A 57,671-nucleotide genomic window follows, 5' to 3' on the forward strand; every position below is an offset into this window, starting at 1 on the left:
CCCAGGAAAGTGGCGGCCAGGCCCCACCTGAATTTTTAAGTACTCACCCCAATCCCCAAACCCGGATCAATAATATTGAAAAATGGGCTCCAGAGGCAAAGGCCGAGGCTCGTAAATATGGAGTAACATCCTTTCAATAAATAGTATTAAAAAAACAGTATTTTAGGAGCTGCCAATTTTGGCAGCTCTTTTAATTTTGGCTTTATGCAACAACTCCCCAAGGGAAGTAAAAAATTGCTTACCGCCTGGGCTTTTTACGACTGGGCAAATTCTGTTTACAGTCTCGTTATTGCATCGACTATTTTCCCAATATTTTATGCAGCCCTCACGGTAGTAAAAAATGAGGAAGGACAAGTGGTGCAGGATACGGTGCGGCTACTGGGCATTGATTTTAATAATGATTCCCTGATAAGTTATGTGACCGCCCTGGCCTTTTTAACCGTAGCAATAATAAGCCCGTTCCTTTCGGGAATTGCAGATTACGTGGGGAACAAAAAAAACTTCCTAAAATTTTTCTGTTATCTGGGTGCACTTTCCTGTATTGGCCTTTACTGGTTCTCGCTGGAGAACCTCTGGTTTGGGCTAAGCTGTTATTATCTGGCGCTCGTGGGCTTTTGGGCGAGCCTGGTGTTTTACAACTCCTATTTGCCAGATATTGCCTTTCCCGATCAACAGGATAAGGTGAGCGCAAAAGGCTTTTCTTTAGGGTATATTGGCAGTGTGATCTTACTTGTTCTATGTCTTCTCATGATCCTGAATCACGAATGGTTTGGATTTGAAAGTGAAGGGATGCCAACGAGGATCTCTTTTATCTTAACCGGGGTGTGGTGGATTGGCTTTAGCCAGGTTACCTATTATTATCTCCCAAAAGGAAATAAAAAGGAAAAACTTAGCAGAAATGTTCTTTTTAATGGCTTCCGGGAATTGAAAAGCATATGGAACTCTTTGAAACACAATCCCCAGTTGAAGAAGTATCTAACGGCCTTCTTTGTTTACAGCATGGCGGTCCAAACAGTAATGCTTATAGCAACATACTTCGGGATTGAAGAGGTGAACTGGACAGGGCAGGATGCCACCACAGGGTTAATAGTTAGTATTCTTTTGATCCAATTGGTAGCGGTTGCGGGAGCGACCATCACTTCAAGACTTTCAGCAAAAATTGGAAATATCCAGACGCTTATCCTGGTAAATATTCTTTGGATAGGCATATGTATCTATGCATTTTTTGTGAAGACGCCGATGCAGTTCTATATAGCGGCAGGATTTGTAGGTCTGGTCATGGGTGGAATCCAAACCTTATCCCGTTCTACCTATTCAAAAATGCTTCCTGAAGGTACACTTGATACTACCAGCTACTTCAGCTTTTATGATGTTTCAGAAAAAATAGGGATCGTGATAGGTATGCTGCTCTACGGAATGGTCACACAGATATTTGGAAGTATCAGGTTCTCGGTTTTGTTTCTTACCGCCTTCTTTATGATTGGAGTCTTCCTCCTGCTGAAGGTCCCCCGCACCGGAAAACTTCAGAAAAAACAAGCGGCCTAAAAACCTCATTTTTGACACCCTACGGGGAGAGGTTCTTAAGCCGCTTAGCTTATGATATTCCTAATTCTTGCTGATGGAGCCGGACCCCAAAGATCTGAAATCTTCTTTTTTAGGATTTCCCCGATACTCGATATCCCCTGAGCCCGGAGTACTTGCCTTAAGAGATTCTGAAGCATATACCTGGATGTCACCAGATCCTGTAACCATTGCTGAAACATGCTGACATTTAAAATCGAATGCACTGATGTCTCCCGAACCGGTCACCTTGCAGTCAAAATCTACAGAGCTCCCCGAAAGATCAATATCTCCCGATCCTGTGATGTTAGCTGAAGTACTTCTGGCCTCGAGTGGAAGCTTCACATTTCCGGAACCTGTGATGTTGATTTTAAAATTATCGGCTTTCACTACATCAGAGGACCTAATGTCTCCCGATCCTGTTAAACTCACTTTTTCAATATCGGTGAAGGGAACTGTAATGATGATATCATTGTTGCGGGAGGGTTTGAGGGAATATCCTTTTTCAACCGAAATCTTCAAGCTTCCACCATCTACTTCAGTTATGATATGTTCCTGAAGGTTTTCTTCCGCTTCAACCTTTAAATTACCTTCCTTTCCTCTCACGAGAATAACGTCCATGGAGCCGGTAAGGGCAACCGAATTATAATCAGAAACTGATCTTGTTTTGGTAATCATTTTCCCGTTACCGTCCACTTTTTTGGTTCCCTGCCACCATTGGGCCTGTGATATGGATATACATAAAAGCCCTATAAATAGAGTTGCAATGAAGTTTTTCATAATTAATAGTTTTATTGATTGATGTTATTGTTCTTAGTCGGTAAAGGATACACTGCCGTAGCTCGAATTCACCTTGATCTTACCACCTGTAGTGTTGCTGCGGTAGTAACCGGCGTAATAATTTTCGCTTCCGCTTTGGTTCCTCTTATTAATGGTAAAGGTATTATTGTCGATTCCATTTACTCCTCCATAGGAAGTATTGACTTCAAAACTGAACGGCGCCTCCCGGTCATAACCAATTTTAACACCAGTATAATCACTGTTAATATCAATATCCTTGAAACTGGGCATTAGCTTTTGGATCATTAAAGAGCCGTAATCCATACTTACCTGTACCGTACCATACACCAGGCCAAGCTTAATTCCAAGATAATCTCCCTGGCCTTTCATATTCTTTAGTCTTTCCACCTTAAGAGATCCATAGTCATTGTTAAAGCTAAGATTTTCAACCTTAATGATATTTGAGTCTGAATAATCTGCGCTGAGTTCTATAGTTCCTGCTTCATCAATGGTAAATTCAGAATAATCTGCAATGATCTTTGCTCTTTTTACATAACCGATACTACTGTTTCGGGTGTAATCAAAAGTTAATTTATTATTGTTGCCATGCAGTTCCCCGATCATTAGTTTTCCGTAGTCACAGGAGATCTCTGCATCACCGCGCAGTTTGTCAAGATTAATACTGCCATAGTCGTTAGAAAGGTCTACCCGGTTGGTCACAGGTGCTTTCACCCGGTAATTGATTTCCATGTTTACGTTGCTGCTACTTCCAAAGAGGCTTGACCAGAAGGAGTTGTTCTTATCTCTTTCCAGTAAAGTCCTTGCAGTAACTTGTCCGCTGGTTTGATTAAAGGCAACATCTATTTCCCGAAGACGTTTTTCCACTTTTTCTTCATCATTACCATTGGTGCGCACAAGTACTTCAATTTCTACACGATTTTCATCCCAGGTCACGATATCAATGTTTCCGTAGCTATTGGTGATCTTGAGCATATCGTTAGCAGAAACTTTGAATTCCTTTTTTACACGTTTTTGTTTGGTGTATCTTCCTTTGAAATCTCCTTCTGCACAGGCTACAGCCGGTACGAGGAAAAATAAGATCAAAGCTTTATATAATATTGTCTTCATGGTTGGTGTTTTTTAGGGTGTTTATATCATTTACTTTTTCAAGCACTGTTTTTAAGAGATCAATTCTTTTTTGAAAGTTGGTGATCATGGCGTAGATCACTCTTTTATCTTGTCCGCTTTTGCCAAGGTCCTTTTTCAAATTCTCATAATCGCTTTCAAGAATTTCCAGCTGGGTCAGGGCATCTTCTATTACGGCCTCGGTCTCGGGAGTTTTTTGGTCTTCTAAAGAAGCCAGCTCTGCTCTTATGACCGAGGAGTAGAATTCCTGGGTTTGCTTCATCTCCGGGGAAACATTAGCCAGTTCCTGTTCTGTTGAAAAAGGATTGGCAATTCCTCCCTGTATGAGCAGGAATGCTACAAGAAATGTTGCAGCAATTGCCATTACCGGTCCCCAGAGGGAAATTATCCCATTGTGGCGGGGCTTCTGTTTTTTGGACCGCTGTCTCAGTTTTTCTCTAAAGCGGTCTTCGTGATGAGGTGTTGGTTCGGCAATATCAAAATCCAGCCCCTCGAATAATTTTTCTAAGTCTTTATCAGCTTTCATAGCTCAGGAGTTTGGTGCGCAGGCTTTCTTTTGCCCTTGAAATGGTTGTTCTACAGTTCGCATAGGTAATATTGAGAATTTCACAGATCTCCTCATAATCATAACCTTCAATTAAATGAAGCGTGAGGGCGACCCGGTAATTCTCTTTTAGTTTTTCCATAGTTTTCAGGATCATTTTAACTTTAGGATCTTGATCTTCGTCCTCAATAGCTATTCCCGAGGAATCATCAGCCGCATGTCTAAATTGGTCATCATATTGGACTTCACTGTACCTGGTATACTTATTATACACTGCAATGCTGTGGTTCACTACGATCCTTTTGAGCCATGCGCCAAAAGTTGAGGTGCCTTCAAAAGTGTCCAACTTGTCAAAAGCCTTTAAAAAACACTCCTGAATAATATCCTCGGCTTCTGCTGAATCTTTTACAATACGCCATGCGATGTTGTACATAGCCTTGCTGTATTGCTTATAAATTTTCATTTGGGCCCGCTCGTCTCCGAGACGGCATTTCTCCAAAAGCTCGTCAATATGGGTGGTGGTTAGTGTCAAAATCTTAAAGCTTTATAGTAAAGATAGGATGGAAGGGAGATTGTTACAGTTTAGCAGAAATTTCTTTTAAAATTTTTTTCTGTACGTTGGCATAACAATTGAAATAATGCCATACAAATACACTTTAACCTTCTGTTTAACAGGCTAAGTAAAGGTAATAAAGTAACTTAGAAGATAAAGAATTAATAACTGCAGTGACAGTTTGACTTAAAAATAGATATGGGCAGAACAAAATTTACAAATCTTGACAGTCTGTCATTACAGGGAATAGATGAGGATGCAGAATTAATTCCCTTAATGACCCCCGAAGATGAAGAAGAAATAAATAAAGAAGACCTCCCGGAAGTATTACCCATTTTACCATTAAGAAATACGGTTTTATTCCCTGGAGTAGTAATACCTATTACCGCCGGTAGAGATGCTTCAATAAAATTGATTAATGAAGCTAATAACGATACCAAGGTGATAGGAGTGGTTTCTCAAATTGATGAGAAAGTAGAAAATCCTACAGCTAAGGATATCAATAAGATTGGAGTAGTGGCCAGGATCCTAAGGGTGCTTAAAATGCCCGATGGTAATACTACGGTAATTATCCAGGGTAAGAAGCGTTTTGAGGTTGATGAAGTGATTGAAGAAAAGCCATTTTTGAAGGCTAAGATCAATGAGGTTCCCGAAGCACGTCCTGCACAGGACAATGAAGAATTCGGAGCTATTATAGATTCTATTAAGGATCTGGCTTTGCAGATCATAAAGAACAGTCCTAATATTCCTTCGGAAGCTTCTTTTGCCATACAAAACATTGAAAGTCCATCATTCCTTGTAAACTTCGTGTCCTCCAATATGAATCTTTCTGTGGAGGAAAAGCAGAAATTACTTGAGACCAACGACCTTAAGGAACGTGCACTTTCTACCTTAAAATTCATGAATGTAGAGTACCATAAGCTGGAACTTAGAAATGATATCCAGAGCAAGGTACAGAGTGACATGAGTCAACAGCAGCGGGAATATTTCCTTCACCAGCAAATGAAGACCATCCAGGAAGAGCTGGGTGGTGTTTCTCATGAAGGGGAAGTCGAAGAGATGCGGGCCCGTGCGAAAAAGAAGAAGTGGCCGGAAAATATAAAGGAGCACTTCAATAAAGAACTTGCCAAGATGCAGCGGATGAATCCGCAGGTTGCAGAATATTCGATTCAGCGCAACTATCTTGATCTTTTCCTTGACCTTCCATGGGAAGAATTCAGCAAAGATAAATTTGATCTGAAGAGGGCCGAGCGCATTTTGAACAGAGATCACTACGGTCTGGAAGATGTGAAGGAGAGGATCATCGAATATCTGGCTGTTCTTAAGATTAGGAATGATATGAAGTCTCCTATCCTTTGTCTTTATGGACCTCCGGGAGTTGGTAAAACCAGCCTGGGAAGATCTATTGCTGAAGCTTTGGGAAGAGAGTATGTGCGTATTTCCCTTGGCGGGCTCCGTGATGAAGCGGAAATTAGAGGGCATAGAAAAACATATATTGGTGCTATGCCGGGACGAATTATTCAGTCCCTAAAAAAGGCAGGTACGAGTAATCCTGTTTTTGTGCTGGATGAGATAGACAAATTGAGCGTGGGTCATAGCGGTGATCCATCTTCAGCATTACTGGAAGTGTTGGATCCTGAACAGAACAGTGAATTCCATGATAATTTCCTTGAAATGCCATTCGATCTTTCAAAGGTAATGTTCATTGCTACTGCAAATAATCTTGGCCCTATTCAACCTGCTTTAAGGGACAGGATGGAGATCATCAATGTTACCGGATATACTATTGAAGAGAAAGTTGAGATCGCCAGACAACATTTGCTTCCAAAGCAATTAAAAGAACATGGTCTTACCAAGGAAAACCTGAAGATAGGGAAGAAGCAACTTGAAAAAATAGTTGAAGGTTATACCCGCGAGTCGGGAGTACGAAGTCTTGAGAAGCAGATCGCCAAAATGGTGCGACATGCAGCCAAGAATATTGCCATGGAGGAGGATTACAATATCAAGGTCAAAGATTCAGATATTCTCGATGTACTGGGAAGCCCTAAACTGGAGCGTGATAAATACGAGGACAATGAGACAGCTGGTGTTGTTACCGGTCTTGCCTGGACGCAGGTTGGTGGTGATATTCTTTTTATAGAATCTATACTTTCCAAAGGGAAAGGATCTCTCAATATTACCGGGAACCTTGGTAAGGTGATGAAAGAATCGGCTACCATTGCCCTGGAATATATTAAAGGTAACGCCGAAGACCTGGGAATTGATCCAGAAGTAATGGAAAAATATAATGTGCACATTCACGTGCCCGAGGGGGCTACTCCAAAAGATGGTCCAAGCGCAGGGATTACTATGCTTACTTCTCTTGTGTCCCTTTTCACGCAGCGTAAAGTGAAGAAAAGTATAGCCATGACTGGGGAGATCACATTGCGTGGAAAAGTGTTGCCGGTAGGCGGGATCAAAGAAAAGATTCTTGCAGCAAAGAGAGCACATGTAAAGGAGATCATTCTTTGTGAAGAGAATCGTAGAGATATAGAGGATATTAAGGATGAATATCTTAAAGGTCTTACTTTTCACTACGTTAAAGAGATGTCCCAGGTGCTCGACCTGGCAATCCTGAAGGAGAAAGTAAAAAATCCTAAAAAATTATAGAAACAAAGAAAGCTCCGGGATTCCCGGAGCTTTTTTGGTTTAAGCAGGTTTTCCTTTCAAACCTGCTTTAAATGCTTAATTTTGCAGGAGTGCCGGAAATGGCATTTTTGACACCTTTTATTTCCGGCTGTCTTAGCCGAAGAAGCACACTCTATGAATAAAAAGATCACCATTGCGATTGACGGATTCTCATCAACAGGTAAAAGTACGGTAGCCAAACAGCTTGCGAGGGAGCTGGGTTACGTTTATGTAGATACCGGGGCCATGTATCGTGCGGTGACCCTCTATGCTCTTCGGAAAAAGTTTATATCAGAAAACAATTTCGACACCCCTGCATTGATTAACGATCTTCCTCTAATTAAGCTGAAGTTCATCTTTAATCCTCAAGTAGGTTTTGGAGAAATGTACCTCAATGACGAGAAAGTGGAGAAGGAGATCCGGCAGATGGAAGTTTCACAGTACGTGAGCAAAGTTGCTGCAGTGCCCCAAGTGAGGGAAATGCTGGTGGCTCAACAGCAGGAAATGGGTAAAGAAAAAGGGATCGTTATGGATGGTCGTGATATTGGAACCGTCGTATTCCCCGATGCCGAACTTAAGATCTTTATGACCGCAAGCGCCCAGGAACGCGCTCAGCGTCGCTTTAAAGAATTAAGCGAAAGGGGAGAAGAAGTTACCTATAAAGAAGTGCTGGAAAATGTGGAGGAAAGAGACCTTTTAGACACCACAAGAAAAGATTCTCCACTAGTAAAAGCCGAAGACGCCCAGGAAATCGACAACTCCCACCTGACTTTAGAAGGACAATTCGAAAAGATCCTGGAGTTGTACAATGCTACAATTAGCAGTTAGCAATTATCAAGCACCAAATTCCAGGCACCATATTCCAACTTTCTCAAATGTCACCTCAAGCCCTTCGGCTATCGCTCAGGACAGGCTTGTTGGGAGGTTCTTGTAAGTCCAAATTAGAGGCATTTACCCGCCGAAGCCAAAGCTCAGGAGGGTCCAATTCCAACTGCTTAATATGAGATTTGTTGATTTGAAGATGAGAAACTACTTTAATTCAGAGACTATTCTCCTGTCCCATAGGGACAACCTATAGGTAGAAAAAGACCAGCCCCACCAAAATGTCCAGTAGGGACAACATATCGGTTTAGAACGACGCCCACCCGCAAATAACACGTATCGTAGAGACGAAAGATTTCAGGAATGTTGTTTTAAATAAGATCTTTCGAGATTCTTGGCAAATGAAATCCGGTGTTGGAAAGGCTCCTGTCTGCCAAAATTTCTCATCTCAAATCTCACATCTCATATCTACGGGATAATTGCTAATTGACCATTGTTAATTGTAAAAAATAGTTGTATTTTTGCGCTCCTTTTAGCAATAAGTCGGAGGACTAAAAGGGTTGAAAATCAATATTATAAACGCTTCTGTGTTCTTTTATTGTAAATATCTTCCGGAAGAATACAGGATACAAATTAATTATCAGCAATGGCTGAAGAAACAAAAAATCAAGAAGTTCAGGGTTCTGAAAACGCTGAAATTCAACCTGTAGCAGGTATGGATGCACAATCTCAACCTGATGCAGAAGTTCAGCAACAAGATCCTGAGCAATTCTTAAAGGAATTCAACTGGCACAACTACGAAGAAGGAATTGATCCTATCGACGATCAAAAGCTGGAAGAATTTGAGAAGCTTGTAGCAGAAAATTTCGTTGACACTTTACATGATGAAGTTGTTACCGGAAAAGTGATCAACATTACAGATCGTGATGCGATCATCGACATCAATGCAAAAAGTGAAGGTGTAATTTCTCTTAACGAGTTCCGTTACAACCCGGATCTTAAAGTAGGTGATGAAGTTGAGGTATTGATCGATGTTCGTGAAGATGCTACAGGACAGTTGATCCTTTCTCACCGTAAGGCTCGTGTGATCAAAGCATGGGATCGTGTGAACAAAGCACATGATGAAGGTCTTATCGTGAATGGATACGTGAAGTGCCGCACAAAAGGTGGTATGATCGTAGACGTATTTGGTATTGAAGCTTTCCTTCCAGGTTCACAAATTGATGTGAAACCAATTAGGGATTACGATGCATACGTAGGTAAAACAATGGAATTCAAAGTGGTTAAGATCAACCACGAATTCAAGAACGTTGTTGTATCTCACAAAGCGCTTATCGAAGCAGATATCGAAGAGCAGAAAAAAGAAATCATCGGGCAGCTTGAAAAAGGTCAGGTACTTGAAGGTACTGTTAAGAACATCACTTCTTACGGTGTATTCGTTGACCTTGGAGGTGTTGATGGACTTATCCACATCACAGACCTTAGCTGGTCTAGAATCAACCATCCAAATGAGATCGTTGAGCTTGATCAAAAACTGAATGTTGTTATCCTTGACTTTGATGAGGCTAAAACAAGAATTCAGTTAGGTCTTAAGCAGCTTAGCAAACACCCATGGGAAGCTCTTGACGAGAACCTTAAAGTTGGTGATAAAGTAAAAGGTAAGGTAGTTGTGATCGCAGATTACGGTGCATTTATCGAAGTTGCTGAAGGTGTTGAAGGTCTTATCCACGTTTCTGAAATGTCATGGAGTACTCACCTGCGCTCAGCTCAGGACTTCGTGAACGTTGGAGATGAGGTTGAGGCACAGATCCTTACTTTAGATCGTGAAGACAGAAAAATGTCTCTTGGTATCAAGCAATTGACTCCAGACCCATGGACTGACATCACTTCTAAGTACCCTGTAGGTTCAAGACACACAGGTATTGTTCGTAACTTCACTAACTTCGGAGTGTTCGTAGAACTTGAAGAAGGAATTGACGGGCTTATCTATATCTCAGACCTTTCATGGACTAAGAAGATCAAGCACCCTTCAGAATTTACTAACGTAGGTGACAAACTTGACGTTGTAGTTCTTGAATTAGATGTTGAAGGTCGTAAATTGAGCCTTGGACACAAACAAACAGAAGCTAACCCTTGGGATAAATATGAAACTGAATTCGCTGTAGGTACTACCCACACAGCTGCAATTACAGAGATCGTAGACAAAGGTGCAACTGTAGACTTTAATGAAGATATCACTGCATTCGTACCGCAACGTCACCTTGAAAAAGAAGACGGAAGCAAATTGAAGCAGGGAGAATCTGGAGAATTCCAGATCATTGAATTCAATAAAGAATTCAAGAGAGTGGTAGCATCACACACTGCTATCCACAAGGAAGAAGAGGCTCAGATCGTTAAGCAGGCTCAGAAAAAAGCTGCTCAGCAACAAGCCCAGAACAACACCACTATGGGTGATGTGAACGCAGAACTTCAAGCGTTGAAAGATAAAATGGAAGGGAAGAAATAATCCCTGAAGTTTTCAGATAATGAAAACCTCCTTAGGCAACTAAGGAGGTTTTTTTGTGCCTGTTTCTTAACAGTAAACCTCTACTCATATTAATTGCCCTCTCCTGCTTGCATGAAAACTCAATAAAAACTATCTTCATACAAACCAACCAAAATGAGCCAAACAATACTATTCAAGAACCGCCCCGCCGGTAAACCATCTAAGTCTGATTTCGAACTCGTACATGAAGACGATCCGGTACCGGGAGAAGGGGAGGTCCTTTTAAAGTCACATTATATTTCTGTAGATCCTTATCTCCGCGGAAGAATGCGGAATGAAGAATCCTATATCCCGCCTTTTAAATTAAATGAGCCAGTGGAATCTATGGTAGTTGCTGAAGTGGTAGAATCAAATAACCCAAATTTCCAGTCCGGGGAATTCGTTTCCGGAATGCTGAAATGGAAGGAACTTCAGGTTTCTTCCGGCACAGGCTTGAACAGGGTAGATCGAGACCTAGCACCCTTACCGGCATTTTTGGGAGTTTTAGGCCTTACCGGCTTGACTGCATATTTAGCTCTGGATAAGATCGGAAATTTAAAACCCGGTGAGACCCTGGTGGTGTCGGGTGCGGCCGGTGCTGTGGGAAGTATTGCGGGACAGATAGGGAAGTTACAGGGCTGTATGGTCGTGGGTATTGCCGGTAGTGATGAGAAGGTTGAGAAAATCGAGGAAGATCTTGGCCTTGACAGAGGTATAAATTACAATACCGAAGAAGATATGGCCCATGCCCTGCGCAGGATTTGTACTGATGGGGTAGATGTATATTTCGACAATGTTGGAGGTGAAATGCTGGATGCTGTACTGCAGAATATAAACAAAGATGCACGCATAATTAATTGTGGTGCTATTTCCTTATATAATGAAACCGAAATACCTACAGGACCCCGTCCCGAAGGTATCCTGATCAAGAAAACGGCTTTAATGCAAGGCTTTCTCATAAGAGATCACGCCAAAGATTTTGGTAGAGCCTTAAGACAATTAGGAGCCTGGCTGCAAGATGGAAGTCTTATTTACGAAGAAACAATTGTAGAAGGCTTTGAAAAACTCCCTGAAGCCTTTATAGGGCTTTTTGAAGGAAGGAACGTGGGAAAAATGGTGGTGAAAGTCTAAAGGTCACAGTTTTAAAGTTCAAGGTCCTACGGTTGTAAAGTTTTTCTATTCAGAAATAGAAAATTCGATGTTTCTGGTTTTAAAAGGATATTAGGATCAAAAAAAGAGTCTATTCCGGAGAATAGACTCTTTTTCTTAAATTTAATTCTGCCAACTGACCACTGCCAACTGACCACTTAACTACCGTCTTCTTCTGTTCCTGTTGTTATTCCTGTTACGGTTTTGTGCAGGTGCTGAAGCCGGTTCGGCATTCAGGTCCATTGGGTAAGGATGTTCATTGATCACCGGAATTTTTATCGAAGCTAATTTTTCAATATCCTTCAATTCCTTGCGCTCATCTGCCGCACAAAAAGAAATAGCCATTCCTTCATTACCTGCACGGCCTGTACGACCAATCCTGTGCACGTATGTTTCAGGAACATTAGGTAGATCAAAGTTGAAGACATGACCCAACTCATCAATATCAATTCCGCGGGCAGCAATATCGGTGGCAACCAGCACATTTAGATTTCCACTCTTAAAATTCTTAAGTGCATTTTGCCGCGCATTTTGGCTTTTATTTCCGTGAATTGCGGCCGAACTTATTTTTGCCTTATCAAGAAATCTCGCAACCTTATCAGCGCCGTGTTTTGTACGGGTAAAAACAAGTGCGGTATGTATTCCGTTGGATTCTAGCAGGTGAAGCAGTAACTTCTTCTTATCGGGTTTATTTGTGAAATAAACTCGCTGCTGGATCTTGTCCACGGTAGAGGAGGGCGGAGTAACTTCCACTTTCACCGGATTCTTAAGCATGATATTGGCCAGGCTCTGGATCTCCTCGGGCATGGTAGCCGAAAAGAAAAGCGTTTGCCTTTTTTCCGGAAGGCTCTTGATCACTTTTTTTACATCATGTATAAAACCCATGTCAAGCATCCTGTCAGCCTCATCGAGAACAAAGATCTCCAGAGTCTTCAGGTTTATAAATCCCTGGTTCATCAGGTCCAGAAGCCTGCCCGGGGTAGCGACAAGAATATCGACTCCTCTCTTCAGTTTTTGGACCTGGGTGTGTTGAGAAACCCCTCCAAAGATAACAGAGTGGCTTAATCTGGTATGCTGTCCATATACTGCCAAACTCTCATCGATCTGTATTGCAAGTTCTCGGGTAGGGGTAAGGATCAAAGCCTTAATTCCCTTATTTGAAAATCTCTTTTCATTCAATAATTGAAGGATTGGTAGGCCAAAAGCGGCTGTTTTGCCGGTACCGGTTTGTGCTACTCCAAGAAGATCTTTTCCTTCAAGAACTACAGGAATTGCTTGTTTTTGGATTGGGGTGGGATTAGAATAACCCTGGGTGTTGAGCGCCTTGAGTAAGGTCTCATCTAAGTTTAAATTTTTAAAAGACATTAAATGTATTTATATGAAATGCTGGAAAAGACGTTGCATTTTCTTGAAGCAGCTGCTATTTTTTTTCATTCTCAACCGGCTTACAACCTGCCGTGTTTTCATGTAAAGAAGAGGGCAAAGATAAGCTTTTTATCTACCCGTATTACATTGACAATAATTGGGCCGCTTTTGTGAACTGTAATTCCTGAAATTGAACGGTTCAGAGAATGTCTATTTTGTACTTTTCTAAGAGCCCGTGAAGTTGGGCCGTAGAGAACTTAGCTCCTGTTATTATGTTATTTTCAGGATCAATACTGAAATTTTCTGAAGTACTGAAGTCTGTTCTTTCCATTCGGGTGTTGAAGAATATTGCTCCGCTTAGGTCGCAGCCGCGAAAAACAGCAGAAGAAAGATCGGCATCTGAAAAATCGGCCTGTACCAACTTACATCCGGTAAAAGATGTACTTTTTATTTTCAACTTAAAAAAAGAAGAGAAATTGAGATGACAATTTTCAAAGTTGAATGACAACAAAAAAGAACTGCAGTGATCGAAGGAGAGTCCTACCAATTTACACTCAGTAAATTTGACTCCTCTCAACGTTGTATTTTTCAAATTTGCATTGCTCAAGTCACAAACTTCAAAAATACATTCTGAAAATGTCATTTTTGAGAGGTCAGCTGCACTAAGATTAATGCCGGAAAATTTGCAGTTTTCATATTCTCCGAAAGGAAGAACCCCTCCAGGAAAGTCTTGGGAAGAAAAAGCTTCATCCCTGTAAAAAGCATCGGCCATTCTTAGCAGCCTTTACCCTTACCGTCTTTGCAATTTTTAGATTCGGCCACAAGATATGCGATGCTGCCGCCAAGATCGACCTTGAGTGTAGTAGAGCCAAAATCTGAAGCCTTACGTTTTTTCCCGTTTAAGACCAATTCACTGAAGCCACTAATCGTAAAAGTTTTGCTCTTTTTATCGTATACAATTTTTTCAGCTTTATCTATTTCAACTATAGAGGTCGAGAAATGAACATTACCGGTAAACTCTACAATTTGTTTATCCTGCCGTTGTACATTTTGATCACCAGAAAAGAAAACTCCTTTGCTTTCAAAGGTTACAGGCGCTTCCTGGGCGAAAACAGCTGTGCCAATTAACATGAATAAAAATACAACCAAAGTTTTCATTTCATTTTTTTTGAGGGAAACAAGATATTAAATTTTTGCTAATTTTATTAAGAAAGTTAAGACATCTTTTAGAAGAACTTTCCTGCTTCTTTCGCCAACCAGAACCTTCTAAAATGGCATTTTTTATGCGGTATAATTCTTAAGATTATGTAGGATTTGAATCAAAAATTGGGGAAATTTAATTAAGGTTTGGCTAAGCATTAACTGCTTGTTTTTTGCATTATTAGCATTTTTCGGAAAGTTTAATGAATTCGATTTAATTATTTTCCTGTGAATGATTTAAAGAAATATCTGCCGTTGCTTTTCCTGTCCTGTATATTGTTCATGACCGGTCTATCGTCCTGTGAAGGAACAGTGGGTGCGCAACAACCACAGATCACTTCTCCGCAAGATCCAACTTCAAAATCTGTAGAACCAATTCAGGAGGTGCAGGACATTCCAATGATCATTACATATCATCTGGACAGTATTGGGAGTGCAGCTGAAGTCGATAGTTTCAAGGCTAAATTCTCTGAACTGGAGCAGGAGTATATTTTTGCTATAAATCGAATTGATGCCTATCGGCTAAATTCCGGAGATAGATTGGTTATTCCCGATACCCTCACTACAAATTTTTTAGACTATTCCCCTTTTCCTAATCAATTTGAAATGTTGGATTCTATTCCTAAAACTTTACTCATTTCAAGACGGGTGCAGGCTTTTGCGATATATGAACATGGAAATTTGATTAGGTGGGGTCCGGTTAGTTCGGGAAAGCAAACCACGCCTACTCCTGCAGGTCTGTTTTATGCTAACTATAAGGCACGAAGCAAAATTAGTACTGTAAACGAGGACTGGATCATGCCTTATTATTTTAACTTCATGAACTTTGAAGGAGTAGGCGTACACCAATATTCGATGCCCGGTTATCCTGCCAGTCATGCCTGTGTTCGATTGCGACAAGATGATGCTGTGTTCATCTACAATTGGGCAGATCAATGGAAGCTGGATGCTTCTCGACAGGCAGTTAAAAGGAATGGAACTCCTGTTATGGTCTATGGTGACTACGACTTTGACAGTCCTGTCCCATGGTTTCAACTGGCAGAAAATCCACACTCTAATTATCTAAACGCAGAGGAGATGGCTACATTAAAGAGCTATGTGACCCGGTACAAAAAAGAAAAACGAAATTTCGCCCCTATGCACTTTCCTGCGGAAGAACTTGCTGTTTCTGGCGGGGAGGGCCTGGAGACTATCCAATAAATAAGAAAGGTTGCCGGAAATGGATTCTCGACAACCTGTTCCCTCAAACAATTATCTTTAAAACTTATATTTCTCTTTATAGGCCAGGATGGCTTTTTCAAGATCTTCCTTGTCCTCAATGAAAGGAACATGTCCGCCTTCACTCTTCCATAACAATAGATTTGCAAATTCCAGTCCCTTATAGTGTTCAGGCCCAACCATAAAGTCTGTTGAACCATAAAAATAGAGAACCGGCTTTTCCATTTTTGCGGAAAGAGGTTTGAAATTCTCCCAGTATTCCGGATAATTTAGGGCATATCGGCCCAGATCATAATTGAAATTTTCAATTTCGCCTGAAATTTCATCCAGCTTTGCAAATGTTTCCGGATTTCTGGAACCCATTTTCCAGAAAATATCCTTCTCTCGAAGTTTTCCTCCAAATTCGCCCATTCTTTGAGGTAGTGCAAGCGTATCTCCATCGCAAGTATATGCTTCACCAACAAATTCTGCTGCCTTGGGAATCCAGCTTTGGCAGGCAGATTCAGGTAAGTTGATGGTGCAGTTGAGCATGATCATTCCCTTTTGAGCTGCAGGGAATTTTTCGGCATATCCCATTTGAAGAATACCACCAAAAGAATGGCCGAGCGTAAGCCAGTTCTCAAAACCTAAAGCTTTTCTCACTTCTTCAAAATCTAGAGCCATTCGGTCAAGGGAATAATCCTGGTTTGGAGCACTGCCAGATCTCCCAACTCCTCTTTGATCAAGGTAGATCACCCTAAAATGTTGCTCCATAAAGGAACCCATCAACTTCTCGAACCAGTAGCTGCCCGAGCCGGGACCACCGTGAAGGTATAAAAGAGGGGTTCCCTGTCCTTCTACTTTGACGTAAAGATCTACTCCATCAGATGTTGTGATGATCTTTTCCCTGGCAGAGACATTAAGGTTGAAAGCAACAAGTGCGAGGAGAATTAATAATTTTTTCATTTTATTCAATATTGAATCTTTTTAAAAAGAACAGGTCCGCATTTAATGTAGACCTGTTCCGGAACCAATTTCTTTTTCAGCATTTTTATACAGACTCCTGAGAAAGTGTTTTGTTACAGGTAGAAGTGCTACAAGTTGAATTTTTTTCTGAAATTTCTTCTTGCTCTTCCACCTGTTCCACCTGCTCTACAATTTTGCCGTCATTGCCGGTCCATTGCTCCATCACTTCGGGTGCAGGTTTGGCATTTATGCCCTCTCCATAGACCGTGGCGGTACCATAGGTATAAAACGCCTCCCAATCTACTCCCTGGGGATCGGTGATCCAGCTTTTCTCGCTTTTTGAATAGCAACAGGTGCAATCTCCTTCTTCCCTAACAGTTCCTTTTGCTTTCTGCATATTAGAATAGATCTCTTTAAGTTCGGCTTCAGTTGAAGTCTGTAGACCAAGATGTTCAATTCCAACTTCGGCATGTCCTGTTGATATGGCATAGTTGATTCGCGGATCTTCCAGCATCCACTTTGCGTAGTCAGCTTTTACAACGGTAGGTTTAGTATTAAATAAGGCATTATAGAAAGCTATACTCTCTTGCAGATCCTTTACTCTTACGTGTACGTGAAATGTTTTCATGATTTTGATGTTATGATTTAAACCCAGGACGTAGAGAAGATCAAAAAGACGCAGAAAAAAATTAATTTTTTTTCTGAGCCTGTTGTAAAGGGGTGCAGGAATCCTTAACAGAAAAGGAAAGAAGGCCTCCGGTAGCATCGGTTTCAAAATGACAACAAGTAACAAATTCCTTTTTGAGGAGGTCGCGTGCTCGTTGGATGCGGGATTTTGTGGCGGTGAGGCTAAGGTTGAGTTTTTCAGCAATATCTGCCTGTTTTAGGCCCTCCAGATCGGCCATTCGAAGAGGAACAGCATATTCGGGGGGTAAAAAACTTAACAAAGGCTCGATATACTCAAGAGCTTCTTTAAAAGCCAGATTCTCATCCTCCTCAATAAACTCAATTTCACTTTTCAAATTTCCGTTCTTGGATTCTTTTCTGAAGTGGTCGATCATCGCGTTATGTGCAATCTGGTATAACCAGCTTCTCACATTTCTTACACCCGATTTGGAAAGGCAAAAATTGTAAACTTTGAGTAAAACTTCCTGAAGAATATCATTGGTCAGTTCCTCATCTTTTACCCTTTTAAAAATATAATGTTTAAGGGCAGCCTTGTGTTCCAGCCACAAAACCGGAACATCACAGTTTGGTGTAAGATCTAGCGTTTGATCCATCTGTAGTGAATTAATATTCTAAATGTAGAGAATAAAATGAAAGCAGGAACAAAAAAAATCCCGCCGAAGAAAACTCTTCAAAACGGGATTTCCAGTGTAGGGGACTGTTATTATTATACTACCAAAGATTCTGCCAATTTTATTTGTGGATGCAAAATAACTTCGGCTTTTATTGAATTTGTTATAAGGCAGGCTCTTTCAGCTTTAATAAGGATCTTTTCCGCCTTTTCTTTATCTTCTTCATTAAAGATGGTAAGCACAGGTTCAAGAGTGATCTGTGACATCACGTATTTGCCTTCTTCCTTGCTCAGCTTGCCTTTCGAAGGGCAGGTAAGGCTTTTAAATTCAAGTTTGGAATTTTCGGCAATAGCCAAAAAGGTGGTCATAAAGCAGCTGTTGACTGCAGCTGTATATAGGTGCTCCGGTGACCAGATGCCTGCTTCTCCTTTAGCAAATTCTGGCGGGGTAGCTACTTCAATCTGCTCCTTCAATTCGGGTGAGGAAATTTCTCCCCGCCGGTCTTGTTTCCAATGTAGATCTACATTATAGATATGCTCTTCCATAATTCTGTTTTATCTGACAAAGTTAATTTTGCTTATTCAGATATTTTCTGATCACGATCAGGTTCTATGTAACAATTTCCACCTGCGCAATTTCCGGCGGCACATCCAAACCCAAATAGCCCCATTGCGGTGACATAAGCTCCTAAGGCCAATCCCCACCACTGGTCTGCATCTGCGGCCTGGAAACTCACCAGCAAGCCTATGATGAGATAGGCAGCCCTTGTCCATGACCAGTTGTTCAAAACCCTGTTTTTCATCCTATTTTATTCTGAAGATTTCTCCAGCCACCGCCATTGTGGACCTCTACAAATCCGGCTGATTGCAGGATATTCTTAGCCGAAGCACTTCTCATGCCCGAAGCACAGCAGGTGATCACCGGCACGTCTTTCTTCCCAATTTTCTTTAGATTCTGTCCAAGACTGTTAAGCGGAATGTTTTTGGAGCCTTTGATGTGTCCGCTATTATATTCGGCTTTTGTCCGCACATCAATTATCACGGCTCCTTTTTGGATCAACTGCTCAAAATTGGTCTTAGGACCCAACCCGAAGATTTTTTTAATAATATTTATCATACTTATGAAGCTTTAGACTGCAGGTAATTCACTTCCAGCCAGGATCCCCCATTTACACAATCAAGGCCTTCCCGGTTGAGGAAGTTCTCTGCCTGTGCGCTTCTCATTCCCGAAGCACAACACAGTATTATTGGTGACTGCATTGACTTTAACTTCTCTAAATTTTCCGGAAGCTCTGTCAACGGAATGTTAACCGAACCTGCTACATGTCCACCGGTGAATTCACCTCTCGTACGAACATCGACCACTGTTCCCTGATGGGATCTTAATATTTTTTCAATTTCCATTTGATTTATTTTTATAGGCACAAAAGTAAAGCTGAAGGTCGGAGTGTACAGTTACTTATGTTACACAACAGGTTGTGCCAAAGAGGCTGTCAAAAAGCCGGAATAACATCCTCCTGAATTAATTTTTGGATCTTTGTTACTTGAAAATTAAAATCAAATAGTAGCTGAAACTCCCGAAGCTTCGGGACAGCCTTGACAAAAAAGATCTTTTTAGACAGCCTCTTGTTATTTCTTAAACCGTAAAGATTCAGTACAAGAAAACCCTATAAATCTGCGAAACAACTTACTTCATTTCGTCTATTACCTTCTTTAATTTCTCCCTTACCTGTGTCGCTACCCCTCCTAAAGTGTCATTTTGAACAGCTTTCATGGAAGCAACGGGATCAACAGCCGTGATCTCGGTTTTCCCATCTTCTGTTTCCTGCACGATCACGTTGCATGGTAACATCGTACCTATCTTGCTTTCTGAAGATATTGCCTCGTGCGCCATTTTCGGATTACAAGCCCCCAGGATCCTGTATTTCCTGAAATCTACATCCAGCTTTTTCTTGAAGGTCTCCTTTACATCAATTTCGGTTAGGATTCCAAAGCCCTCCTTTTTTAGTTCTTCGGTTACTTTTTGAATTGCAGTTTCAAAATCATCGTTTACGGTGGTGGTGAAGTAATAGCTCATTTTTTTAGTTTTTTGTCCGACTATAAGTTACTACAAAAATGACATTTTAGGAAGGAGTGGGCAGTGACTTTTGTTACAGGGATTTTTTATATAGACAAGTAGATTTTAAATAGAAATTTAGGAGCCAGTATTTAAAGAGATTGACAGGAAGGATCTGAAAATGTCATTTTTGACACCTTTTCTTTTTCAGGAAAAAGGTCCATCGCCCGTTCTGCAATTGCCGTTATTGAGAGACTTGGATTTACACCGGGATTTGAGGAGATCATAGATCCATCGATCACGTACATGTTACCATATCCGAACACCTCATTCTTGGAGTTGATCACTCCCGAAGATTTATCTCTTCCCATCACCGCACCTCCTAAAATGTGAGCAGTGGTGGGAATTCCTGCAAGACTTTCCAGGGCAAAACTTGTAGCCTTACCTTTTATGGCTTCACTGTACCTTTTGGTCAGTTCCTTAGAGGCAGGTATATCGCTGGTCGGTTTTTCGCCGGTGCTTACTCCGGTTGACATTCTGCCAAAAAAATTTATTTTGAGTTTCAAAGTACTGTCTACACTTTGCATGAATAGAAGCACAGCAGTACTTTTTGACCAGCTGTTAATAAAATAGGTTTTGAACCAGGAAACAGGAGAAGAGACCAGTTGTCCAAAAATGTGAAAGATTCTGCTCACCGGGTTTTTACCCGCCGCCATTGGCAGGTGCAGTAATTTCCAAAATCCGGAACCTTCTGAATATCGAACTACTTCAAGATGACTGTCTTTATCTGTATGGAGAAGACTGCCAATCGCAACTCCTTTAGAGAGATCTTTAGTTTTATCGGAGGTGGAGACACTTATTAGCGTTTCATTATTGGTGCGGATCTCGTCTCCCACTTTGTCCGACAACTTCGGAAGGCTTTTCTGCTTCAGCTTTAGCAAGAGCTTCACAGTTCCCAGGACTCCTCCGGAAAATATTACTCCTTTACTTCTAAGTTTCCGGGTTTTACTGAAGTAGGAGGTAGTGGATCGCATTTTTAGCTCATATCCTTCCGAAGCTAATGGCACTACATCGATCACCTCATGTTCTGCGAGTATTTCTGCACCCATTTTTTGAGCCAGCCAGAGATAATTCTTGTCCAGCGTGTTCTTTGCATTATATCGGCAACCGGTCATACAGCCACCACAGAAATTACACCCGGTCCTGTCCGGACCTTTGCCATTGAAGTAGGGATCTTTAACGGTCTCGCCCGGTTTTCCGAAATATACAGCAACATCAGGTCGTTCGAAGTGCTCATTTCGCTGCATTTTTCCGGCCATTTGTTTTAGCGCAATATCGGCATCAAATAATCTTGGATTAGGTGTTGCTCCCAGCATTTGCAGGGCCTTTTTATAACATGGCTGGAGTTCATTTTCCCAGTCGGCCAGCTCTTTCCAACTGCCGCTACTGTAAAATGCCTTTTTTGGAACCGGAAGTGTGTTCGCATAGACCAAAGAACCACCTCCAACTCCGGTACCCGAAATGACCGCAACATGCCGAAAGATGCTGAGCTTCATTATTCCGAAGAAACGTAAGGCCGGCATCCAAAGCCACTTTTTGAGATTCCAGTTGGTCTTTGGAAAATCTTCGGCTTTGAACCATTTTCCTTTTTCGACCACCAGCACTTTATAACCCTTTTCTGAAAGGCGTAAAGCACTTACCGATCCACCAAAACCGCTGCCAATAATAATATAATCGTAGTCAAGTTCCACTAAATAAGAAGGTGCGTTTTATGCTGCTTCAAAATAGTAAATTTCTACACTATTTTTTGTGAAAGGTGGCATAAGCACAAAAGAAGGTTCAATGAAGAGAGTATTAGGAGGTAGCATTTTCCAAACCGCCTGTTTGTTCTTTAAACGATTCACACAAGATGTTGGGAAGCCGGTGACATTTTTTGTCAGATCTTTCTAAAACATTTTGTGCTTTGCCTAAATCATACCGCCTTCGAAGGTTTTAATGTATCTTTAAGCTATGCAGCATCCCAATGAAAAAATTATTCTGGATTTCTACCAGGCTTTTCAAAAAGGAAACCCCAAAGCCATGAATGCCTGTTACCACAAGGACATTGTTTTCTATGATCCTGCTTTCGGGCATTTAAAAGGAGATCGGGTTAGAGCAATGTGGTATATGTTAATGGAAAAAGGCATGGGAGAGCCGAGTATAAGCTACAGCGAAATACAGGCCAATGACTACAATGGGAGCGCCAGGTGGACTGCAACGTATTACTACGGCCCTTCGAAACGAAGAGTTGTCAACGAAGTGGTGGGGACATTCTATATTCAAAACGGAAAGATCCTGCAGCATACAGATCATTTTGATCTGTGGAGCTGGTCCCGGCAGGCCCTTGGTTTCAAAGGTTTTTTGCTGGGATGGACTAAATGGATGAAACTTAAAATCCAGCAGGAATCCAGTAAAATGCTCTCCCGCTATATACATAAAATGCGCTCTCTGGAAGAGGATGATTTTTGATCATTTAATTTTTTCTCCTTTTCTAAATAATAAGATCAGGCCTGTCACTGGTCCGGGTGTCAGGAATAAAAAAAGATAAACAGGCGGAAGAACCTCTACAAGTAGATTTATCAACTCTATGCTTATGATGGTGATGGCAAAACCTAAGGAATTCACCATGGTCAATCCTGTTCCCCTTGCTGCAGCCGGTGCGTTATTGGCAACTAAAGTAGAAAAGAGGGGAGAATCTGCCACAACCACCATTCCCCAAAAGATCAAAAAAATAATCAACAGGCTTTCCTGGTTCTGCAGAAAGAAAAGAGGCGAAAGAATACAACACACGCCTGAAAGAAATAGTGCGCTTCCGGCTGTTTTCCTCACACCAAGGCTGCGGGAAATAAATCCGCCTGCCACACAGGAAACAGCACCCGAAGCAATAACAAAGAATGACAGTAAAGGGACATTCAGGTGAGTTTCGGGATGAATGGCTTCATAACCGGCCAGAATTACAGGAATAAAAGCCCAGAAGGCATAGAGCTCCCACATGTGTCCAAAATATCCAAAAGCAGCCGCTTTAAAATCGGGAACTCGGAATACCCGAATGAATGCAGAAAAGTCCTTCTTCAGCATTGGTTTTCTATAGGGACCATTGGGTACAAAAAAGAGGATGATTGTTCCACCTATTATGGCCAATAAAGAAGTAAGGATCAAAACAAGCTTCCATGGTAAATTTTCGGATCCAGTAAAGGCTTTGAGAAGATGAGGAAAAGCAGTCCCCAAAACCAATGCCCCCACCAGGAAACCAAGAGAGGTTCCCAGGCCTTTCTGGTAGTAATCGGAAGCTATTTTCATACCCACCGGATAGATTCCGGCAAGGCTAAACCCAGTGAGGAATCTGAGAAAAATAAGGCTTCCGGCAGTATTGCCCGTCCAGGTCATTCCAAGGTTGAATAAGGCTCCAAAAATGGCAGAATAAAAGAAAACTCTGGAAGGAGAAAACCTGTCGGCAATATTCAGAAAAGCAAAAAGAAGAGTACCTGCGATAAAACCGAATTGTACTGCAGAGGTGAGATGACCAACAGCAGATACATCAAAATTATAAGTGAGGATCAAGTCATTCATGACACCATTTCCGGCAAACCAGAGAGAGGTGCAGCAGAATTGTGCAAAAACGATGACAGGCAAAATTAGCCGTGATTGACTCATTTGAAAAGATATCTACGGCTAAGAAACAAAAACTTCTGAAGTTCTAAACCAGAGCTTCTTTGATCTTTTTGATCGGACTTTTTTTCTTTTTCCTGGTGTCAAGTCCAAAGAATTCGTTCACTGGGCATACCCTGGTAACTGCACTTTCAGCAATTATAGTTCCCACAACTATAGAGGCAATTCCGGCAAGTTTCCCTTTATTGCCACCTAGTGCAAAATAACCGATTCCCATTAGAGCCGGGCCGGCAAGACTTCTAATAAGTTGATCCTGTTTACCTACATTTTCTTTCATTGGTCAATTTTTAATATTTAATTCCCTTTTAAAGGATTCCTTTAATTTAAGAAAAATTGACTTCTTATTCAAGCTTACGTAAATCAAGACAGGGCATTAAACCCTTCTCAAATATTTGATGTGGTCTTCTGTAGATCCTTTGTTAGATTCATTACCCTCCCAAAACGCTGAGAGGCAGTAAGGAATGATATAAAAGCACAGAGAGCAGAGATCTCCCTTATGCTGAAAACCTCCTTCAAAGCTGAAAAATGAGCCTCCGCTATCGACTTATGATCAAGTGCAAACAACTCCGCGAAGGCAGTTGCCAGAGATATTTTTAGATCCCGGGGATCAAAGGAGGCCGGTCCTGCTTTAGCCATACAATATTCACAAGCGTTGCCGAAAGCGAGGGTTCTGCGAACTTTCTCAAGTAAGTCCTTGTCGAGACCCGAGTTGGCAAAAAGCGTAGCTTCAAGTTGATTCCAATTTTTAAGGATCTCGGGGTTATGTCCCAGTAGTTTTTCAAAAGGTGAAGTACCGACTTCAGAAAGCTCAATGCTTGTGCTCATATTGTTATATTTTGTTGAGCCCAAAAATAAAGAGAAAGAAGATTTCTTTTGATTCTATCTCTAATAGCTGCAAAAGAAATATTAAGCTTTTAAATAATCCCGCGTCAGGTTTGCGGCCATACCTTCAAATACAAAGTAGTGAAACGGTAATACAGCATACCAGTACATTCGGCCAGCGAGGCCTTTAGGCCGGAAAGTGGCAGTTTGTTGCAAAAATTCTTCTCCATCTCTTTGAGCGATCCTGAATTCGAGCCAGGCTTCTCCCGGGAGTTTCATTTCAGCGTATAGAAGTAAACGCCGGTTCTTTTTATCGGCAGCAAGAACCCTCCAGAAGTCGAGGGTATCTCCCGTATTAATGTTGTGTGGATGAGTACGACCCCGTCTAAGACCAACTCCACCCACAATTTTATCCAGGAATCCACGTATCTTCCACAGCCAGCTGCCGTAATACCACCCGCGTTTGCCGCCTATAGACCAAACGTTCTTGAGAACATTGTCAGAATCTCCCGTGATCTTTTTTTCGCGACGGTCACTAAAGCAACCATCTGTTGGAACCTTTATATTCTCTAATAAGGAGTTGTCTGAATAACTTGAAGCGAGCGAATCTTTCCAACTCGAGATCACGCTGTTTTGCTCAATCTTTTGAAAAGCAAGTTCTACTGCTTGTTTATAAGGAATGGGCTTTATTCCTAATTTGTGATGAAGATTATTTGGTTTTGCTATTACTTCCACCTTCATACTGTCCACAAGATTCACTGCAAGCTTATAGGAGGTGGAAGTGACGAAGTAAAGCCAGTAGGAGGAAAGGCGGGGTGTCATTACCGGAACGGTGATGATTTTGCGATTAAACTCTCTAACTTCAGCAAACTGAAGCATCATTTCCTTATAAGTGAGAACATCTGGGCCTGCAATGTCATAGGACATATTGTAGGTTTCCTCCATTAGAAGTACTCCGGAGAGGAATTGCAAAACGTCTCTAATAGCTATCGGCTGGGTTTTCGTATTTACCCATTTTGGAGTGATCATTACCGGCAGTTTTTCTACCAGATCCCTAATTATTTCGAAAGAGGCACTTCCCGAGCCAACAATTATTCCTGCTTTTAAAGCTGTTAATGGAATACTGCTCCTACCAAGAATCTCTTCAACATTCTTGCGCGAAGAGAGGTGCTTTGAAAGCTCTTTTTCATTGGTGATCCCGGTGAGGTAAATGATCTGTTTAGCGGAAGTAGACTCGATAAGCTTCAGGAAATTTTTGGCAGAGTTTGCTTCCATTTCTGCAAAATCCCCTGTCCCTGCACTCATAGAATGAATAAGATAATAGGCAACATCAATATCTTCAATGGGCTCTGAAGAGGGTAATTCTTTCAGAAAATCTACTTCCAGTAAAGATATTCTTGAATTCGCGTAGACCCCTTCCGAAGGGAATCTGTTCTTATCGCGAACACAGCAAACCACTTCATGCCCCTCTTCCAGCAAAACCGGAAGCAACCGCTTCCCTATATATCCTGTCGCTCCCGTAAGAAGAATTTTCATGATCTATTAATGAAATTAAAGGGCTGTGGTAAGTAGCCATCTCTCTAAGATAAAAAAAGATATTGAAGACCAGACGATTACTTTATGCCTAAATCATTAACTCAATGAAAAATTTCTACAGTTTTACAGCCTGCATCATTTGCTGAAGTTTTTCCTGCTCATAAATTTTTCCTTTAGAAAGTACAGAAGAGACAGAGATGAGGTTTTCAATGTTGTTAAAAGGATTCTTTGCAAGAATTATAATATCTGCCATTTTACCGGATTGGATACTGCCATATGATTCTTGCAGATCAAAAAAAGCAGGGCCATTTATGACCGAAGTCTTTATAGCTTCCAAAGGAGTTAATCCTGCTGCAACAAGCCTTTCCAGTTCATTGTGCAAAGAACCTCCTGGATAGACATATGAATTAAAAGGTCCACAGTCTGAGCCTGCCAAAAGTGGCACTCCATTGTCATACATAGGCTTTATCATTTCCAGACTCTTTTCCTCCATTTTTGAACGCATGGTACTTCCTGCAGCCCTGGCTCTCTTTGCGCCTTCTATCCTGCCACGGTAGGTTTCCTGGATTCCACTCCCAATATATGGCAGCAGGGAATCCCGGCTATGGTCTACATCCAGAATTTCTGAAAGTGTTTTTCCTATGTGAAGAGTAGGAGTAATGTACACTCGATTCTCCTTGAGCTTTTGAAATACTTCCTCTGCCAGTTCGGGATCATAGGTCGCAATGATATCATTCATCATACCGTAGCCTGGATTTACTCTTGTAAGGCTATCGGCTTTTGGGGAGCAGGCTTTCATCACGTAATACAAATGTTCTGAACCGTCGAGTCCCAGGTCTACACCTTCAAGAATGTTAGCCGACATTGGCATGTGGCCGGTAGTTTTATATCCGCGCTCTTCGGCTTCTGCGATAATACCGTAAAATACTTCCTTTGAAAGGCTGCCGTCATACATCTTTACATAATCTACTTCAAGCTGCTCCAGGGAATCAAGTGCAGCCGGAATATCCTCAACCCCCGCAACTTCAATGGAGCCCGGCCAGGCAGGATTTGGACCGTCCAGTTTTGGACCCGAAGTAAAAATTGAAGGGCCTTCAAGTTCTCCTGCTTCTATCTTTTGTCTCCAGTCGATGACACTTATAGAAATATCTCCTCCCGCATCCCTAACCGTGGTAACTCCGTGAGCAAGGAAAAGGGGAAGTAAATTGCGGTTTTCTGCGACTAATGAATCTCCTCCTCTAAAATGCACATGCATATCCCAAAGCCCGGGCATTACATATTGGTTTTCTACGTCTATTGTTTTTGAGGCTGAAAATCTATCGCTGCTTTCCATATCCAGAACCGCTTGAATGGTGTCACCGGAAATCGCGATCATCTGCCCCGGAATATCTTCACCCGATTCGACATCCAGGACCGTCGCGTTTGTGATGAGTACATCTGCCGACTCCTTAGGCGAATTACATGCAGTAAGGAATAGAACACCTAGTAAGGTGCCAAAAATGACTTTTTTCATGCTTGTTATTTTAAACTTTATTTTGGCTGATCCCTTTCATCAAGGATAAGCAGGTCGGCCGAGGCCCGATTTAAAGCTATCGGAATATTATTTATAACTGCTGTTCTAATCAGCGTTTGGATATCGTGTTCATGACCGTGAGGAGTTTCCGCATCAATAAAGAAGATGATCATTTGAACTTCTCCTTTCAGGATCTTTGCAGCCAAAAGGATATCTCCACCACTAGGACCATGTCCAAATCCCTCGACTTTGATATCCAACATGTCGCTAAGTAGCTTAGAAGTATTTGTGGTGCCAATAAGATTGTACTTTAGCAAAGCTTCCCGGTGCACCTTTGCCCAGTTGAGAAGATCTGTTTTGCGACTATTATGGGCAATTAAAGCAATTGTGTTCATCGTTTTTAACTTTAGTTGTAAGTAAAAAATTCCATGGTGTAACTGGCGTATTCGGGTTGTGTAATTCCTTTGGAGTAAAAAATATTTTCGGGCTGATCATATTTTTGGAGGTAAGCGAGGTTAATTCTTTCCTGTAGGGGATCATTTGCAGGTAACTGCTTGCCCAGTACATCAAGAACCCTTTCTCCATATTTTAATTGCCCTGTGCCCGAGCAAAGGAATTCTGTAAACCAACTTCTAGCACTCTTATTCCAGCTCCTGGAAAAATAACGCCCATCCACTTCTACCATCCAAATTTTCAGAAAGCTGTCTCTTTTCCGCCCCCCTTTTATGCTAATAAGGGTGTTTTGGTTCAGGTAATTCCGGAAGTCTGCAGGAAAATTTTGAATTGTTACCATCAATGTTCGTTGGTTGGTGTGGTAAAATTAAAGAATCTGGGCTAAGCACAGCTACAGGGACGGAAGAAATCCTTCTAAAGAGTGCCATTTTTCCACCAGACTTCTTTTGACAAAGATTTAAGATTTGAATTGTTATTTTTAAAGCTATGGACGAGATCTTAGGAATTGAAGATAATACTGCCGGAATATTACTGATTTATACCGTCATCTTTTTTATAGCCATCCTCTTTCGATATTTTGTGGCTGCAGGGGTTTTCTATTATTACTACTATGTAAGAAACTTTGGGAGATATGATCAAAGGCGCCTGAGTAAAAGACTGGCCAAAAAGAAGCAGTTAAAAAAGGAGATCATCTGGAGCATCAAGTCATCGGCAATTTTTGCTCTTGTCGGGGCCGCCACCTACTGGTTGTGGTTAAAAGGGCATACTGCAGTTTACCTCGATCCAGAGCAGTACGGTTTCTGGTATCTTCCCGTAAGTCTCATAATCATTTTGCTTCTCCACGAAACTTATTATTACTGGGTCCATCGATGGATGCATCACCCCAGGATTTTCAGGATCGTACATAAAGTTCATCATGACAGCCGCATTCCCACCCCGTGGACAGCTTTTTCTTTTCACCCCTGGGAAAGTCTTATTGAAGCCGTAATTCTTCCATTGATCCTCATTTTCTTGCCTGTCAATATTTATGTGCTGGGATTTTACCTGCTGTTAATGACAGTGAGCAGTGTGGTGAACCATCTGGATATAGAAATATATCCGCTATGGTTCCAAAAAAGCAAAATTGGAAAACTCTTTATTGGGGCGACCCATCATCATCATCATCATACCGAGTATATGACGAATTATGGTCTATACTTCACTTTTTGGGACAAATTGATGGCAACAGAAAGTCGTAAAATGGAAACCTGATTTACTTCAGCCTTTTGAATTCTACTTGTTCAGAAAATAGCTTCTTTTTCAGCAAACGGTCAAATTCTTTTGCTGAAGGATCGATGAGATAATGATCCAGCTTTCCATCTTCGGTCCTTATTTCCTGTACCGTTTCAGGATGTTTAGCTTTTAAAAGTCTTTCAGTTTTGGAATTTATATCTGCGAAATAGACGGTGATCTTATTTGGCGAGAATTTGATCGGAAAAACATCCCAACTGCCATTATCTTTGAGATTAAGAATGTAGGTATTCTTGTGTAGTTTCAACACTGTATTTTCAGCTGAAAGTTCTGCTGCAAATTCTATTTCTTTTCCGTCTGAAAATCTGAAGGAGTCCTTCGTGATCCTCAATGTGTCACTTTCATCTGAAGTAAAGGTGCCCAGAAACTTTTGAGGGAATTCCTGTAATATCGCGGTTCCTTTTGGTTGCGGATCTTGAAATTTAACAGCGGTGCACGAAGTTAATAGCACGGCTAGCAGCAGGAAAAAAATGTGCATTTTCATACCAGGAGTAATAGGTATTAAAAATACGCTTTTTGGCAACTAAAATTGTAAGACAGAACCAAAGTATATTTAAATTTCCTGTTCATGTTATTGACAATCAAAACATTTGATTAAGTAAGGCGGAAGATCCAAGTCTTCACTTCCTTTTAAAGGGACCTGGAGTGCTTTTTTCTCTTCGATCACTTCATGGAATTCTATGGCATATTTTACAAGTTTATTTCTTCGGCTTTTGAGCTTGGCTGCTAATTCTTTGCCATTCAGTCGCACCAGGTTTTCAGGCCATTCCTGTATTGCCTCATCTATTTTTTTATCTGTAAGTTGCTGCTGTATATATTTTGCTTCATTGATGAAGACATCTTTAGGGACTCCCTTTAGAAAGTACAGATCGAAAGGATATACAAATCCGGGAATGTGATCAATATCTTCTTCAAAGGGTCTAACCATTGGCTGGACCAGGTGGTTAGTGAGGATCGTAGGAATAACACCATCTATTCTGAAAAATGCATTGTCGCGATCTCCTGCTATGGGAATGGCCACCAGGCGATCACTCCTTTGTTGTAGTGCCCAGCCCCATTGCTTCGAATGCCTGTCCCAGTCTCCTATTAAGAGATCAAAAAGACGGGCTCTTACCAGTTGCTGTTGGTCAATTTTTAATTTCTCTCCTAATTCAGCTTTTAACTCCTGCAGGTCATCGGTCTCCACTATTTCCTGCACATTATTAATGTCGGTCCAATTGACCTCACCTTCAGTTTCATATTCCAACAGGAAAAGGCGGTCGCCAAATTGATCTTCAAACCGCTCCAGTGCTTTATGCTTAGGGACATAGACTATTTTCGGTTTCGTGCTAAGAACCCCCACAGCCTGAGATAACTTAGCAGCAAGTACTGCTCCATAAGGGTGCTGGGCTGAAACCCCGTCAACAACTATGTTCTCAAGGTTAAGGATCTTGGCTGCTTTTGGAATGAGAGGGTCGGGATCTTTATTGATGCTCCTTAGGCTGTAAACAATTCCTTGTTTATCAATTATTTTTAAGGATTTTGTTTGGTTTCCACCACCTTCTTCGTCAATCTTGAAGCTATCGAGGAGAAATACCTGTGCTTCAACCGGGGCTTCCCAGGCGCTACGATAATTCACCCCCTGCATAAATCGTTTGAGAGCATTGGAATGATATTGATTAGTAGCCACAACGGTCACGGGCGTAGATTCTTGTAAAGCTGTGTTAGCTTCTGCCTTCTCAACTAACCTGGATATATATACTTCGGAAGGTTGAACGGAAACAGACCAATAGACCAAACCAAAGAATAAGAGAACAAGGATTAAGAGGGCAATAAGGAGCTTTTTCATAGACAGGAGCTTCTATTATGAAAAGTAATAAAAATCGTCCATTGCAGGACAGGGAGCGTCTAAAAGCTTTATTAAAATTCTGAACTGCTTCTGAAGTATTAAAATTCTATAGCCGATACTACTTCCAACAGAACCGGCTGACCTATCTTTTTTTCAATTTCTTCTTTGACGGCTTCGATTTTTTCGGCTTCAAGAGCTTCGGGCCCTACCAGGCGCAGTGATACCACCAGTGGGGAGCTGAATCTTATCCTCACATCCCGCACTACAACATTCCCAATGGTTGCTCCTTCCAGGGTTCGGGTAATATTAGCCTCCTGCATGATACGTTCAAAGGAAAGTGACAGGGGTACTGCTACAAGAACGGCAATGATAAGGGTATAGACCAATCCCATTTTTGCCCTTTTAAAGGGGGCAAAGCCAAGGAGAAGAAATGTGAGGCCTCCAAAAAGAATAATTCCCGCCAGGTTTGTAGCATATAGCAAAATAGCACCCGAAAAAACTTCCCAGTCCCACCAGCCCACGCCAATTCCTGCTACCGCCAGCGGCGGAACCAGGGCAACCGCAATGGCTACTCCTGCCAAGCTTTTGGCAATGCCCTCATTAGCATGTGCATAGGCTGCTGCAATTCCCGAAGAAACAGCAATGCCCATATCCAGCAGGGTTGGAGAAAGTCTGGCTTCAATCTCGGGGGTTAGCAATTCTAAAGGAATTACAAGGCTAACTCCTGCAGCAACAGCTAATGAAACCAGGGTGCCTGCAGTTATGGTGATAAAACTTTCCTTAAGCATAGGAACATCATACCGTACCATGCCCATAGAAAAGGAAACGATTGGCGCTATTACAGGTGCCAGGATCATAGCACCAATAATAACAGGTGATGAGTTGCCAAAAAGTCCAAAGGTGGCAATAAGAGTGGAGAGGATCATCATTACCATAAATTCGGTGCTATTCTTCGAATTTCCTCTTAATACCTTGAAAAGATCCTGAAATTGTTCTGTACTTGCCCTGGGCAATATTGGCAGGCTGCGTTTTACAAGCTCATTTCTCGTTTCCCCTTTGGGAAGGCCCTCAATTTTAATGCTTTTCCTGCCATCCTCTTTTTCTGCTTTTTCGCTGTAGATACTCTTCTGCTTAAGAATCACCGCCTGTTTATGAACATCAAAATTCAGCTCTTTTGCCTGCTTCTTTTCTCCATCAATGGTGTAATCCATATCGACTTTATCGGCGATCTGTAAATTGGAGGTTTTTATCTTGCCAATAAATGATGGTAGGCGCGTGAGTGTATTACTGTTTGGCGCGAGGCTTCTTATAAAAAACCAGAGCAACACCAGGAGATTCTGCGGTGACAGTACAAAAACCTGAAAGGAGCCATCGCTAATAGAGCTTTCTTCCAGCAGGCGCCTTGAAACCAGAGAACTGGCAGCATGCTCAACTACAACAATTCCCAGCCCGGAGGTGTGAATGATCTTATCCCCGTCGGCACTTAATTCATAAGAGTGGTGGGTAAGGGAAGAGGCCTTACGCATATTGCGCACAATATTTAATACCTCTCTAAAAAAGTTTTTTTTGCCTTTCTTTTCAGAAAGCATAAAAATATTCCCAATGTTGACAGAACTGAAGACGGGAATATCATTGCAAAACAAGAGATCTATCTTGAATGGTGTCTCACATTCGGTATATTCTGTGATTACCTCCTCAATACTACCTGAAACTCCCAAACCTTTTGAGGTAAACTGATTCCCGGGGTGTGGCAGAATGGTAATTGGCCATTTATTCTTTCCTGCCATTGGAATGACCTCTCGCAAAGTGGCATCGGGGAGGTAAAGGAGCAGGGAAGAATTGACATCTAAATCAAAATCTGTATCAAGAGGGAAAGAAACCAGTTCATGCTCAAGGTTCTTTAAAAAAGGAAGGATCTTTTCTTTTACAGTTTCAATATCCTTAGGCTGATGTAAAAGGTAGAGCATGAATTTTTTAATGCAAGATAATCTTTAATCATTCTAAAAATATATGAAGTGGGGTTAAAATTGTAGTCCGGCGTGGATTATTGCCAAATTTAAAATGGTGGTATCTGAAGCAGTTCTCAGGAAAAAAATCTTACTTTTGTTTAGCTAACTTTCAGAATTATGAGCCAAAAAGTGTTGCTTGCTTCAAAGGAAATGAACATCATTTTACACCGTTTGGCCTGCCAGTTAATTGAAAACCACACTACTTTTGAAAACTCTGTGATTATTGGCATTCAGCCGCGGGGAGTTTTTCTGGCTAATCGAATCCATAAGATCCTTAAGGAAGAATATGGAATTTCTGGTATTAAGCTGGGGCATCTGGATATTACCTTCTACAGGGATGATTTCAGGCGAAGCGATAAACCTTTGGAGGCAAACAAAACCCATATAGATTTTGTGGTAGAGGATAAGCGGGTGATCTTCGTCGATGATGTCTTGTACACCGGTAGAAGCATTCGTGCAGCACTAACAGCCGTACAATCGTTTGGGAGACCCAGCGAGATCGAACTACTAACGCTGATCGACAGGAGATTTAGCCGGCATTTACCAATTCAACCCGATTACAACGGGAGGCAGGTGGATGCTATTAATGAAGAAAAAGTAAAGGTGAATTGGGAAGAGAATGAAGGGGAAGATACAGTTTACCTTGTAAGTAAAATATAATAATGAGTGAGTTAAGTGTTAACCATCTACTGGGGATCAAGTATCTGAAAAAAGAAGATATAGACCTCATTTTTCAAACTGCCGATCATTTTAAGGAGGTCATTAACAGACCTATTAAAAAGGTTCCTTCCCTTAGAGACATTACCATTGCCAACTTATTTTTTGAGAACAGTACCCGCACGAGACTTTCCTTCGAACTTGCCGAAAAACGATTAAGTGCCGATGTCGTGAACTTTTCGGCAGCATCATCTTCAGTAAAAAAGGGAGAGACGCTCATAGATACAGTTAATAACATCCTCTCCATGAAGGTAGATATGGTGGTGATGCGCCATCCTAATCCCGGAGCGGGGATCTTCCTGTCGAAGCACGTTAATGCAAGTATCATCAATGCAGGAGATGGGGCTCATGAACATCCCACGCAAGCTTTACTGGACAGCTATTCCATCCGTGAAAAATTAGGAGAGGTTGCAGGCAAGAAAGTAGTAATTGTGGGAGACATTCTTCACAGTAGAGTAGCAGTATCAAATATTCTTGCCCTCAAATTGCAGGGGGCTGAGGTCAAGGTTTGCGGCCCCTACACCCTTATTCCAAAGTATATAAAATCTTTAGGGGTAGAGGTAGAGCCTAATCTAAGGAGCGCCCTTGAATGGTGTGATGTAGCAAACATGTTGAGAGTTCAGAATGAGCGTATGGACATCAATTACTTTCCGAGTACAAGGGAGTACGTTCAGCTGTTTGGTCTCAACAAAAAACTTTTGGATTCCCTCAATAAGAAGATTGTAATAATGCACCCGGGACCCATCAATAGAGGGGTAGAGATCACCAGTGATGTGGCCGATTCAGATCAGGCAATTATCCTTGATCAGGTACAGAACGGGGTGGCCGTTAGAATGGCTGTAATTTATCTCCTGGCGTCAAAAATAAAACAGGTATGAAAGTAACAGAAAAGGAAAGCTATAAGATCTTTGAAGATGAAAAGGATGACGTTTCAGAATTTGCTTCTTTTCTGGAATCTATCCACTCAAACTTTAAAAGTGATAATGTAGTTATTGATATCCTGAAGTATGGTGACTTACAACTGGATGAATTGCTCAAATTTCTTGAATTGTCAAATGAGCACCGAAAAGGAAAAAGATCATTTGTTATAGCTAATGACGCTATCAATATTGATAAAGTACCCGAAGAGCTGTTAGTGGTGCCTACATTACAGGAGGCAGAAGATATCATCCAAATGGAAGAAATTGAAAGAGATCTGGGATTCTAGCTCGATCTTTTTCTTTTAAACTCACTGTCTCATGAAGCTTACCGTATTGGGCTGCTACGCAGCCACTCCCCGAACCTTTACAAATCCAACATCACAAGTACTGGAGATAAACAATGAGCTTTTTCTTATTGACTGTGGGGAAGGTACACAGGTAGAGTTAAGAAGGCACAAGATCAAATTTGGTAAGATTAAGCACGTCTTCATTTCTCATCTTCACGGAGACCATTTCTATGGCCTGGTAGGGCTGGTTTCAACCTTCATGTTGTTAAACCGAAAGACAGAACTTCATATTTATGGACCTAAAGGGATAAAGGAGATCGTTTTAATGCAACTTAAATTTTCCAACTCCTGGACTGGGTATCCTCTTTATTTTCATGAGTTGACTTCGAATGAGCCTCAGGTGATCCTCAATACCAGGAAAGTAACCGTGGAGACTATACCCCTAAAACATCGCATCTATGCTAACGGCTATCTTTTCAGGGAAAAACCGAAGGCCAGAAAACTATTAATGGAAGAGGTAGAAAAGTACAATATAGATGTCGCATATTACAGAGGGATCAAGAAAGGAAAAGATGTAGTGCTTGACGATGGTACTGTAATTTCTAATTCCAGGCTGACTGCAGATCCCGAGCCCCCCAGGAGCTATGCTTTCTGTAGCGACACTGCCTATAATCCTAAAATGGTAGAACAGTTAAAAGATATAACTGTACTGTATCACGAATCCACTTTTCTTGAAGAGCATGCCTATTTAGCTGCTCCCACAGGCCATTCTACAGCGCGAGAGGCAGCCGCTATTGCGCGTGCAGCTAATGTCTCTCATTTGGTGCTGGGACATTATTCTACAAGGTATGAATCCATAGATATCTTCAAAAGTGAAGCTTTAGAGGTCTTTCCTCGGGTGCATCTTGCCGACGACGGAAAGGTGCTCAATTTTCCTTAATTACCATTCATCGGTCAAAATAGCCATTCAGCCTGAGTGCTGAAGTGGGTATTCTGTAGGTCGAAATATTAATATTTTGTTAAAAATTGGCTTCATTGTGTAGTTCGTCGATTAAATTGTTTGTTTAACGGAAATAATTCTTACTTTTCCAATCCCAAACCTACTGACTACCATGATGAAAAATTTAACCTACTATGTTTGGTTAATGGCAATTTGTACGATTTCTCTTACGTCTTGTTCTAAAGATGCTATAGATGAAATGGATTCTGCCAATTTAACAACCAAACCCGCACCTGTAAACTATACCTCTATTGAATTGGATGTTCTGAACCTGGTTAATGCTTACCGAGCTCAACAAGGTATGTCTGACTTATTATTTCTAGATGAAGGATCAATCCAGGCAGCCGGCCATAACGAACATATGATAGATGGAAATGAGGTATGTCACCATTATTTTGGCGATCGTTATCAAGCTCTTGTGAACACGGTTAATGCTAAAGCCGTTAGTGAAAACGTGGCTTTTGGATATCGAACCGCCGAGGCTGTCGTTAATGCATGGATCAAAAGCGACGGGCATCGCAAGAACATGGAGGGTGACCATACTCACTTCGGAATTTCTGTTAAGGAAGGAAAAGATGGGAAGCTCTACTATACAAACATTTTTGTTAGAAAGTAGTAAATACTGAGTTTCACTTTTTTCATATTTATTTAAGGTTAGCAAAAGAGGCTTTTTTTAAGCCTCTTTTTTTTTGGCTGAATTTTAATGATTGAAAATTAGTTAATTATAAATGATTCTTCCGGAAATGTTCTATTTTTAGATTTCAAATTTCCGGTGTCCCCATTGCCGGATTCTCCCGTTTCCCCCAATCCCCTGTTTGGCCAAATTTTGTAGGCTTTCAACGACAATATTTTTTGTATTAGAAATTTCTTACTATGGAAATATCGGGGAGGAAAAACAGGTCTCAAAAATGTCATTTTTTGATATTACTATTTGTGAGCTTTTTTACCTATTGTTCTCCTGAAGAAAATAATATCATAAATAAAGACGATCTGGAGAAAGGGGTTTCTTCCTATTGGTATTCCCCCCTGGAACTGGAGATCCTTGATCTGGTCAACTTATATAGAATCTCCCAGGGGCGGAATGAGCTAGAAGGTCTTGATCAAATATCCCGGCAAGCTTATCTTCATAATGAGCACATGATCACGGCAAGGGAAGTATGTCATCACAACTTTGGTAAAAGATACTGGTTGCTTTCAGAAAGAGTAGGAGCCAGGGCGATGGGTGAAAATGTGGGGTATGGCTATTCGAGTGCAGGGGCGCTCGTAAAATCCTGGATCAAAAGTGAAGGTCATCGTAAGATCCTGGAAGGTTCCTATAATAATTTTGGAGTATCTGCCAGGGAAGGGGAAGAAAGTAAAATATATTTCACCCTAATCTTTGTAAGGAGATAATGAACAGTAAAAAGAAAAGGAGGCTCAAGAGCCTCCTTTTCATTGGTTGGTTAGCGGGTGTAGGGATCTTACTCCATTTTAACCACTTTAAAAATGGATCTTCTGTTTAATTGATGTTGTTGTTCGTTACAATTTGTACACTCAACTTCTGGCTGTTCTTCTCCATAACCTTTGTAAGTGACAATTCTTTCAGGAGCAATTCCGTTTTCAACTAAATAATCAAAAGTGGATTGAGCTCTTCTTTCAGCTAATCTTCGGTTGTATGCTGCAGATCCTCTACGGTCTGTGTGCGAACCTATTTCGATCACCAATTCGGGATAATCATTCTTCATCAGGTTGACCAGTTTGTCAAGTTCTTGTGCAGCATCGGGACGAATGTTAGCCTTATCAAAGTCAAAGTAGATCTTATTGATCTCTGCCAGGTATTCCACGTCGCGAACAGGAGCTAATTCTATATTGTAAACCAGCTCTGTCTTGTCGTCCATATTGGCCGTATTGATCTCTTGAGTTTTAGTGTCGTATTTGATGTGCTTGGCTTCCAATGGATAGGTTTTGTCTCGGGCAATTTCTGTGTCAAAATTTCCCTGTGGATCGGTTTCCAAAAAGGCAATTTGTTGACCATCTTCACCCAAAAGTCTTATAGTCGCATTAGCAATGGGCTTATTGTTAATTGAATCTGTAACCGTTCCTTTTAAAGTGAGAGGAGCCAGAATATTTAGTTCATAGATGTCATCATTACCCATTCCGCCTTCGCGGTTAGAAGACACGAAGCCACGGGTGTTTTCACCGCCGGCATGTGTGAAAGCAAAATCATCCATACTACTGTTGACAGGCTCACCCAGGTTTTGAACATTTCCGGGTGCATCAGCTGTAACAACAAAAACATCCAGAAGTCCAAATCCCTTATGACCATCAGAAGAAAAGTAGAAATTTCCGTTTTCAGCTATAAAAGGAAATACCTCATTTCCGGGCGTATTAACAGGAGCTCCTAAATTTTCAGGGGTGCCAAAAGTGCCATTTTCTAAGGAAACTTTATAGATATCTGATCCTCCCATTCCTCCGGGAGCTTCGGAAACATAATACAAGGTGTTTCCATCACTGGAAATGCTTGGGTGACCTACAGAATAGGTGTCGCTGCTAAACGGAAGTTCTTCAATGTTGGTCCACGCTCCGTTAACAAGTGATGCTTTATATATCTTTAGGTGATTTACACCTTCATCGTCCTTCTTTCCATCGCGTTTCAGGTAGTTGTTTCGGGTAAAATACATGGTTTGCCCGTCAGGCGAAATAGTTACAGGACCTTCATGTCGTACCGTATTTACATCTCCCGGAATTGGCTGTACCTGTCCACCTTGAGCTGTGGTTTTATATATATCCAGGAAAGGCTCACCGGTCCAGTCATAGATCTTGGTCTTCACATCGGCTTTACCTCTGGCAGAAGTGAAAAAGATGGTTCCATTGTTATAGAATCCTCCAAAGTCACTGAACTGAGAATTAAAATCGGCCGGTATTACCCTAAAAGTTTCCAGGCCGTCATAAACTGCTATTTCACCAGGCTTCAAAAGCTCTTCCACGCCCTGAGGATTACGGGCTGCCTCCTGATATTTTTGGAGCCATTCACGAGATTTGTCATATTCTCGCACTCCACGTAACATTTGGGCGTACTTATAATAAACTTCCGGAGAAACGTTTGGCTGCTCTACAACCATTGCATAATAATTAACTGCATTCTCAGGATCCCTCAGTTTGTAATAGCTGTTGGCCAGTTGCTGCTGGTTGTAGGCTGTATTGTAATCATCCTCCAGCAGTTCTTTATATTCTTCAATTGCTTTGGTGTAGGCAAAATTCTCAAAATACCGGTCTGCCTTTTTTTGCTTTGAAGATTGAGCAAATAGAAAAGCCGGAAAAATGAGCAACAGAAGTAGTATGTAGTTTTTGTTCATAATCCTTAATTTAAATTAGAAGAACCTTGGGGATTTATATTTCGTGTTTCCTAGTCTAAGTTCGTAGATCAACAGGATCTCGTGAGAACCTGAGGTATATGGCTGCAGGTCACTTACTGAATATTCGTAACCATAGCCAACTCTAAAGCTTGGCAGGATCTGAAAATCTACAAATGCTCCAACGGCATCATCGAAGCGATAATTAGCTCCAAGGTAAAGCTTCTCATTGAAAATAAATGTTCCCGAAACATCTACAGAAAGAGGGGCTCCTTTTGTCATTTTAAAGAGGGTAGTGGGGCGAAGTTTTACATTTTCGCTAAGATCAAAGACATAACCCCCCGTCATATAATAGTGAACCTGTTCCAAGGCAACATATTCACTTCCTTCCTGGTCATTGTTATCATTGTTGATGAATTTTGGTGTTGAAAGACCCACATACCAATCCTGTGAAGAAAGGTATAGACCTGCGCCAAAATTCGGTGTCCAACGGTTGAAGGTATCTCCTCTAAAGAATGGATCATCGGGTACATCGGCCATTAGTTCCTCCTCCAAATTATAATAGCTCATTCCTCCTTTTAATCCCATAGAAAGGGTAGTATTGTCACTTACATTAATAGTATAGGAGAAATCGGCATACGCATAGGTATAATTCTCGTAGCCTATATTGTCATTGATGATGGAAACACCAAGACCGATCTTCTCATTCCTCAATGGGGAGTGAATGGAGAGGGTTTGCGTCTCTGGAGCACCGTCAATTCCTGCCCACTGACTTCTGTGCAGTCCCACCACCGAGATCGCGTCACGGTTACCCGCATATGCCGGGTTGATGGAGATAGTGTTGTACATGTATTGCGTAAACTGGGGCAGCTGTTGCGCATTGGTACACACACTAATAAACAGAAGGATTATTATTGGGTAGATTTTTTTCATGTTTATCGATTTATTTTGTTCCTAGATAGATATAACCCTGGATTGGTTCAAATCCGCTTTGTTGAATTTCCACGATGTAGAAGTAAGTTCCAGAAGGTAGTTGGTCTCCGGTTACAGAACTACTTGATGTTCCATCCCAGCCACCGGTATAGTTATTTGAGCTGAATACTTCATTCCCCCAGCGGTTGAAAACCTTTAAGCTATAAGTAAAGCCACAGTCAAGATCTCTTCCAACTTTAAATTCGTCGTTGATGTTATCTCCGTTTGGAGTGACAGCTTTAGAAATACTGTTTCTAATATCTTCGACTTCACAAGGAAGAACAACACAATCATCATTTATGCTTACCGTTACCGTAGTTGTAGAAGAACACTCTCCATTGTTGATCACATAGTCAAAGGTGTACTGTCCAACCGCAAGTAAGGCAGGGTCAATTACTCCGTTGTTCAATGCGCCGGTGTTCATGGTATCTTCCCAGGTACCACTGGTGTCGTATTCCCCGATAAACAGTTCGGTAAGTTCAAGAGTGCTGTCCTCGGTACAAAGGTCGGCTGTGGTGGTTTGGATTGGATCCACTGAAGGATCCACGTTCACAGTCTGGGTAAAGACTTCGACATTTCCGGCACAGTCAGATACAGTCCATGTTCTGGTTATGACGTAGCTTCCATTCTCACCCTCCTGATTTGTCTCATTGTATTCTGTAGTGACTTCTGAAGAACATGCATCTTCAAAGGTTAGTTCCGGTGCTGCAGGCACTTCTTCACAGGTGATGTTGATCACTTCCTGAAGTTCCCCTACCAGAGTAGGAGCAGTAGTATCATCAACAGTTATGATCTGAGTATGTTCGGCGGAATTTCCGTTGACATCTGAAGCGATCCATGTTCTTATAATAAGGTAAAGGGATTCACAGTCTGTAGTTTCGATCTCTTCTGAAAATTCAATGGTAACTCCACAGTTATCTTCAGCATTCATTTCAGGTGCTTCAGGAATGTTGCTACAGCTCACAGTGGTGTCCTCAGGAAGTGTAGATGTCCAAACCGGAGCAGAGTTATCACTTACAATAACGTTTTGATCTACAGTAGTGATATTTCCGTTCCCGTCATTGAAGGTCCAGGTAACAACATACTCTCCCTGCTCAGTATAAGTTAGAGCATCATTAGTTGTTGCAGTAATAGTTCCTGCACAATTATCTGTAGTTGTTGGAGCAGTAACAGTAGCTTCACACTCACCTGTTACATCAGCAAGAGTGATGGCTTCAGGAGCGGTGGTGTCATTCACGATCACGTTCTGCTCTACAGTAGTGGTGTTTCCGTTCCCGTCATTGAAGGTCCAGGTAACAACATACTCTCCCTGCTCAGTATAAGTTAGAGCATCATCAGTTGTTGCAGTAATAGTTCCTGCACAATTATCTGTAGTTGTTGGAGCAGTAACAGTAGCTTCACACTCACCTGTTACATCAGCAAGAGTAATAGCTTCAGGAGCGGTGGTGTCATTTACGATCACGTTCTGCTCTACAGTAGTGATGTTTCCGTTCCCGTCATTGAAGGTCCAGGTAACAACATACTCTCCCTGCTCAGTATAGGTTAAAGCATCATTAGTTGTTGCAGTAATAGTACCGGAACAGTTATCTGTAGTTGTTGGAGCAGTAACAGTAGCTTCACACTCACCTGTTACATCAGCAAGAGTGATGGCTTCAGGAGCGGTGGTGTCATTTACGATCACGTTCTGCTCTACAGTAGTTGTGTTTCCGTTCCCGTCATTGAAGGTCCAGGTAACAACATACTCTCCCTGCTCAGTATAAGTTAGAGCATCATTAGTTGTTGCAGTAATAGTACCGGAACAGTTATCTGTTGTTGTTGGAACAGTAACAGTAGCTTCACACTCACCTGTTACATCAGCAAGAGTGATAGCTTCAGGAGCGGTGGTGTCATTCACGATCACGTTCTGCTCTACAGTGGTGGTGTTTCCATTCCCGTCATCAAAGGTCCAGGTAACAACATACTCTCCCTGCTGAGTATAGGTTAAAGCATCATCAGTTGTTGCAGTGATAGTTCCTGCACAGTTATCTGTAGTTGTTGGAGCAGTAACAGTAGCTTCACACTCACCTGTTACATCAGCAAGAGTGATAGCTTCAGGAGCGGTAGTATCATTTACGATCACGTTCTGCTCTACAGTGGTGGTGTTTCCATTCCCGTCATCAAAGGTCCAGGTTACCACGTATTCGCCCTGCTCAGTATAAGTTAAAGCATCATTAGTTGTTGCAGTGATAGTACCTGCACAATTGTCTGTAGTTGTTGGAGCAGTAACAGTAGCTTCACACTCACCTGTTACATCAGCAAGAGTGATAGCTTCAGGAGCGGTGGTGTCATTCACGATCACGTTCTGCTCTACAGTGGTGGTGTTTCCATTCCCGTCATCAAAGGTCCAGGTAACAACATACTCTCCCTGCTGAGTATAGGTTAAAACATCATCAGTTGTTGCAGTAATAGTTCCTGCACAGTTATCTGTAGTTGTTGGAGCAGTAACAGTAGCTTCACACTCACCTGTTACATCAGCAAGAGTGATAGCTTCAGGAGCGGTAGTATCATTTATAAAAACGTTTTGAGTGCTGGTAACTATATTTCCGTCTCCGTCATCAAATGTCCAGATGATAGAGTAATCTCCCTGTTCAGAGTAGGTGACAGGATCGTTAGTTGTTCCTGTTAATGTTTCTCCTGTACAAGCATTTGTAGTTGTTGGGGCCGGTACAGTGATTGCACATTCAGCTACAGCATCTGCAAGTACCGGTGCAACCGGAGCAGTGTTGTTCTCTACGATTACAGTTTGATTCTCTGTTGTTGTATTCCCGTTTCCATCATCAAAAGTCCAGGTGATGTTATAAGTACCAAGTTCTGAATAGGTAGTAGGATCAGAGGTGGTACCTGTAATTGTTCCTGCACAGTTATCCTGAGTAGTAGGAGCATTTACAGTCACTTCACAGTTTCCTGTGACCGTCTGAAGAGTTACAGCATCAGGAGCGGTAGTGTCATTCACGATCACGTTCTGCTCTACAGTAGTGGTGTTTCCGTTCCCGTCATTGAAGGTCCAGGTAACAACATATTCTCCCTGCTCAGTATAAGTTAGAGCATCATTAGTTGTTGCAGTAATAGTTCCTGCACAATTATCTGTAGTTGTTGGAGCAGTAACAGTAGCTTCACACTCACCTGTTACATCAGCAATAGTAATGGCTTCAGGAGTGGTAGTGTCCTTTACGATCACGTTCTGCTCTACAGTGGTGGTGTTTCCGTTCCCGTCATTGAAGGTCCAGGTAACAACATACTCTCCCTGCTCAGTATAGGTTAAAGCATCATCAGTTGTTGCAGTAATAGTACCGGAACAGTTATCTGTAGTTGTTGGAGCAGTAACAGTAGCTTCACACTCACCTGTTACATCAGCAAGAGTGATGGCTTCAGGAGCGGTGGTGTCATTCACGATCACGTTCTGCTCTACAGTAGTGGTGTTTCCGTTCCCGTCATTGAAGGTCCAGGTAACAACATACTCTCCCTGCTCAGTATAAGTTAGAGCATCATTAGTTGTTGCAGTAATAGTACCGGAACAGTTATCTGTAGTTGTTGGAGCAGTAACAGTAGCTTCACACTCACCTGTTACATCAGCAAGAGTGATAGCTTCAGGAGCGGTGGTGTCATTCACGATCACGTTCTGCTCTACAGTAGTGATGTTTCCGTTCCCGTCATCAAAGGTCCAGGTAACAACATACTCTCCCTGCTCAGTATAAGTTAGAGGATCATCAGTTGTTGCAGTAATAGTTCCTGCACAGTTATCTGTAGTTGTTGGAGCAGTAACAGTAGCTTCACACTCACCTGTTACATCAGCAAGAGTGATAGCTTCAGGAGCGGTAGTATCATTTATAAAAACGTTTTGAGTGCTGGTAACTATATTTCCGTCTCCGTCATCAAATGTCCAGGTGATAGAGTAATCTCCCTGTTCAGAGTAGGTGACAGGATCGTTAGTTGTTCCCGTTAATGTTTCTCCTGTACAAGCATTTGTAGTTGTTGGGGCCGGTACAGTGATTGCACATTCAGCTACAGCATCTGCAAGTACCGGCGCAACCGGAGCAGTGTTGTTCTCTACGATTACAGTTTGGTTCTCTGTTGTTGTATTCCCGTTTCCATCATCAAAAGTCCAGGTGATGTTATAAGTACCAAGTTCTGAATAGGTAGTAGGATCAGAGGTGGTACCTGTAATCGTTCCTGCACAGTTATCCTGAGTAGTAGGAGCATTTACAGTCACTTCACAGTTTCCTCTAATTGTTTGAAGAGTTACAGCATCAGGAGCGGTTTGGTCAACCACAGTAACAAGTTGAGTAGCAGTAGCAGTATTTCCGGCTCTATCAGTTACAGTCCAGGTAACAGTTGTATTTCCAAGCTCAAAAGTTGCCGGTGCATCATTAGTTACTGTAGCAACTGAACAGTTATCATCTGTAACCGGAGTGCCTAATGCCACACCTGTAGCCTGACAGTCAGCATTTGCTGGTACAGTTACTGTTGCAGGAGCAGTGATTGTTGGATCGGTGTTGTCTACCACAGTTACAGTCTGAGTAGCGACAGCAGTATTTCCGGCTCCATCAGTTACAGTCCATGTAACAGTTGTATTTCCAAGCTCAAAAGTAGCGGGTGCATCATTAGTTACTGTAGCAACGGAACAATTATCAGCTGTAGTTGGAGTGCCTAAAGCCACGCCTGTAGCCTGGCAGTCAGCATTTGCTGGTACGGTCACTGTTGCAGGAGCAGTGATTGTTGGATCAGTGTTGTCTACCACAGTTACAATTTGAGTAGCGGTAGCAGTATTTCCGGCTCCATCAGTTACAGTCCATGTAACAGTTGTATTTCCAAGCTCGAAAGTAGCCGGTGCATCGTTAGTCACACTACCAACTGAACAATTATCAGCTGTAACCGGGGTGCCTAGTGCCACACCTGTAGCCTGACAATTAGCATTGGCTGGTACAGTTACTGTTGCAGGAGCAGTGATTGTTGGATCGGTATTGTCTACCACAGTTACAGTTTGTGTAGCGGTAGCAGTATTTCCGGCTTCATCAGTTACAGTCCATGTAACAGTTGTGTTTCCAAGCTCGAAAGTAGCCGGTGCATCGTTAGTCACACTACCAACTGAACAATTATCAGCTGTAACCGGGGTGCCTAGTGCCACACCTGTAGCCTGACAATCAGCATTTGCTGGTACGGTTACAGTAGCCGGAGCGGTTATTGTTGGATCGGTGTTGTCTACCACAGTTACAGTTTGTGTAGCGGTAGCAGTATTTCCGGCTCCATCAGTTACAATCCATGTAACAGTTGTATTTCCAAGCTCAAAAGTTGCCGGTGCATCATTAGTTACTGTAGCAACTGAACAGTTATCAGCTGTAACCGGAGTACCTAGTGCCACACCTGTAGCCTGACAGTCAGCATTAGCTGGTACAGTCACAGTAGCCGGAGCGGTTATTGTTGGATCGGTGTTGTCTACCACAGTTACAGTTTGAGTAGCGGTAGCAGTATTTCCGGCTCCATCAGTTACAGTCCAGGTAACAGTTGTATTTCCAAGCTCAAAAGTAGCCGGTGCATCATTAGTTACTGTAGCAACTGAACAGTTATCATCTGTAACCGGAGTGCCTAGTGCCACACCTGTAGCTTGACAGTCAGCATTGGCTGGTACAGTTACGGTAGCCGGAGCGGTTATTGTTGGATCGGTGTTGTCTACCACAGTTACAGTTTGAGTAGCGGTAGCAGTATTTCCGGCTCCATCAGTTACAGTCCAGGTAACAGTTGTATTTCCAAGCTCAAAAGTAGCCGGTGCATTGTTAGTCACATTAGCAACTGAACAATTATCATCTGTAGACGGAGTGCCTAATGCCACACCTGTAGCCTGACAATCAGCATTTGCTGGTACAGTTACTGTTGCAGGAGCAGTGATTGTTGGATCAGTGTTGTCTACCACAGTTACAGTTTGAGTAGCGGTAGCAGTATTTCCGGCTCCATCAGTTACAGTCCAGGTAACAGTTGTATTTCCAAGCTCAAAAGTAGCCGGTGCATCGTTAGTCACATTAGCAACTGAACAGTTATCAGCTGTAACCGGGGTACCTAGTGCCACACCTGTAGCCTGACATTCAGCATTGGCTGGTACAGTTACGGTAGCCGGAGCGGTTATTGTTGGATCGATGTTGTCTACCACAGTTACAGTTTGAGTAGCGGTAGCAGTATTTCCGGCTCCATCAGTTACAGTCCAGGTAACAGTTGTGTTTCCTAGCTCAAAAGTAGCCGGTGCATTGTTAGTCACATTAGCAACTGAACAATTATCATCTGTAGACGGAGTACCTAATGCCACACCTGTAGCCTGACAGTCAGCATTGGCTGGTACGGTTACAGTAGCCGGAGCAGTTATAGTTGGAACTTCTGTATCTTCAAAAGCTACAATAGTTAATTCTTCTGAAGTCGACTGGCAATCTCCATTGTCGGCCTGCACGATATAAGTTCCACCTGGTAAGTCAGAAAAAACTCCGTTGTTTATACTGTAAGCTGTTGGATTATAACTGCTATCAAGAAGACTATAAGAATAACTGGCATCAATGTTCGATACGCTTATGCTTCCGGTCGACGAGTCACAATCTGGCTGGGATGAAATCGAAGCTTCCGGAGCAGAAGGAGATGAAGGCTGAGGATTAATAGTTACTATAAGAGGTGTGGATTCACATCCTTCAGCGTTTCGCGCTTTCACAGCATAATCCCCCGCATTAAGAGAGGACCATAAAATAGTAGAACCAAAAGCACCACCATTAAGATTATATTCCATGCCGTAAACTGGAGTAATAGAGATTGATCCTGTTTCAGTGTCACATGAAGGCTGAACAACTTCAGCAGCAACAGGAATATCGGGCATAGGTTTTACTATAACATTGAAACTACAGGACTCTGTAAGCACTGGAACACAGCCGTTACAAGTTGCCGTGTAAGTGACTTCGGTTGTTCCTACGGGGAAAAAATCTCCCGGATTATGGGTCTGGGTTACAGCAAAATTTGCCTCTGCTGCACAGGCCTCACTGAACAAGCCGGCATCGAGTGTTATTAATTCCACATAATTGGCGGCGGTTTTCATTCTGCTAACCAGCGGAACAAATTCGAACTCAATTCTAAAAACCTTACCATCATAATCACCTGTTCCATTAAAATTGGCAGGATCAAAACTAAAGGGATAGGAAATTGTACTATTGTTTCCTGTAACGGTGAATGATGTAAGTGTTCCGGAATGAACCCCGTCTGAATTTCTTAAGCTAACGTTCACCTGAAAGTTCTGACCGCTTTCCGCATAAATATCCAGAGATCCGTCCATAATTTCATTAATATAGAACGAAGGGGATCTTACAACAGGATTTACAGTGTTGCCTGTAGACTGCCATAATTGTAATATTCCATTTTTATTCCCAACTCTTTGCACTTTTGAAAAAGTCCAGCACTCCTCTTGAGACTCAGGAAGGTCAAAGGAAATTTCATATTGATATCCATTCTGGTCTCCACAGTCCAAAAAGTAATCTGGCTCAGTCCAATTGACGTAATTTCCGAGAATGTCTCCAATAAGTACATCCCCACATTTTTCTTCAATATCTGTAGGAGGACAATTAATAGCACCAATTTCGCATTCCACACTTGACTGTGCATTAACGGCAAGAGGTGTAAAAAAAAGAAATGCCACCAAAAGAGTCACCTTCGTTACAGCATTTTTGGAATTCCCTGGAATGGCAAAAGCGTGAAATTCTTTTTTCACGTTTTTGGCAGGAAGGAAAATTTTGGTTAGAGTAGTTTTCCAAATCATAGTCGTCATGTTTGAATTATTGTGACCTTCCGGGGACTAATTCAAAGAACTAATTCCTTTCGGCTACTTTTTTATATTTTGTTCGTTGGTTTTGGTTAAGTTCATATTATCCCTTAGGGAAGGATAACCTGAATAAATTTTCATTCTTCTTACAAATTCACCTGATTCGATTGGGGGGAAACCAGATCAATTTTATGCGTTTTTCAATCTTATTCTAATGTAAAATTAGAGCGATTATCTGTTAAAAAAAGAAATTTCGGATCTTTTAGATGTAGTGTGAGATTTTACAGACAAACGACACACAAACAGTTTATTATGCAAGCGAAATTGGGAGTTTTTTTAAGAAAAAATCCTTGTGCATCTAATCCTACAACCGTGAAAATAGTGAGAAAAAGAGCATTAATATTTTCTTATTTTAGGGTCACTTAAGTGAAGCTTTTTCAGGCAGTTATAAGACCGTAATGTCTGCCTTTCTATTTATTTAATTCTTACAAAATTTCCCCTTCTTTCCAAGTATATTTTCTCTCTTTAAACTGAAGATTTTGTAAATTGGCTGTATGAAAAGCAAACTCCACAACTACCGCAAATTATACCAGAAATACCAGCTTCTTGAGGAGGAAATACCACAAGACCCTTTTAAACTTTTTCACTATTGGCTTCAGGAAGTTGAGGCTAGTCGGGAAGTGGAAGAAGTCAATACCATGAATCTCTCCACAATCGGGTTGGATGGATTTCCTGCAACAAGGGTGGTGCTGCTTAAGGAATACGACAATGAAGGATTTGTGTTCTATACCAATTACGAATCAGACAAAGGGAAGGCAATAGCTAAAGATCCAAAGGTCTGTCTCTCCTTTTTCTGGCCTGCTTCAGAACGGCAGGTGATCATTAAAGGCGTGGCAGAGAAAACATCTGTAGAAGATTCTAAAGAGTACTTTCAGTCGCGCCCAAAAGGGAGTCAATTGGGGGCCCTGGTTTCCCAACAAAGTTCTGTAATACCTTCCCGCGAATATCTTCAGGAAAAATTGGATCTTCTGGAGAAGGAATACAACGGAAAAGAAATTCCAAAACCCGTATATTGGGGAGGATATAAAGTTATTCCTTCTCAATTCGAATTCTGGCAGGGTCGACCTAATCGCCTGCATGATCGTATTTACTTCAGCAAGGAAGGAAAAGAGTGGAAGATTGACAGACTAGCACCATAATTATGAAGAAACTGATCCTGGTTAGACACGGCAAATCCTCCTGGGAAGAGGATCTGCCAGACGATGAACGCCCATTAAAAAAAAGAGCCTATAAAGACGCAGCCCTGGTGTTGAATGCATTTTCTGGGTTCCACCGCAAACCATTAAAGCTGTGGAGTAGTTATGCTACCCGTGCATTGACAACGGCCGAGATCTTTAAAGAAAGGCTGGAGATAGACGATGCAGATTTTTCGGTTAAAGATGAGCTTTATACTTTTGACAGTAAAACTCTCCTCAAGATCATAAAATCATGTGATGATCAGGTTGATACGCTAATGATATTTGGTCACAATCCTGCAATTACGGGGGTTGTGAATCAATTAGGAGATCAACACTTTTCAAATGTTCCTACTACAGGTTTGACAATGATCGAATTTGAAGCTGAAAAATGGCAGGATATTCAAGATGGTAAAACTTTGCTCCATTTATTCCCAAAGAATTTAAGGTAAATGGAGGAGAACCAATATATCAACAGGGAGCTGAGCTGGCTGCAGTTCAATGCGCGCGTTTTACAGGAAGCGGCAGATAAAACTGTGCCTCTTATTGAAAGACTTCGGTTTTTGGGAATATTTTCTAATAATCTTGACGAGTTCTTTAAGGTGCGCTATGCTACTATTAAGCGAATTGATCTGGCAGGTAAAGGGGGGAAAAGTGTGCTTGGAGGAATTAAAGCAAATAAGCTTCTGGAAGAGATCACACAGATTGTGATCGATCAGCAGAGCGAGAGTCTTAAGATCCTGGATTCTATACAGAACAAGCTCAAGGAGCACAAGATCTTTATCATAAATGAGAAGCAAGTATCCAAGACTCAACAACCTTTTCTGAAAAACTTCTTTCTTCAAAAGGTGAGTCCGGCGCTGGTCACAATTGTACTCAATGATCTTGCAGAACTTCCAAGACTTAAGGACAGCGCAGCATACCTAGCGGTGAAGATGGTGATGAAAGAACCTGCTCCAAAAAGGGCAAATTCCAACGTTGTTTCCCGGCAGCTTAAGGAGAAGAAATATGTACTTATTGAAATTCCCAGGAGCATTGAGCGGTTTGTAGTGCTTCCGAAGGAAGGTGAAAAGCAGTACATCATCCTACTCGATGATCTCATTCGCTATCACTTACATTCCATTTTCAACATTTTTGAGTACGAAAATGTTACGGCTCATATGATCAAGATCACCCGCGATGCCGAACTTGATATAGACAGTGATCTTAGTAAATCCTTTATAGAGAAAATATCTGCAAGCGTAAAAGATAGAATTGAAGGGGAGCCGGTGCGATTCGTATATGATATGAATATAGACCAGGATACCCTGCAATATCTTATGAGTAAAATGGGAATTGATGCTACTGACAGTATTATTCCCGGTGGCCGCTATCACAACAGAAGAGACTATAGGAATTTCCCAAGTCTTGGAGGAGAAGAGCTCCAGTATAAGCCATACGAGCCGCTACCGGTACCCGGACTAATTCTTCAGGCAAGTTTGTTTAAGGAAATCGCAAAGAAAGATTATTTGTTACATACGCCTTATCAAAGTTTCTCCTATACGGTTAAATTCCTGCGGGAGGCAGCATTAGATCCGGCTGTAAAATCCATTAAGATCACAATTTATCGCTTAGCCAAGATCTCTCATATCGCCAGCTCTTTAATTAATGCAGTAAAGAACGGTAAAAAAGTAACGGTTCAAATCGAACTAAGAGCGCGTTTTGATGAAGTTGCCAATATCAATTATGCGGAACAAATGCAGCAGGAAGGGGTAAACCTGATTTTTGGGGTTAAAGGTTTGAAGGTGCATTCAAAAGCATGTGTGGTGGAAAGGTTGGAAAATGGAAAGGCCAGGAGATACGGTTTCGTTAGTACCGGAAATCTTAACGAATCTACCGCCCGTGTTTATTCAGATCTTACGCTTTTTACCAGCAATCAGAGTGTTTTAAAAGAAGTTAATAAGGTCTTTGACTTTTTTGAGGTGAACTATAAAGTAAGCCGATATAAGCATTTGCTGGTTTCTCCACATTACACAAGAAGCGGCCTCGTAAAGCTCATTCAGACTGAAATAGATAATGCCAGGGAGGGAAAACCGGCAGGCATAAGGCTTAAGCTGAATAGCCTTTCCGATTATCCTTTGATTGACAAATTGTATGAAGCCAGCAGGGCAGGAGTGAAGATGAAGCTGATAATTCGGGGAATTTGTTGTCTTGTTCCCGGAGTGGAAGGAATGAGTGAGAATATTCAGGTGATAAGTATTGTAGATAAATATCTAGAGCACCCCAGAATTTTTATATTCGAGAATGGAGGCACGCCAAAAGTCTACATCTCATCGGCAGATTGGATGACACGGAACCTGGACTACAGGGTAGAAATTAGCTGTCCTATATATGATAAAGATATTCAGAAAGAGCTTATAGAGACTTTTGAGATTTGCTGGAGCGATAATGTGAAGGCGAGGGTGATCTCCCTGAAACAGGATAATGCTTATCGCCGAAACAATAAGCCGCCACTCCGCTCCCAATTCGCTTTATACGACTACTATTTCAAAAAACTGGAACCAGAAAAAGAAAAGGTTTGATCGATCAAAAAAAATATGCCGCTATAGATATAGGATCCAACGCCGTAAGGTTGTTGATCATGACAATTACAGAGCAGGAGGGAAGAGAAGCTCATTTTAAGAAGACTTCTCTTGTGAGGGTTCCCATAAGGTTGGGTGCAGATGTGTTTTTGACCGGCAGGGTTTCAGAAGAGAACATTAAAAGGATGGTCGACACCATGCAGGCTTTTAAGTTACTTATGAGATCTCACAGAATCGAAAAGTTCAAAGCCTGTGCCACCTCTGCGATGAGAGAGTCCCAAAATGGAGAAGAGGTCACACAATTGATCAAAGAGAAGACTGGCTTGGAAATTAGCATTATTGATGGTAATGATGAGGCAGCTATTATTGCTGCTACAGATCTTCACGCCTTGATTCAAACTGATAAAACATATCTTTATGTGGATGTGGGAGGTGGTAGCACCGAATTCACCCTCTATTCCAAAGGAAAAACTGTTGCTTCCCGATCTTTTAAACTGGGTACTGTAAGACTGCTTGAAAATATGGTATCTGCTGATGTGTGGAAAGAGGTGGAGGAGTGGATAAAGAAGGTTACAAAAGAATATACCAAGATAGACCTAATAGGTTCTGGTGGAAACATCAACAACATTTTCAAAAGTAGTGGGAAAGCCAATGGAAAGCCGCTTAGCTTCCTGTATCTCAGTTCCTATTACCAGTTGTTGCAGTCATTCACTTATGAAGAGCGTATTACACAACTAAACCTGAATCAAGACCGGGCAGATGTTATCGTGCCTGCTGCAAAGATCTACCTTTCTGCTATGAAGTGGACGAGGGCCCGTAGAATATATGTTCCAAAAATTGGACTTTCAGATGGAATTATAAAATCTCTCTACCAGGAAACTCTTGAAGCTAGCCGTGCATAGTCTCTTTCTTGCCGAGGTCTTTCATGATCTGTGCTTCAAATTGAAGTAGATCCTGCCATTTTTGATCCACCTCCTTGCGATCCCCATATTTTCTTGCAAAGTTGAGGAACATGGTGTAGTGATTGGCTTCGCTTACCATTAAACTTCTGTAGAATTCTGCCAGTTCCCTGTCCTCAAGATTTTCTGAGAGCAGCCTGAAGCGTTCGCAGCTTCGGGCTTCGATCAACGCAGCATACAGTAACCTGTGAATTAGACTTGTAAGGCGGCTGCCTCCTTTTGGGAAGAAGGTCATCAGTTTTATTACGTATTCATCTTTTCGATCCCGGCCAAGGCTAAGACCTCTCTCCAGAATACGGTCATGTACCATCCTAAAATGTCCCATTTCCTCCCGCGCCAGGGCAGTCATGGCAGTTACCAGTTCAGAATATTCGGGATGGGTGACGATAAGTGAAATTGCAGTCGAGGCAGCCTTTTGTTCACAGTAGGCGTGATCTGTAAGGATCTCCTCAATGTTCTTTTCAACAATATTGACCCAACGCGGGTCTGTGGGTAATTTTAAACCTAACATTATACATCCAGATCAAAGGTGGAACGTAACTTCTCAATAAGAGGATTTTTCTCCCTCAGTTTTTCAAACTTTTCTATAGCGGTAAAAGCAAATTTCTTTTCTGCTTTTTCATTCACTGTGACTTTCAGCTGAATGTGGGTATTCTGCAATTTTTCTTTAAGGAATCCCATGAGGTGATACTGCACTTTTTCGAGCTCCAGTTTCATGGTTTCATTCGGCAGTTCAACACGAATATTTTTACCCATCAATGCGGGGGTGTCAGTTTGCATGATAGAGGCAAGGATCTTCTCACCTTTATCGTTCTGCTCTTCGCTGAACTCCTGCCATGCAGCCTGCATTTCTTCTTCGCTGAATTTTCCATTTTTAACCACCTCTACTTCAGCCTGTGCTTCCCGCTTTTGTGCCTCGAGTTCTTTTTTCTTCTGAATGCTTTTCAGGGAAAGACCTGAAACTTTTTTGCTGGCAAGTTCTGTCGCTGCTTCGGTTTGCCTGGCAGGCGCTTCTTCTTTTTCAGTTAAAGTAGTGACTTCAGATTCTACCTGAGTTGCTACAGCCGGATTAGTCTTTGCTTCTGATGTCTCTTTTCCCTCGGAAGGTCTTTGTGCTTCGGGTTCAGCAACCATATCGTTTGGAGAACAATCGGCTGCAGGGTTGGCTGAAGGTTTGGGTAGCTGTGCCTCCACCGGAGCGGCGGAATCTCCCTTTGCGTATTCGTTATTGACAATTACTTCTTTCTCTTTGGAAGAAAGTTTAAGTGCCGGTGCCGGAATCGGAGTTCCGGTGAAATGGTTTGGCGGAATTATGTAGCTGCTATCCTTTTTTTTTTCGTCGCTAAAGGTGATCGATGCCAGTTGCATCAGGCATAGCTCAACAAGTAATCTCTGATTTCGGCTGCTTTTGTATTGTAAATCACATTCGTTGGCCAGTTCAATTCCTTTCAGAAGGAAACCGGAAGGTGCCTGCTGCGACTGTTGATGATATAAGGCTTTTGTATTGTCACCAACTTCCAACAGGTTGATGGTTTTGGTGTCCTTGCATACTAACAGGTCCCTAAAATGGGACGCAAGACCCGCAATAAAGTGGTGCCCGTCAAAGCCGTGGCTCAGGATCTCATTGAAAAGTAAAAGCAGCTGCGGAATGTCATTTTTGAGGATCAGGTCAGTCGCCGATATATAGGTGTCATAATCCAATACGTTCAGGTTCTCTGTCACTGCCTGCCGGGTAAGGTTCTTTCCGCTAAAGCTCACCACCCTGTCATAAATCGATAAAGCATCCCTCATCGCACCATCTGCCTTTTGAGCTATGATATGCAGGGCATCATCTTCGGCTTCCACACCTTCCTGTTGTGCTATATACCCAAGATAATCTTTTGCATCCTTAACTGTAATTCTTTTAAAATCAAAGATCTGGCAGCGGGATAGGATGGTTGGGATGATCTTGTGCTTTTCTGTAGTTGCAAGAATAAAGATCGCATGCTTTGGTGGTTCCTCCAGTGTCTTTAGAAAGGCATTAAAAGCCGCCTGGGATAACATATGCACCTCATCAATAATATAGACCTTGTATTTTCCTACCTGTGGCGGGATCCTAACCTGGTCGATAAGGTTTCTTATATCATCTACAGAGTTATTGGAAGCGGCATCCAGTTCGAAGATATTAAAAGCAAAATCTTCATTGGGATCCTGGTTGCCGTCCTGGTTGATCTTTTTTGCAAGAATTCGGGCGCAGGTTGTTTTTCCAACTCCCCGGGGACCGGTGAAAAGCAGGGCCTGTGCCAGGTGATTGTGTTCAATGGCATTGAGTAGCGTATTGGTGATAGCCTGCTGGCCCACAACGTCTTTAAAAGTTTGAGGGCGGTATTTCCTCGCCGATACTACAAAATGTTCCATTGGAATGCTTTAGATGACAAATATAAAAATACAATTTCGAAGCAGGGGAGAATCCCCTTGTTTTTATCCACAAAAACCTGTTGACACTGTCTGTTGTGTCGGGAATTTTATACCTGTCAAAAATGGCATTATAAATGTATCTTTGCCAAAAGCAGACCGCCTTATCGCTTTCCGCGTTAAAGCGGAAGGAGGAAAGTCCGGACACCGTAGGGCAGCATAGTGGGTAACACCCATCGGTCCCGTCCCGAGCTTTCGGGACGGGATCAGGACTAGTGCAACAGAAAGGATGTACAGGTAATGCTGTAGTGAAATCAGGTAAACTCTATGCGGTGCAATGCCATGTATACCGGCTGTTAAGGATTGCCCGTCCGTTGCCGGAGGGTAGGCAGCTAAAGACTTTTGGCAACAAAAGTTTCAGATAAATGATAAGGTCTCTTCTAATAGCTATTAGGACGGGAAACAGAATCCGGCTTACAGGTCTGCTTTTTTTATTTCTCTTCAGAAACCATTTTTTCTACCCAATTTTTAGCTGGATCCAGCTCTGTGAAGATCTCGTAGGGCAGTTTGCAGAATTTTTTCTCGAAGCTGGCCATATTAAGAGAAGATTTTTTTTTGCTTACTATGGCTATTCCTTTCAGGTTCTTAAATTTATCCAGATCAAGATAAATCGTTGGATTTACATTATAATCATTGACCCGGTAGGAGATATAAACGAAAGTTTTGCCTTTATAGAAGTCGCTGCATACCTCCACAAGATCTGCCACTTGCTTCCCCTCGAGAACCTGACCTTCCCGGGGTTTAGACATAACAAAATTTGTGTGGAATTCAAGTACAGTAAATTCCAGTTCAAGTATGGAAAGGGGTAACACCATCCTCTAATTTACATAAAAAAACTAAATACAGAATTTCCGTACTTTCGCACTTCGGTGAAGTGATCCAGGTGAGAAAGATCAACCTGTTTTCTATGCTCAATGATCAAAGAACCGCCTTCTTCAAGAAGATCCCGGGCAAAGGTAAGTTCAACAATTTGCTGAAGTTTATCGGCTTCAAAGTTGTATGGAGGGTCGGCAAAAATAATATGAGCTTTTTCTCCTGTGGCCTGTAAAAATTTAAAGACATCGCTTTTTATCGTCCTCACAGGAAGGTGAAGTTCTCCGGCCTTTTTATTGATGAATTTCACGCACTCAAAATGCGCGTCGACAGCAAGGATATCAACTGCACCTCTCGATCCAAACTCGTAGGTGATATTACCGGTACCACTAAAAAGGTCTATGACATTTAGAGCGGAAAAGTGGTACTGGTTATTGAGAATGTTGAAAAGTGCCTCCTTCGCAAAATCAGTGGTGGGCCTCACCGGTAACTTCTTGGGTGCAATGATCCTTTTACCTTTATGTATTCCTGAAACTATTCTCATTCAAGTACTTTAAAAAGCGTGTAGTGCATATAACCTTTTGGCGGTTCTTCCTTCGCGTTGTAGAGGAAACCGAATGCAGTATTCATGAATTTTATCTCCTTTACATACGTGTAGGCAATGTCGTAATAATCTGAATTTTTTTTGATCCTGCCAAGCAGCATCAACTCAAAGCTGGAAGGATCCAGGTCCAGTTGTTCAGCGCAAAAGAGCAGGTAATAAATAAAGTCTTCCCGGGTAGAGCATTTAAAAGTATTAGCCAGCAGGAGTTGCCCTCTTTGATACACCAGTAGATCATATCCTCCGGGAAAGCTGTTTAGGTAAACCCTTGTTCCGTCAGTTTGAAAACGATTCTGAATCGCGAATTCCTGCGCCAGTACACTTACGCAATGCCTGTATTCAAATTCCCCATACCTCTCAAAAAAGAAGTTATTGATGTTCGTGTAAGGAATATATACATTCACCATTCCTGCGGAAGGGATCTCATCATGAGCCACATAATCTGTTTCCAGGATCTTGGTGTTGTACTTGAGATATTCCGAAGCATTTTCTTCCTCAAAAAACTTTTGAGGCACAAGGCTGTATAGTTCATTTGAGAAAAGCACAATTACCTCGGGCTTCTCATCTCTCAAAAATGCCTCCTGTTCGTATTGTTTTTCTATTTGCTGAAGCACCTGTGCAGGATTTAACTTCCGGGAAAACAGAACATCCTTAAAGAATAAAATTCTTTTCTCCTCTTTAGAAAGGGCACAAAAAGAAAGTCCATTCAGGCTAACCTGAATGGACAACTTTATTTTTGGGTTATTTGCTTCCTTATTCTGCGTCACCATACTTTAATGGCCAGTTTCCGCTGGTTTTAACTTCTTCCATAGAACCAACTTTTATAAATGGACCATTTACGTTATCTACAGAAACTACCTGCTCTTCCTGGTTTACAAGATCTTTATCCTGATCATAAAGAATAACCTCTTTTGCAATTTTAGCCTCGAAAACAGGAATTTTGGTTCCGCTTTTATCAACTGTACCTGCAGATAGTTGGAATTGCTCATCCACTCCGTCAATAGGAACATTCATCA

54 protein-coding genes, 1 other RNA gene and 1 pseudogene (2 of these 56 running past the window's edge) are annotated in these 57,671 nt (G+C 41.8%); 20 read left to right on the plus strand and 36 right to left on the minus strand.

Annotated features, from left to right (window positions below; all coding sequences use genetic code 11):
* Together ACXYMT_RS12130 and ACXYMT_RS12135 are read left to right on the plus strand one after the other, a co-directional pair.
* On the plus strand, positions 1–140 hold the 3' end of the coding sequence (locus ACXYMT_RS12130; protein WP_459059365.1) for a M48 family metallopeptidase. The gene continues 685 nt to the left of window position 1, outside the view; the window shows 140 of its 825 coding nt (coding positions 686–825); the start codon falls outside the window, past its left edge; it ends in the stop codon at positions 138–140.
* 64 nt (positions 141–204) lie between these two features.
* Positions 205–1,545: an MFS transporter gene (locus ACXYMT_RS12135; protein WP_459059366.1), complete on the plus strand. Its 1,341-nt coding sequence runs from the start codon at positions 205–207 to the stop codon at positions 1,543–1,545.
* A 60-nt stretch (positions 1,546–1,605) separates the two neighbouring features.
* Here the strand turns inward: ACXYMT_RS12135 and ACXYMT_RS12140 are convergent, their stop codons facing one another.
* Genes ACXYMT_RS12140 through ACXYMT_RS12155 form a run of 4 tightly spaced genes read right to left on the minus strand, consistent with a single transcriptional unit; the run spans position 1,606 to position 4,562 of the window.
* Positions 1,606–2,340: a head GIN domain-containing protein gene (locus tag ACXYMT_RS12140; RefSeq protein WP_459059367.1), complete on the minus strand. Its 735-nt coding sequence runs from the start codon at positions 2,338–2,340 to the stop codon at positions 1,606–1,608.
* Positions 2,341–2,373: 33 nt separating this feature from the next.
* Positions 2,374–3,468: a hypothetical protein gene (locus tag ACXYMT_RS12145; protein ID WP_459059368.1), complete on the minus strand. Its 1,095-nt coding sequence runs from the start codon at positions 3,466–3,468 to the stop codon at positions 2,374–2,376.
* A complete protein-coding gene (locus ACXYMT_RS12150; RefSeq protein WP_459059369.1) occupies positions 3,449–4,012 on the minus strand; it encodes a DUF4179 domain-containing protein in 564 nt (187 codons plus the stop codon). Before ACXYMT_RS12150 ends, ACXYMT_RS12145 begins: the two co-directional genes overlap by 20 nt.
* A complete protein-coding gene (locus ACXYMT_RS12155) occupies positions 4,002–4,562 on the minus strand; it encodes an RNA polymerase sigma factor (RefSeq protein WP_459059370.1) in 561 nt (186 codons plus the stop codon). Before ACXYMT_RS12155 ends, ACXYMT_RS12150 begins: the two co-directional genes overlap by 11 nt.
* 219 nt (positions 4,563–4,781) lie before the next feature.
* On the opposite strand from ACXYMT_RS12155, the gene lon reads away from it, so the two are divergent.
* The 4 genes from lon (at position 4,782) to ACXYMT_RS12175 (ending at position 11,727) form a co-directional block, all read left to right on the plus strand.
* Positions 4,782–7,232 carry an endopeptidase La gene (gene lon / locus ACXYMT_RS12160; protein WP_459059371.1) on the plus strand — a complete coding sequence of 817 codons (2,451 nt, stop codon included), beginning with the start codon at positions 4,782–4,784 and terminating at the stop codon, positions 7,230–7,232.
* Positions 7,233–7,385: 153 nt separating this feature from the next.
* On the plus strand, positions 7,386–8,078 hold the full coding sequence (cmk, locus tag ACXYMT_RS12165) for a (d)CMP kinase (protein ID WP_459059372.1): 693 nt from the start codon (positions 7,386–7,388) through the stop codon (positions 8,076–8,078).
* Positions 8,079–8,718: 640 nt separating this feature from the next.
* Positions 8,719–10,578, plus strand: coding sequence for a 30S ribosomal protein S1 (rpsA, locus tag ACXYMT_RS12170; protein ID WP_459059373.1), 1,860 nt, complete (start codon positions 8,719–8,721; stop codon positions 10,576–10,578).
* Positions 10,579–10,731: 153 nt separating this feature from the next.
* Positions 10,732–11,727, plus strand: coding sequence for an NADP-dependent oxidoreductase (locus ACXYMT_RS12175; protein WP_459059374.1), 996 nt, complete (start codon positions 10,732–10,734; stop codon positions 11,725–11,727).
* Between the two features lie 180 nt (positions 11,728–11,907).
* Here the strand turns inward: ACXYMT_RS12175 and ACXYMT_RS12180 are convergent, their stop codons facing one another.
* The 4 genes and pseudogenes from ACXYMT_RS12180 to ACXYMT_RS12195 all read right to left on the minus strand — a co-directional run bounded on the left by ACXYMT_RS12180 (position 11,908) and on the right by ACXYMT_RS12195 (position 14,268).
* Positions 11,908–13,110 carry a DEAD/DEAH box helicase gene (locus ACXYMT_RS12180; protein WP_459059375.1) on the minus strand — a complete coding sequence of 401 codons (1,203 nt, stop codon included), beginning with the start codon at positions 13,108–13,110 and terminating at the stop codon, positions 11,908–11,910.
* 199 nt (positions 13,111–13,309) lie between these two features.
* Entirely contained in the window at positions 13,310–13,567 is a 258-nt protein-coding gene (locus tag ACXYMT_RS12185) for a pentapeptide repeat-containing protein (protein ID WP_459059587.1), read from the minus strand.
* A 75-nt stretch (positions 13,568–13,642) separates the two neighbouring features.
* A pseudogene (locus ACXYMT_RS12190) lies at positions 13,643–13,882 on the minus strand (pentapeptide repeat-containing protein); the annotation flags it as partial.
* 2 nt (positions 13,883–13,884) lie between these two features.
* The gene (locus ACXYMT_RS12195; protein ID WP_459059376.1) at positions 13,885–14,268 is read right to left on the minus strand and encodes a hypothetical protein; all 384 of its coding nucleotides are present in this window, start codon (positions 14,266–14,268) and stop codon (positions 13,885–13,887) included.
* Positions 14,269–14,538: 270 nt separating this feature from the next.
* Between ACXYMT_RS12195 and ACXYMT_RS12200 the strand changes: the two genes are divergently transcribed.
* A complete protein-coding gene (locus tag ACXYMT_RS12200) occupies positions 14,539–15,510 on the plus strand; it encodes a L,D-transpeptidase (protein ID WP_459059377.1) in 972 nt (323 codons plus the stop codon).
* 57 nt (positions 15,511–15,567) lie between these two features.
* Here ACXYMT_RS12200 and ACXYMT_RS12205 read toward each other — a convergent pair whose 3' ends face one another.
* The 9 genes from ACXYMT_RS12205 to ACXYMT_RS12245 all read right to left on the minus strand — a co-directional run bounded on the left by ACXYMT_RS12205 (position 15,568) and on the right by ACXYMT_RS12245 (position 21,577).
* A complete protein-coding gene (locus ACXYMT_RS12205) occupies positions 15,568–16,473 on the minus strand; it encodes an alpha/beta fold hydrolase (RefSeq protein ID WP_459059378.1) in 906 nt (301 codons plus the stop codon).
* Between the two features lie 85 nt (positions 16,474–16,558).
* Positions 16,559–17,101 (minus strand): VOC family protein, encoded by a 543-nt coding sequence (locus ACXYMT_RS12210; RefSeq protein ID WP_459059380.1) that lies wholly within the window; start codon positions 17,099–17,101, stop codon positions 16,559–16,561.
* A gap of 61 nt (positions 17,102–17,162) precedes the next feature.
* On the minus strand, positions 17,163–17,753 hold the full coding sequence (locus ACXYMT_RS12215; RefSeq protein WP_459059381.1) for a sigma-70 family RNA polymerase sigma factor: 591 nt from the start codon (positions 17,751–17,753) through the stop codon (positions 17,163–17,165).
* A 113-nt stretch (positions 17,754–17,866) separates the two neighbouring features.
* Positions 17,867–18,316, minus strand: a complete 450-nt coding sequence (locus ACXYMT_RS12220; protein WP_459059382.1) for an OsmC family protein — start codon at positions 18,314–18,316, stop codon at positions 17,867–17,869.
* 32 nt (positions 18,317–18,348) lie between these two features.
* The gene (locus ACXYMT_RS12225) at positions 18,349–18,573 is read right to left on the minus strand and encodes a hypothetical protein (RefSeq protein ID WP_459059383.1); all 225 of its coding nucleotides are present in this window, start codon (positions 18,571–18,573) and stop codon (positions 18,349–18,351) included.
* Positions 18,570–18,887 carry a rhodanese-like domain-containing protein gene (locus ACXYMT_RS12230; RefSeq protein WP_459059384.1) on the minus strand — a complete coding sequence of 106 codons (318 nt, stop codon included), beginning with the start codon at positions 18,885–18,887 and terminating at the stop codon, positions 18,570–18,572. Before ACXYMT_RS12230 ends, ACXYMT_RS12225 begins: the two co-directional genes overlap by 4 nt.
* 2 nt (positions 18,888–18,889) lie before the next feature.
* Entirely contained in the window at positions 18,890–19,174 is a 285-nt protein-coding gene (locus tag ACXYMT_RS12235; protein ID WP_459059385.1) for a rhodanese-like domain-containing protein, read from the minus strand.
* Positions 19,175–19,457: 283 nt separating this feature from the next.
* Entirely contained in the window at positions 19,458–19,847 is a 390-nt protein-coding gene (locus tag ACXYMT_RS12240) for a DUF302 domain-containing protein (protein WP_459059386.1), read from the minus strand.
* Positions 19,848–19,978: 131 nt separating this feature from the next.
* Positions 19,979–21,577 (minus strand): GMC oxidoreductase, encoded by a 1,599-nt coding sequence (locus tag ACXYMT_RS12245; RefSeq protein ID WP_459059387.1) that lies wholly within the window; start codon positions 21,575–21,577, stop codon positions 19,979–19,981.
* 259 nt (positions 21,578–21,836) lie between these two features.
* Between ACXYMT_RS12245 and ACXYMT_RS12250 the strand changes: the two genes are divergently transcribed.
* A complete protein-coding gene (locus tag ACXYMT_RS12250) occupies positions 21,837–22,334 on the plus strand; it encodes a nuclear transport factor 2 family protein (protein WP_459059388.1) in 498 nt (165 codons plus the stop codon).
* On the opposite strand, the gene ACXYMT_RS12255 is transcribed toward ACXYMT_RS12250, so the two are convergent.
* The 7 genes from ACXYMT_RS12255 to ACXYMT_RS12285 form a co-directional block, all read right to left on the minus strand.
* Positions 22,335–23,519, minus strand: coding sequence for an MFS transporter (locus tag ACXYMT_RS12255; protein WP_459059389.1), 1,185 nt, complete (start codon positions 23,517–23,519; stop codon positions 22,335–22,337).
* 43 nt (positions 23,520–23,562) lie between these two features.
* Positions 23,563–23,811 carry a YgaP family membrane protein gene (locus tag ACXYMT_RS12260; RefSeq protein WP_459059390.1) on the minus strand — a complete coding sequence of 83 codons (249 nt, stop codon included), beginning with the start codon at positions 23,809–23,811 and terminating at the stop codon, positions 23,563–23,565.
* A gap of 107 nt (positions 23,812–23,918) precedes the next feature.
* Complete coding sequence (locus ACXYMT_RS12265; RefSeq protein WP_459059391.1) at positions 23,919–24,359, minus strand: carboxymuconolactone decarboxylase family protein; 441 nt, start codon at positions 24,357–24,359, stop codon at positions 23,919–23,921.
* 81 nt (positions 24,360–24,440) lie between these two features.
* Entirely contained in the window at positions 24,441–25,892 is a 1,452-nt protein-coding gene (locus ACXYMT_RS12270; RefSeq protein WP_459059392.1) for an SDR family oxidoreductase, read from the minus strand.
* A 115-nt stretch (positions 25,893–26,007) separates the two neighbouring features.
* Positions 26,008–27,405: an amidohydrolase family protein gene (locus tag ACXYMT_RS12275; RefSeq protein WP_459059393.1), complete on the minus strand. Its 1,398-nt coding sequence runs from the start codon at positions 27,403–27,405 to the stop codon at positions 26,008–26,010.
* A 17-nt stretch (positions 27,406–27,422) separates the two neighbouring features.
* A complete protein-coding gene (locus ACXYMT_RS12280; RefSeq protein WP_459059394.1) occupies positions 27,423–27,800 on the minus strand; it encodes a methylglyoxal synthase in 378 nt (125 codons plus the stop codon).
* Between the two features lie 11 nt (positions 27,801–27,811).
* Positions 27,812–28,198 (minus strand): DUF2255 family protein, encoded by a 387-nt coding sequence (locus ACXYMT_RS12285; RefSeq protein WP_459059588.1) that lies wholly within the window; start codon positions 28,196–28,198, stop codon positions 27,812–27,814.
* A gap of 146 nt (positions 28,199–28,344) precedes the next feature.
* On the opposite strand from ACXYMT_RS12285, the gene ACXYMT_RS12290 reads away from it, so the two are divergent.
* Positions 28,345–29,109, plus strand: coding sequence for a sterol desaturase family protein (locus ACXYMT_RS12290; protein ID WP_459059395.1), 765 nt, complete (start codon positions 28,345–28,347; stop codon positions 29,107–29,109).
* Position 29,110: 1 nt separating this feature from the next.
* On the opposite strand, the gene ACXYMT_RS12295 is transcribed toward ACXYMT_RS12290, so the two are convergent.
* From ACXYMT_RS12295 to ACXYMT_RS12305, 3 genes are all read right to left on the minus strand, one after another.
* Entirely contained in the window at positions 29,111–29,632 is a 522-nt protein-coding gene (locus ACXYMT_RS12295) for a hypothetical protein (protein WP_459059396.1), read from the minus strand.
* Between the two features lie 87 nt (positions 29,633–29,719).
* On the minus strand, positions 29,720–30,976 hold the full coding sequence (locus tag ACXYMT_RS12300; protein WP_459059397.1) for a hypothetical protein: 1,257 nt from the start codon (positions 30,974–30,976) through the stop codon (positions 29,720–29,722).
* Between the two features lie 98 nt (positions 30,977–31,074).
* Positions 31,075–32,943 carry a DUF389 domain-containing protein gene (locus ACXYMT_RS12305; RefSeq protein ID WP_459059398.1) on the minus strand — a complete coding sequence of 623 codons (1,869 nt, stop codon included), beginning with the start codon at positions 32,941–32,943 and terminating at the stop codon, positions 31,075–31,077.
* A gap of 159 nt (positions 32,944–33,102) precedes the next feature.
* Between ACXYMT_RS12305 and pyrR the strand changes: the two genes are divergently transcribed.
* The 6 genes from pyrR (at position 33,103) to ACXYMT_RS12335 (ending at position 37,301) form a co-directional block, all read left to right on the plus strand.
* Positions 33,103–33,645 (plus strand): bifunctional pyr operon transcriptional regulator/uracil phosphoribosyltransferase PyrR, encoded by a 543-nt coding sequence (gene pyrR / locus ACXYMT_RS12310; RefSeq protein WP_459059399.1) that lies wholly within the window; start codon positions 33,103–33,105, stop codon positions 33,643–33,645.
* A 2-nt stretch (positions 33,646–33,647) separates the two neighbouring features.
* Positions 33,648–34,580, plus strand: coding sequence for an aspartate carbamoyltransferase catalytic subunit (locus ACXYMT_RS12315; RefSeq protein WP_459059400.1), 933 nt, complete (start codon positions 33,648–33,650; stop codon positions 34,578–34,580).
* Positions 34,577–34,909 (plus strand): ribonuclease Z, encoded by a 333-nt coding sequence (locus ACXYMT_RS12320; protein ID WP_459059401.1) that lies wholly within the window; start codon positions 34,577–34,579, stop codon positions 34,907–34,909. Before ACXYMT_RS12315 ends, ACXYMT_RS12320 begins: the two co-directional genes overlap by 4 nt.
* Positions 34,910–34,940: 31 nt before the next feature.
* Positions 34,941–35,849: a ribonuclease Z gene (locus ACXYMT_RS12325; protein WP_459059402.1), complete on the plus strand. Its 909-nt coding sequence runs from the start codon at positions 34,941–34,943 to the stop codon at positions 35,847–35,849.
* Positions 35,850–36,054: 205 nt separating this feature from the next.
* A complete protein-coding gene (locus ACXYMT_RS12330; RefSeq protein WP_459059403.1) occupies positions 36,055–36,525 on the plus strand; it encodes a CAP domain-containing protein in 471 nt (156 codons plus the stop codon).
* A 302-nt stretch (positions 36,526–36,827) separates the two neighbouring features.
* Positions 36,828–37,301 carry a CAP domain-containing protein gene (locus ACXYMT_RS12335; RefSeq protein ID WP_459059404.1) on the plus strand — a complete coding sequence of 158 codons (474 nt, stop codon included), beginning with the start codon at positions 36,828–36,830 and terminating at the stop codon, positions 37,299–37,301.
* 68 nt (positions 37,302–37,369) lie between these two features.
* Here ACXYMT_RS12335 and ACXYMT_RS12340 read toward each other — a convergent pair whose 3' ends face one another.
* Genes ACXYMT_RS12340 through ACXYMT_RS12350 form a run of 3 tightly spaced genes read right to left on the minus strand, consistent with a single transcriptional unit; the run spans position 37,370 to position 48,029 of the window.
* On the minus strand, positions 37,370–39,244 hold the full coding sequence (locus ACXYMT_RS12340; RefSeq protein ID WP_459059405.1) for an OmpA family protein: 1,875 nt from the start codon (positions 39,242–39,244) through the stop codon (positions 37,370–37,372).
* 15 nt (positions 39,245–39,259) lie between these two features.
* A complete protein-coding gene (locus ACXYMT_RS12345; RefSeq protein ID WP_459059406.1) occupies positions 39,260–40,174 on the minus strand; it encodes a PorP/SprF family type IX secretion system membrane protein in 915 nt (304 codons plus the stop codon).
* A gap of 10 nt (positions 40,175–40,184) precedes the next feature.
* The gene (locus ACXYMT_RS12350; RefSeq protein WP_459059407.1) at positions 40,185–48,029 is read right to left on the minus strand and encodes an HYR-like domain-containing protein; all 7,845 of its coding nucleotides are present in this window, start codon (positions 48,027–48,029) and stop codon (positions 40,185–40,187) included.
* Positions 48,030–48,586: 557 nt separating this feature from the next.
* Here ACXYMT_RS12350 and pdxH point away from each other — a divergent pair.
* The 4 genes from pdxH to ACXYMT_RS12370 are packed head-to-tail and all read left to right on the plus strand — an operon-like array spanning position 48,587 to position 52,730.
* The gene (gene pdxH / locus ACXYMT_RS12355) at positions 48,587–49,231 is read left to right on the plus strand and encodes a pyridoxamine 5'-phosphate oxidase (RefSeq protein ID WP_459059408.1); all 645 of its coding nucleotides are present in this window, start codon (positions 48,587–48,589) and stop codon (positions 49,229–49,231) included.
* 2 nt (positions 49,232–49,233) lie between these two features.
* Positions 49,234–49,719, plus strand: a complete 486-nt coding sequence (locus ACXYMT_RS12360; RefSeq protein ID WP_459059409.1) for a SixA phosphatase family protein — start codon at positions 49,234–49,236, stop codon at positions 49,717–49,719.
* Complete coding sequence (ppk1, locus tag ACXYMT_RS12365; protein ID WP_459059410.1) at positions 49,720–51,828, plus strand: polyphosphate kinase 1; 2,109 nt, start codon at positions 49,720–49,722, stop codon at positions 51,826–51,828. It abuts the gene before it with no gap.
* Complete coding sequence (locus ACXYMT_RS12370; RefSeq protein WP_459059411.1) at positions 51,825–52,730, plus strand: Ppx/GppA phosphatase family protein; 906 nt, start codon at positions 51,825–51,827, stop codon at positions 52,728–52,730. The genes ppk1 and ACXYMT_RS12370 overlap by 4 nt, the downstream gene beginning before the upstream one ends.
* On the opposite strand, the gene ACXYMT_RS12375 is transcribed toward ACXYMT_RS12370, so the two are convergent.
* Together ACXYMT_RS12375 and ACXYMT_RS12380 are read right to left on the minus strand one after the other, a co-directional pair.
* Positions 52,717–53,298 (minus strand): MiaE family protein, encoded by a 582-nt coding sequence (locus ACXYMT_RS12375; protein ID WP_459059412.1) that lies wholly within the window; start codon positions 53,296–53,298, stop codon positions 52,717–52,719. The genes ACXYMT_RS12370 and ACXYMT_RS12375 overlap by 14 nt on opposite strands.
* The gene (locus ACXYMT_RS12380) at positions 53,298–55,184 is read right to left on the minus strand and encodes a DNA polymerase III subunit gamma/tau (protein ID WP_459059413.1); all 1,887 of its coding nucleotides are present in this window, start codon (positions 55,182–55,184) and stop codon (positions 53,298–53,300) included. The genes ACXYMT_RS12375 and ACXYMT_RS12380 overlap by 1 nt, the downstream gene beginning before the upstream one ends.
* Before the next feature lie 148 nt (positions 55,185–55,332).
* Between ACXYMT_RS12380 and rnpB the strand changes: the two genes are divergently transcribed.
* Positions 55,333–55,674: RNase P RNA component class A (gene rnpB, locus ACXYMT_RS12385), an RNA gene on the plus strand.
* Here rnpB and ACXYMT_RS12390 read toward each other — a convergent pair.
* The 4 genes in view from ACXYMT_RS12390 to ACXYMT_RS12405 are tightly spaced (at most 8 nt apart) and all read right to left on the minus strand, a layout consistent with a single transcriptional unit that may run on beyond the window.
* Entirely contained in the window at positions 55,673–56,056 is a 384-nt protein-coding gene (locus tag ACXYMT_RS12390; RefSeq protein ID WP_459059414.1) for a hypothetical protein, read from the minus strand. The genes rnpB and ACXYMT_RS12390 overlap by 2 nt on opposite strands.
* An 8-nt stretch (positions 56,057–56,064) precedes the next feature.
* The gene (locus ACXYMT_RS12395) at positions 56,065–56,598 is read right to left on the minus strand and encodes an RsmD family RNA methyltransferase (protein WP_459059415.1); all 534 of its coding nucleotides are present in this window, start codon (positions 56,596–56,598) and stop codon (positions 56,065–56,067) included.
* Positions 56,595–57,425, minus strand: a complete 831-nt coding sequence (locus tag ACXYMT_RS12400) for a DUF3822 family protein (RefSeq protein ID WP_459059416.1) — start codon at positions 57,423–57,425, stop codon at positions 56,595–56,597. Before ACXYMT_RS12400 ends, ACXYMT_RS12395 begins: the two co-directional genes overlap by 4 nt.
* Positions 57,409–57,671: the 3' end of a hypothetical protein gene (locus ACXYMT_RS12405; protein WP_459059417.1), read on the minus strand. 388 nt of this gene lie beyond the right edge of the window; 263 of the gene's 651 nt are visible here — the last part of the coding sequence; the start codon falls outside the window, past its right edge; it ends in the stop codon at positions 57,409–57,411. The genes ACXYMT_RS12400 and ACXYMT_RS12405 overlap by 17 nt, the downstream gene beginning before the upstream one ends.

It is taken from the genome of Salinimicrobium sp. CAU 1759 (assembly GCF_054482715.1).

Bases quoted from the DNA above. Each gene is read 5' to 3' on its own strand.
- ACXYMT_RS12135 (WP_459059366.1), top strand. From the start codon at position 205: ATGCAACAACTCCCCAAGGGAAGTAAAAAATTGCTTACCGCCTGGGCT.
- ACXYMT_RS12140 (WP_459059367.1), bottom strand. From the start codon at position 2,340: ATGAAAAACTTCATTGCAACTCTATTTATAGGGCTTTTATGTATATCC.
- ACXYMT_RS12145 (WP_459059368.1), bottom strand. From the start codon at position 3,468: ATGAAGACAATATTATATAAAGCTTTGATCTTATTTTTCCTCGTACCG.
- ACXYMT_RS12150 (WP_459059369.1), bottom strand. From the start codon at position 4,012: ATGAAAGCTGATAAAGACTTAGAAAAATTATTCGAGGGGCTGGATTTT.
- lon (WP_459059371.1), top strand. From the start codon at position 4,782: ATGGGCAGAACAAAATTTACAAATCTTGACAGTCTGTCATTACAGGGA.
- cmk (WP_459059372.1), top strand. From the start codon at position 7,386: ATGAATAAAAAGATCACCATTGCGATTGACGGATTCTCATCAACAGGT.
- rpsA (WP_459059373.1), top strand. From the start codon at position 8,719: ATGGCTGAAGAAACAAAAAATCAAGAAGTTCAGGGTTCTGAAAACGCT.
- ACXYMT_RS12175 (WP_459059374.1), top strand. From the start codon at position 10,732: ATGAGCCAAACAATACTATTCAAGAACCGCCCCGCCGGTAAACCATCT.
- ACXYMT_RS12180 (WP_459059375.1), bottom strand. From the start codon at position 13,110: ATGTCTTTTAAAAATTTAAACTTAGATGAGACCTTACTCAAGGCGCTC.
- ACXYMT_RS12195 (WP_459059376.1), bottom strand. From the start codon at position 14,268: ATGAAAACTTTGGTTGTATTTTTATTCATGTTAATTGGCACAGCTGTT.
- ACXYMT_RS12205 (WP_459059378.1), bottom strand. From the start codon at position 16,473: ATGAAAAAATTATTAATTCTCCTCGCACTTGTTGCTTTCAACCTTAAT.
- ACXYMT_RS12210 (WP_459059380.1), bottom strand. From the start codon at position 17,101: ATGAAAACATTTCACGTACACGTAAGAGTAAAGGATCTGCAAGAGAGT.
- ACXYMT_RS12215 (WP_459059381.1), bottom strand. From the start codon at position 17,753: ATGGATCAAACGCTAGATCTTACACCAAACTGTGATGTTCCGGTTTTG.
- ACXYMT_RS12220 (WP_459059382.1), bottom strand. From the start codon at position 18,316: ATGGAAGAGCATATCTATAATGTAGATCTACATTGGAAACAAGACCGG.
- ACXYMT_RS12225 (WP_459059383.1), bottom strand. From the start codon at position 18,573: ATGAAAAACAGGGTTTTGAACAACTGGTCATGGACAAGGGCTGCCTAT.
- ACXYMT_RS12230 (WP_459059384.1), bottom strand. From the start codon at position 18,887: ATGATAAATATTATTAAAAAAATCTTCGGGTTGGGTCCTAAGACCAAT.
- ACXYMT_RS12235 (WP_459059385.1), bottom strand. From the start codon at position 19,174: ATGGAAATTGAAAAAATATTAAGATCCCATCAGGGAACAGTGGTCGAT.
- ACXYMT_RS12240 (WP_459059386.1), bottom strand. From the start codon at position 19,847: ATGAGCTATTACTTCACCACCACCGTAAACGATGATTTTGAAACTGCA.
- ACXYMT_RS12250 (WP_459059388.1), top strand. From the start codon at position 21,837: ATGCAGCATCCCAATGAAAAAATTATTCTGGATTTCTACCAGGCTTTT.
- ACXYMT_RS12255 (WP_459059389.1), bottom strand. From the start codon at position 23,519: ATGAGTCAATCACGGCTAATTTTGCCTGTCATCGTTTTTGCACAATTC.
- ACXYMT_RS12260 (WP_459059390.1), bottom strand. From the start codon at position 23,811: ATGAAAGAAAATGTAGGTAAACAGGATCAACTTATTAGAAGTCTTGCC.
- ACXYMT_RS12265 (WP_459059391.1), bottom strand. From the start codon at position 24,359: ATGAGCACAAGCATTGAGCTTTCTGAAGTCGGTACTTCACCTTTTGAA.
- ACXYMT_RS12270 (WP_459059392.1), bottom strand. From the start codon at position 25,892: ATGAAAATTCTTCTTACGGGAGCGACAGGATATATAGGGAAGCGGTTG.
- ACXYMT_RS12275 (WP_459059393.1), bottom strand. From the start codon at position 27,405: ATGAAAAAAGTCATTTTTGGCACCTTACTAGGTGTTCTATTCCTTACT.
- ACXYMT_RS12280 (WP_459059394.1), bottom strand. From the start codon at position 27,800: ATGAACACAATTGCTTTAATTGCCCATAATAGTCGCAAAACAGATCTT.
- ACXYMT_RS12285 (WP_459059588.1), bottom strand. From the start codon at position 28,198: ATGGTAACAATTCAAAATTTTCCTGCAGACTTCCGGAATTACCTGAAC.
- ACXYMT_RS12290 (WP_459059395.1), top strand. From the start codon at position 28,345: ATGGACGAGATCTTAGGAATTGAAGATAATACTGCCGGAATATTACTG.
- ACXYMT_RS12295 (WP_459059396.1), bottom strand. From the start codon at position 29,632: ATGAAAATGCACATTTTTTTCCTGCTGCTAGCCGTGCTATTAACTTCG.
- ACXYMT_RS12300 (WP_459059397.1), bottom strand. From the start codon at position 30,976: ATGAAAAAGCTCCTTATTGCCCTCTTAATCCTTGTTCTCTTATTCTTT.
- ACXYMT_RS12305 (WP_459059398.1), bottom strand. From the start codon at position 32,943: ATGCTCTACCTTTTACATCAGCCTAAGGATATTGAAACTGTAAAAGAA.
- pyrR (WP_459059399.1), top strand. From the start codon at position 33,103: ATGAGCCAAAAAGTGTTGCTTGCTTCAAAGGAAATGAACATCATTTTA.
- ACXYMT_RS12315 (WP_459059400.1), top strand. From the start codon at position 33,648: ATGAGTGAGTTAAGTGTTAACCATCTACTGGGGATCAAGTATCTGAAA.
- ACXYMT_RS12320 (WP_459059401.1), top strand. From the start codon at position 34,577: ATGAAAGTAACAGAAAAGGAAAGCTATAAGATCTTTGAAGATGAAAAG.
- ACXYMT_RS12325 (WP_459059402.1), top strand. From the start codon at position 34,941: ATGAAGCTTACCGTATTGGGCTGCTACGCAGCCACTCCCCGAACCTTT.
- ACXYMT_RS12330 (WP_459059403.1), top strand. From the start codon at position 36,055: ATGGCAATTTGTACGATTTCTCTTACGTCTTGTTCTAAAGATGCTATA.
- ACXYMT_RS12340 (WP_459059405.1), bottom strand. From the start codon at position 39,244: ATGAACAAAAACTACATACTACTTCTGTTGCTCATTTTTCCGGCTTTT.
- ACXYMT_RS12345 (WP_459059406.1), bottom strand. From the start codon at position 40,174: ATGAAAAAAATCTACCCAATAATAATCCTTCTGTTTATTAGTGTGTGT.
- ACXYMT_RS12350 (WP_459059407.1), bottom strand. From the start codon at position 48,029: ATGATTTGGAAAACTACTCTAACCAAAATTTTCCTTCCTGCCAAAAAC.
- pdxH (WP_459059408.1), top strand. From the start codon at position 48,587: ATGAAAAGCAAACTCCACAACTACCGCAAATTATACCAGAAATACCAG.
- ACXYMT_RS12360 (WP_459059409.1), top strand. From the start codon at position 49,234: ATGAAGAAACTGATCCTGGTTAGACACGGCAAATCCTCCTGGGAAGAG.
- ppk1 (WP_459059410.1), top strand. From the start codon at position 49,720: ATGGAGGAGAACCAATATATCAACAGGGAGCTGAGCTGGCTGCAGTTC.
- ACXYMT_RS12375 (WP_459059412.1), bottom strand. From the start codon at position 53,298: ATGTTAGGTTTAAAATTACCCACAGACCCGCGTTGGGTCAATATTGTT.
- ACXYMT_RS12380 (WP_459059413.1), bottom strand. From the start codon at position 55,184: ATGGAACATTTTGTAGTATCGGCGAGGAAATACCGCCCTCAAACTTTT.
- ACXYMT_RS12390 (WP_459059414.1), bottom strand. From the start codon at position 56,056: ATGGTGTTACCCCTTTCCATACTTGAACTGGAATTTACTGTACTTGAA.
- ACXYMT_RS12395 (WP_459059415.1), bottom strand. From the start codon at position 56,598: ATGAGAATAGTTTCAGGAATACATAAAGGTAAAAGGATCATTGCACCC.
- ACXYMT_RS12400 (WP_459059416.1), bottom strand. From the start codon at position 57,425: ATGGTGACGCAGAATAAGGAAGCAAATAACCCAAAAATAAAGTTGTCC.